The 55,998-nt window shown below is 75.1% G+C and carries 55 protein-coding genes (2 of these 55 running past the window's edge); 35 read left to right on the forward strand and 20 right to left on the reverse strand.

The genetic code is table 11. The features are described 5' to 3' along the window. Positions 1–17, forward strand: partial view of an amidohydrolase family protein gene (locus ACI79R_RS07325; protein WP_456572933.1) — the end only. The gene continues 844 nt to the left of window position 1, outside the view; the window shows 17 of its 861 coding nt (coding positions 845–861); its start codon lies off the left edge, out of view; its stop codon occupies positions 15–17. 3 nt (positions 18–20) lie between these two features. Here the strand turns inward: ACI79R_RS07325 and rocD are convergent, their stop codons facing one another. Continuing rightward, a complete protein-coding gene (gene rocD / locus ACI79R_RS07330; RefSeq protein ID WP_456572934.1) occupies positions 21–1,235 on the reverse strand; it encodes an ornithine--oxo-acid transaminase in 1,215 nt (404 codons plus the stop codon). A gap of 130 nt (positions 1,236–1,365) precedes the next feature. On the opposite strand from rocD, the gene ACI79R_RS07335 reads away from it, so the two are divergent. The 3 genes from ACI79R_RS07335 to ACI79R_RS07345 are packed head-to-tail and all read left to right on the forward strand — an operon-like array spanning position 1,366 to position 2,572. Continuing rightward, positions 1,366–1,731 carry an ArsR/SmtB family transcription factor gene (locus ACI79R_RS07335; protein ID WP_456572935.1) on the forward strand — a complete coding sequence of 122 codons (366 nt, stop codon included), beginning with the start codon at positions 1,366–1,368 and terminating at the stop codon, positions 1,729–1,731. Further along, the gene (locus ACI79R_RS07340) at positions 1,728–2,210 is read left to right on the forward strand and encodes an SRPBCC family protein (protein ID WP_456572936.1); all 483 of its coding nucleotides are present in this window, start codon (positions 1,728–1,730) and stop codon (positions 2,208–2,210) included. Before ACI79R_RS07335 ends, ACI79R_RS07340 begins: the two co-directional genes overlap by 4 nt. A 59-nt stretch (positions 2,211–2,269) precedes the next feature. After that, entirely contained in the window at positions 2,270–2,572 is a 303-nt protein-coding gene (locus ACI79R_RS07345) for a DUF1905 domain-containing protein (protein WP_456572937.1), read from the forward strand. A gap of 3 nt (positions 2,573–2,575) precedes the next feature. On the opposite strand, the gene ACI79R_RS07350 is transcribed toward ACI79R_RS07345, so the two are convergent. Further along, on the reverse strand, positions 2,576–4,261 hold the full coding sequence (locus ACI79R_RS07350) for a Na+/H+ antiporter (protein ID WP_456572938.1): 1,686 nt from the start codon (positions 4,259–4,261) through the stop codon (positions 2,576–2,578). Between the two features lie 47 nt (positions 4,262–4,308). Next, positions 4,309–5,298 carry an LLM class flavin-dependent oxidoreductase gene (locus tag ACI79R_RS07355; RefSeq protein ID WP_456572939.1) on the reverse strand — a complete coding sequence of 330 codons (990 nt, stop codon included), beginning with the start codon at positions 5,296–5,298 and terminating at the stop codon, positions 4,309–4,311. A 159-nt stretch (positions 5,299–5,457) separates the two neighbouring features. On the opposite strand from ACI79R_RS07355, the gene ACI79R_RS07360 reads away from it, so the two are divergent. Together ACI79R_RS07360 and ACI79R_RS07365 are read left to right on the forward strand one after the other, a co-directional pair. Next, positions 5,458–5,874 carry a VOC family protein gene (locus ACI79R_RS07360; RefSeq protein WP_456572940.1) on the forward strand — a complete coding sequence of 139 codons (417 nt, stop codon included), beginning with the start codon at positions 5,458–5,460 and terminating at the stop codon, positions 5,872–5,874. Between the two features lie 36 nt (positions 5,875–5,910). After that, positions 5,911–6,681 (forward strand): SDR family NAD(P)-dependent oxidoreductase, encoded by a 771-nt coding sequence (locus ACI79R_RS07365; protein WP_456572941.1) that lies wholly within the window; start codon positions 5,911–5,913, stop codon positions 6,679–6,681. A gap of 61 nt (positions 6,682–6,742) precedes the next feature. Here the strand turns inward: ACI79R_RS07365 and ACI79R_RS07370 are convergent, their stop codons facing one another. Next, a complete protein-coding gene (locus tag ACI79R_RS07370; protein ID WP_456572942.1) occupies positions 6,743–7,675 on the reverse strand; it encodes a VOC family protein in 933 nt (310 codons plus the stop codon). 130 nt (positions 7,676–7,805) lie between these two features. Continuing rightward, positions 7,806–8,735, reverse strand: coding sequence for a LysR family transcriptional regulator (locus ACI79R_RS07375; protein WP_456572943.1), 930 nt, complete (start codon positions 8,733–8,735; stop codon positions 7,806–7,808). Positions 8,736–8,845: 110 nt separating this feature from the next. Between ACI79R_RS07375 and ACI79R_RS07380 the strand changes: the two genes are divergently transcribed. From ACI79R_RS07380 to ACI79R_RS07415, 8 genes are all read left to right on the forward strand, one after another. Then, positions 8,846–9,856: a LysR family transcriptional regulator gene (locus ACI79R_RS07380; protein WP_456572944.1), complete on the forward strand. Its 1,011-nt coding sequence runs from the start codon at positions 8,846–8,848 to the stop codon at positions 9,854–9,856. A 38-nt stretch (positions 9,857–9,894) separates the two neighbouring features. Next, positions 9,895–10,620, forward strand: coding sequence for an SDR family oxidoreductase (locus tag ACI79R_RS07385; RefSeq protein ID WP_456572945.1), 726 nt, complete (start codon positions 9,895–9,897; stop codon positions 10,618–10,620). A gap of 127 nt (positions 10,621–10,747) precedes the next feature. Then, positions 10,748–12,139, forward strand: a complete 1,392-nt coding sequence (locus ACI79R_RS07390) for an FAD-binding oxidoreductase (RefSeq protein WP_456572946.1) — start codon at positions 10,748–10,750, stop codon at positions 12,137–12,139. A 162-nt stretch (positions 12,140–12,301) separates the two neighbouring features. Further along, positions 12,302–13,471: a substrate-binding domain-containing protein gene (locus ACI79R_RS07395; protein ID WP_456572947.1), complete on the forward strand. Its 1,170-nt coding sequence runs from the start codon at positions 12,302–12,304 to the stop codon at positions 13,469–13,471. A 90-nt stretch (positions 13,472–13,561) separates the two neighbouring features. Next, positions 13,562–15,241 (forward strand): sugar ABC transporter ATP-binding protein, encoded by a 1,680-nt coding sequence (locus ACI79R_RS07400; protein ID WP_456572948.1) that lies wholly within the window; start codon positions 13,562–13,564, stop codon positions 15,239–15,241. Next, entirely contained in the window at positions 15,238–16,290 is a 1,053-nt protein-coding gene (locus ACI79R_RS07405; protein ID WP_456572949.1) for an ABC transporter permease, read from the forward strand. The genes ACI79R_RS07400 and ACI79R_RS07405 overlap by 4 nt, the downstream gene beginning before the upstream one ends. 2 nt (positions 16,291–16,292) lie before the next feature. Beyond that, entirely contained in the window at positions 16,293–17,117 is an 825-nt protein-coding gene (locus ACI79R_RS07410) for an SDR family NAD(P)-dependent oxidoreductase (RefSeq protein WP_456572950.1), read from the forward strand. After that, positions 17,114–17,665 carry a cupin domain-containing protein gene (locus ACI79R_RS07415; RefSeq protein ID WP_456572951.1) on the forward strand — a complete coding sequence of 184 codons (552 nt, stop codon included), beginning with the start codon at positions 17,114–17,116 and terminating at the stop codon, positions 17,663–17,665. Before ACI79R_RS07410 ends, ACI79R_RS07415 begins: the two co-directional genes overlap by 4 nt. Positions 17,666–17,689: 24 nt before the next feature. On the opposite strand, the gene ACI79R_RS07420 is transcribed toward ACI79R_RS07415, so the two are convergent. The 7 genes from ACI79R_RS07420 to ACI79R_RS07450 form a co-directional block, all read right to left on the reverse strand. Then, on the reverse strand, positions 17,690–19,177 hold the full coding sequence (locus ACI79R_RS07420) for an NAD-dependent succinate-semialdehyde dehydrogenase (protein WP_456572952.1): 1,488 nt from the start codon (positions 19,175–19,177) through the stop codon (positions 17,690–17,692). An 8-nt stretch (positions 19,178–19,185) separates the two neighbouring features. Next, complete coding sequence (locus tag ACI79R_RS07425) at positions 19,186–20,166, reverse strand: ornithine cyclodeaminase family protein (RefSeq protein ID WP_456572953.1); 981 nt, start codon at positions 20,164–20,166, stop codon at positions 19,186–19,188. After that, entirely contained in the window at positions 20,163–21,182 is a 1,020-nt protein-coding gene (locus ACI79R_RS07430) for a dihydrodipicolinate synthase family protein (RefSeq protein WP_456572954.1), read from the reverse strand. The genes ACI79R_RS07425 and ACI79R_RS07430 overlap by 4 nt, the downstream gene beginning before the upstream one ends. 35 nt (positions 21,183–21,217) lie before the next feature. After that, positions 21,218–21,994 carry an SDR family NAD(P)-dependent oxidoreductase gene (locus ACI79R_RS07435; protein ID WP_456572955.1) on the reverse strand — a complete coding sequence of 259 codons (777 nt, stop codon included), beginning with the start codon at positions 21,992–21,994 and terminating at the stop codon, positions 21,218–21,220. Continuing rightward, entirely contained in the window at positions 21,991–23,607 is a 1,617-nt protein-coding gene (locus ACI79R_RS07440) for an FAD-binding oxidoreductase (RefSeq protein ID WP_456572956.1), read from the reverse strand. The genes ACI79R_RS07435 and ACI79R_RS07440 overlap by 4 nt, the downstream gene beginning before the upstream one ends. A 126-nt stretch (positions 23,608–23,733) precedes the next feature. Further along, positions 23,734–24,660 carry a LysR family transcriptional regulator gene (locus tag ACI79R_RS07445; protein WP_456572957.1) on the reverse strand — a complete coding sequence of 309 codons (927 nt, stop codon included), beginning with the start codon at positions 24,658–24,660 and terminating at the stop codon, positions 23,734–23,736. Positions 24,661–24,665: 5 nt separating this feature from the next. Beyond that, on the reverse strand, positions 24,666–25,625 hold the full coding sequence (locus ACI79R_RS07450) for a LysR family transcriptional regulator (protein ID WP_456572958.1): 960 nt from the start codon (positions 25,623–25,625) through the stop codon (positions 24,666–24,668). A gap of 212 nt (positions 25,626–25,837) precedes the next feature. Between ACI79R_RS07450 and ACI79R_RS07455 the strand changes: the two genes are divergently transcribed. Then, a complete protein-coding gene (locus ACI79R_RS07455; RefSeq protein ID WP_456572959.1) occupies positions 25,838–26,968 on the forward strand; it encodes an FAD-dependent monooxygenase in 1,131 nt (376 codons plus the stop codon). A 5-nt stretch (positions 26,969–26,973) separates the two neighbouring features. Here the strand turns inward: ACI79R_RS07455 and ACI79R_RS07460 are convergent, their stop codons facing one another. The 3 genes from ACI79R_RS07460 to ACI79R_RS07470 are packed head-to-tail and all read right to left on the reverse strand — an operon-like array spanning position 26,974 to position 29,512. Next, positions 26,974–28,119, reverse strand: coding sequence for an NAD(P)/FAD-dependent oxidoreductase (locus ACI79R_RS07460; protein WP_456572960.1), 1,146 nt, complete (start codon positions 28,117–28,119; stop codon positions 26,974–26,976). Further along, entirely contained in the window at positions 28,116–28,307 is a 192-nt protein-coding gene (locus ACI79R_RS07465; protein ID WP_456572961.1) for a ferredoxin, read from the reverse strand. The genes ACI79R_RS07460 and ACI79R_RS07465 overlap by 4 nt, the downstream gene beginning before the upstream one ends. Before the next feature lie 17 nt (positions 28,308–28,324). Next, positions 28,325–29,512: a cytochrome P450 gene (locus ACI79R_RS07470; protein WP_456572962.1), complete on the reverse strand. Its 1,188-nt coding sequence runs from the start codon at positions 29,510–29,512 to the stop codon at positions 28,325–28,327. Between the two features lie 101 nt (positions 29,513–29,613). Here ACI79R_RS07470 and ACI79R_RS07475 point away from each other — a divergent pair, with 101 nt between their 5' ends. From ACI79R_RS07475 to ACI79R_RS07520, 10 genes are all read left to right on the forward strand, one after another. Then, positions 29,614–30,297, forward strand: coding sequence for a TetR/AcrR family transcriptional regulator (locus ACI79R_RS07475; protein ID WP_456572963.1), 684 nt, complete (start codon positions 29,614–29,616; stop codon positions 30,295–30,297). Positions 30,298–30,445: 148 nt separating this feature from the next. Beyond that, a complete protein-coding gene (locus ACI79R_RS07480; RefSeq protein WP_456572964.1) occupies positions 30,446–31,573 on the forward strand; it encodes an FAD-dependent monooxygenase in 1,128 nt (375 codons plus the stop codon). A gap of 37 nt (positions 31,574–31,610) precedes the next feature. Then, a complete protein-coding gene (locus tag ACI79R_RS07485; RefSeq protein ID WP_456572965.1) occupies positions 31,611–31,904 on the forward strand; it encodes a putative quinol monooxygenase in 294 nt (97 codons plus the stop codon). Further along, the gene (locus ACI79R_RS07490; protein WP_456572966.1) at positions 31,904–32,902 is read left to right on the forward strand and encodes a fumarylacetoacetate hydrolase family protein; all 999 of its coding nucleotides are present in this window, start codon (positions 31,904–31,906) and stop codon (positions 32,900–32,902) included. Before ACI79R_RS07485 ends, ACI79R_RS07490 begins: the two co-directional genes overlap by 1 nt. Then, complete coding sequence (locus tag ACI79R_RS07495) at positions 32,899–33,702, forward strand: SDR family NAD(P)-dependent oxidoreductase (protein WP_456572967.1); 804 nt, start codon at positions 32,899–32,901, stop codon at positions 33,700–33,702. The genes ACI79R_RS07490 and ACI79R_RS07495 overlap by 4 nt, the downstream gene beginning before the upstream one ends. A 1-nt stretch (position 33,703) precedes the next feature. Continuing rightward, positions 33,704–35,098 carry an aldehyde dehydrogenase family protein gene (locus ACI79R_RS07500; protein ID WP_456572968.1) on the forward strand — a complete coding sequence of 465 codons (1,395 nt, stop codon included), beginning with the start codon at positions 33,704–33,706 and terminating at the stop codon, positions 35,096–35,098. A gap of 27 nt (positions 35,099–35,125) precedes the next feature. Beyond that, positions 35,126–36,286 carry an alpha/beta hydrolase family protein gene (locus ACI79R_RS07505; RefSeq protein ID WP_456572969.1) on the forward strand — a complete coding sequence of 387 codons (1,161 nt, stop codon included), beginning with the start codon at positions 35,126–35,128 and terminating at the stop codon, positions 36,284–36,286. Next, positions 36,283–37,329 (forward strand): SMP-30/gluconolactonase/LRE family protein, encoded by a 1,047-nt coding sequence (locus ACI79R_RS07510; protein WP_456572970.1) that lies wholly within the window; start codon positions 36,283–36,285, stop codon positions 37,327–37,329. The genes ACI79R_RS07505 and ACI79R_RS07510 overlap by 4 nt, the downstream gene beginning before the upstream one ends. Next, on the forward strand, positions 37,326–37,514 hold the full coding sequence (locus ACI79R_RS07515) for an SDR family NAD(P)-dependent oxidoreductase (RefSeq protein WP_456572971.1): 189 nt from the start codon (positions 37,326–37,328) through the stop codon (positions 37,512–37,514). The genes ACI79R_RS07510 and ACI79R_RS07515 overlap by 4 nt, the downstream gene beginning before the upstream one ends. 99 nt (positions 37,515–37,613) lie before the next feature. After that, positions 37,614–39,275 carry an AMP-binding protein gene (locus ACI79R_RS07520; RefSeq protein ID WP_456572972.1) on the forward strand — a complete coding sequence of 554 codons (1,662 nt, stop codon included), beginning with the start codon at positions 37,614–37,616 and terminating at the stop codon, positions 39,273–39,275. A gap of 42 nt (positions 39,276–39,317) precedes the next feature. Here the strand turns inward: ACI79R_RS07520 and ACI79R_RS07525 are convergent, their stop codons facing one another. Both ACI79R_RS07525 and ACI79R_RS07530 read right to left on the reverse strand, forming a co-directional pair. Then, positions 39,318–40,733 (reverse strand): cation:dicarboxylate symporter family transporter, encoded by a 1,416-nt coding sequence (locus ACI79R_RS07525; RefSeq protein WP_456572973.1) that lies wholly within the window; start codon positions 40,731–40,733, stop codon positions 39,318–39,320. A gap of 79 nt (positions 40,734–40,812) precedes the next feature. After that, positions 40,813–41,589, reverse strand: a complete 777-nt coding sequence (locus tag ACI79R_RS07530; RefSeq protein WP_456572974.1) for an MEDS domain-containing protein — start codon at positions 41,587–41,589, stop codon at positions 40,813–40,815. 190 nt (positions 41,590–41,779) lie between these two features. Between ACI79R_RS07530 and icmF the strand changes: the two genes are divergently transcribed. From icmF to ACI79R_RS07545, 3 genes are read left to right on the forward strand one after another with little or no spacing between them, the layout of a single operon-like run. Then, entirely contained in the window at positions 41,780–45,025 is a 3,246-nt protein-coding gene (icmF, locus tag ACI79R_RS07535; RefSeq protein WP_456572975.1) for a fused isobutyryl-CoA mutase/GTPase IcmF, read from the forward strand. 15 nt (positions 45,026–45,040) lie between these two features. After that, the gene (locus ACI79R_RS07540) at positions 45,041–45,544 is read left to right on the forward strand and encodes a MarR family winged helix-turn-helix transcriptional regulator (RefSeq protein ID WP_456572976.1); all 504 of its coding nucleotides are present in this window, start codon (positions 45,041–45,043) and stop codon (positions 45,542–45,544) included. Between the two features lies 1 nt (position 45,545). Then, a complete protein-coding gene (locus tag ACI79R_RS07545) occupies positions 45,546–46,352 on the forward strand; it encodes a helical backbone metal receptor (RefSeq protein ID WP_456572977.1) in 807 nt (268 codons plus the stop codon). Here ACI79R_RS07545 and ACI79R_RS07550 read toward each other — a convergent pair. Genes ACI79R_RS07550 through ACI79R_RS07560 form a run of 3 tightly spaced genes read right to left on the reverse strand, consistent with a single transcriptional unit; the run spans position 46,306 to position 49,238 of the window. After that, positions 46,306–46,866: a hypothetical protein gene (locus ACI79R_RS07550; RefSeq protein ID WP_456572978.1), complete on the reverse strand. Its 561-nt coding sequence runs from the start codon at positions 46,864–46,866 to the stop codon at positions 46,306–46,308. The two genes, ACI79R_RS07545 and ACI79R_RS07550, sit on opposite strands and share 47 nt — an antisense overlap. 17 nt (positions 46,867–46,883) lie before the next feature. Beyond that, positions 46,884–47,714 (reverse strand): IclR family transcriptional regulator domain-containing protein, encoded by an 831-nt coding sequence (locus ACI79R_RS07555; RefSeq protein WP_456572979.1) that lies wholly within the window; start codon positions 47,712–47,714, stop codon positions 46,884–46,886. A gap of 30 nt (positions 47,715–47,744) precedes the next feature. Continuing rightward, complete coding sequence (locus ACI79R_RS07560) at positions 47,745–49,238, reverse strand: amidohydrolase family protein (RefSeq protein ID WP_456572980.1); 1,494 nt, start codon at positions 49,236–49,238, stop codon at positions 47,745–47,747. Positions 49,239–49,469: 231 nt separating this feature from the next. Between ACI79R_RS07560 and ACI79R_RS07565 the strand changes: the two genes are divergently transcribed. From ACI79R_RS07565 to ACI79R_RS07595, 7 genes are all read left to right on the forward strand, one after another. Beyond that, the gene (locus tag ACI79R_RS07565; protein ID WP_456572981.1) at positions 49,470–50,669 is read left to right on the forward strand and encodes a CaiB/BaiF CoA transferase family protein; all 1,200 of its coding nucleotides are present in this window, start codon (positions 49,470–49,472) and stop codon (positions 50,667–50,669) included. Next, positions 50,666–51,553 carry a citryl-CoA lyase gene (locus ACI79R_RS07570; RefSeq protein ID WP_456572982.1) on the forward strand — a complete coding sequence of 296 codons (888 nt, stop codon included), beginning with the start codon at positions 50,666–50,668 and terminating at the stop codon, positions 51,551–51,553. Before ACI79R_RS07565 ends, ACI79R_RS07570 begins: the two co-directional genes overlap by 4 nt. Further along, positions 51,546–52,421 (forward strand): DODA-type extradiol aromatic ring-opening family dioxygenase, encoded by an 876-nt coding sequence (locus ACI79R_RS07575; RefSeq protein ID WP_456572983.1) that lies wholly within the window; start codon positions 51,546–51,548, stop codon positions 52,419–52,421. Before ACI79R_RS07570 ends, ACI79R_RS07575 begins: the two co-directional genes overlap by 8 nt. Beyond that, complete coding sequence (locus tag ACI79R_RS07580; protein ID WP_456572984.1) at positions 52,418–52,777, forward strand: hypothetical protein; 360 nt, start codon at positions 52,418–52,420, stop codon at positions 52,775–52,777. The genes ACI79R_RS07575 and ACI79R_RS07580 overlap by 4 nt, the downstream gene beginning before the upstream one ends. A 43-nt stretch (positions 52,778–52,820) precedes the next feature. Beyond that, entirely contained in the window at positions 52,821–53,792 is a 972-nt protein-coding gene (locus tag ACI79R_RS07585; RefSeq protein ID WP_456572985.1) for a zinc-binding dehydrogenase, read from the forward strand. 108 nt (positions 53,793–53,900) lie between these two features. Then, the gene (locus ACI79R_RS07590) at positions 53,901–55,580 is read left to right on the forward strand and encodes a helicase-related protein (RefSeq protein WP_456572986.1); all 1,680 of its coding nucleotides are present in this window, start codon (positions 53,901–53,903) and stop codon (positions 55,578–55,580) included. 47 nt (positions 55,581–55,627) lie between these two features. Beyond that, on the forward strand, positions 55,628–55,998 hold the 5' portion of the coding sequence (locus ACI79R_RS07595; protein WP_456572987.1) for a CPBP family intramembrane glutamic endopeptidase. 301 nt of this gene lie beyond the right edge of the window; only the first 371 of its 672 coding nucleotides appear in the window; its start codon is at positions 55,628–55,630; its stop codon lies beyond the right edge, outside the window.

Genomic DNA, 55,998 nt, shown 5'->3' on the forward strand with positions numbered 1-55,998 from the left:
GCCTCGACCCGGCCTGACGCTCAGCCGGCCAGCACCGCGGCCAGCTGGTCGACCGCCCAGTCGAGCTCGCCGGCGGTGACCACCAGCGGCGGGGCGAGCCGGATGGTCGCGCCGTGGGTGTCCTTGGTGAGGACGCCGCGGGCGGCCAGCCGCTCGCACACCTCGCGCCCGGTGCCGACCGCCGGGTCGACGTCCACCCCGGCCCACAGCCCCCGGGTGCGGACGGCGGTGACCCCGGACCCGACCAGCGCGCCCAGCCGGCCGGCGAGGTGGGCCCCCAGCTCCCGGGCGCGGGCCTGGTACTCGCCGGTCTCCAGCAGCCGCACCACCGCCGAGCCGACGGCGCAGGCCAGCGGGTTGCCGCCGAAGGTGGAGCCGTGGCTGCCCGGGGTCAGCACGCCGAGCACGTCGCGCCGGGAGACCACCGCCGACACCGGCAGGATGCCGCCGCCGAGCGCCTTGCCCAGCACGTACACGTCGGGCACCACGCCCTCCAGGTCGCAGGCGAACGTCGACCCGGTCCGCCCCAGCCCGGACTGGATCTCGTCGGCCACCAGCAGCACCCCGGCCGCGGTGCAGGCCTCGCGCACCGCGGCCAGGTAGCCCGCCGGCGGCACGACCACGCCGGCCTCGCCCTGCACCGGCTCCAGGAGGACGGCGACCGTGCGCGGCCCCAGCGCCGCCCGGAGCGCGGCCGCGTCGCCGTAGGGCACCACCACGAAGCCGGGGGTGAACGGCCCGAACCCCGCCCGGGCCTCCGGATCGGTGGAGAAGCCGACGATCGTGGTGGTGCGGCCGTGGAAGTTGCCCTCGGCGACCACGACCTCCGCCGTCCCCTCCGGGACGCCGCGCACCGCCGATCCCCAGCGCCGGGCCACCTTGACCGCCGACTCGACCGCCTCGGCGCCGCTGTTCATCGGCAGCACGAGGTCCATGCCGCAGAGCGCGGCCAGGTCGCGGCAGAACGGGCCGAGCCGGTCGGACAGGAACGCCCGGCTGGTCAGCGTGACCCGGTCCAGCTGGGCGTGCGCCGCCGCGACCAGCGCGGGGTGGCGGTGGCCGAAGTTCAGCGCGGAGTAGCCGGCCAGGCAGTCCAGGTACCGGCGGCCGTCGACGTCGGTGACCCAGGCGCCCTCGGCCTCGGCGACGACGACCGGCAGCGGGGCGTAGTTGGGGGCGGTGGTGGCGGCGGCCAGCGCGGTGTGGTCGGCGCCCGCGAGGAGAGGAGGGGCCATGCGCCATCGTCGGGCGCCACGACCGGCCGCGGAAGCACCTCCGCTTCCTCAACCAGATGGTTGACGAAGGGGGCGAGCCGGGCTAGCGTCGTCTTCATCAACCGAGCGGTTGAGGAAGAGAGGTCCCGAGATGCCGGCGGATGCACTGTCCCGGGCGTTCGCAGCCCTGGCCGACCCCACCCGCCGCGACCTGGTGGCCCGGCTGACGGTGGGTGACGCCACCGTCAACGAGCTGGCCGCGCCGTACGACATCTCGCTGCAGGCGGTCTCCAAGCACCTGCGGGTGCTGGAGGACGCCGGCCTCGTCAGCCGCACCCGGTCGGCCCAGCGCCGGCCGGTGCACCTGGAGGCGCAGGTGTTCGACCTGATGACCGGGTGGCTCGAGCGGTACCGGCGCGCCGCGGAGGAGCGCTACCGCCGCCTGGACGACGTCCTCCGCGACCTGCCGGACGACCCGCCGGCAGCATCCACCCCGCCCGAGGAGGCACGGCCATGACCACCAGCACCGGCAACCAGACCCGCATCGAGGCCGACCCGCAGGTCCCGCTGGTCCGCATCACCCGGGAGTTCGACGCGCCCCCGGCCAAGGTGTTCCGCGCGCACACCGACCCCGACCTGCTGGTGCGCTGGCTCGGCCCGCGCGGGCTGCAGATGCGGGTCGAGCACTTCGACTGCCGCACCGGCGGCTCCTACCGCTACGTGCACGTGCGCGACGGCGAGGAGTACGGCTTCCACGGCTGCTTCCACGAGGTCCGCCCCGACGAGCTGATCGTGCAGACGTTCACCTTCGAGGGGTTCCCGGACGGCGTCGCGCTGGAGAAGCTGGTGCTCGAGGACCTCGGCAACGGCCGCACCCGGCTCACCGCCACCTCGCTGGTCGACTCCTTCGAGGGCCGCGACGCCTTCCTGGCCAGCGGCATGGAGACCGGCGTGGTGCAGGGCTACGAGCGGCTCGACGAGGTGCTCGCCGGCTGACGCCGGGTGCCGCGCCGCCCGGACCGATGAGTTCCGGGCGGCGCGGCCGTCGGACCGGTATGACGAACTCCGCTGCGCCACTGCTCCGTGGCCCGGTCGACGTGTCCTTCCGGGCCAGGCTGCAGCGCAGCCCCGCCGAGGGCGGCTGGACCTACGTGCAGCTGCCGGGCTCCGCCGAGCTGTTCGGCACCCGGGGGCTGGTGAAGGTGTCCGGCACGGTCGACGGGCAACCCTTCCGCGGCGCCTTCATGGCCCTCGGCGACGGCACCCACAAGCTGCCCGTGCGGGCCGACGTGCGGGCGGCCATCGGGAAGCAGGCCGGTGACGAGGTGACCGTCCACCTCGCCGAGCGGCTCGGCTGACGCTCAGCCGCGCACCCGGGTGGGCAGCAGCCCCTCCTGGTGGTCGAGCTCCTGCTCCAGCGTGCGCAGGCTCTCGTCGGGCAGCCGGCCGACGTCCCGCCATCGCAGCAGCTCCTCCCGCTCGGCGTCGATGACCGCGCGGCGCACCCGGAGCGCGGCCTCGTACTCGGGGCTGACCGGGATCTCGCCGCCCTCGGCGAACTGCAGCACCGACAGCCGGCGCTCGTAGCGCTCCAGCCGGGTGCGCAGCGCCGACCGCAGGTTCTCGATCGCCCGGTCCTCGAGGTCGCTGTGCTCGGCGGCGTCCATCTCGTCCAGCCGGGCCAGCCCGGCCCGGACCGCCGCCGCCCGCGCCTCGTTGCGCAGCCGCGCCTCGTCCGCGGCGTCGGCCCGCACGCCCAGCGCCCGCACGAGCGGGGCGAAGGTCAGCCCCTGGCCGACCAGCGTGACCATCACCGCGAGGAACGCGCAGAACAGCAGCAGGTCGCGGTCGGGGAAGGGTGCGCCGGACTCGGTGAACCGGGGCAGCGTGAAGATCGCGGCCAGGCTGATCACCCCGCGGGTGCCCGCCCAGCTGAGCACGGCGATCTCCCGGCCGGAGAGCTGCCCGGCCCGCCGTCCGGAGAACGCCGTCGCGCCGTGCGCCGCAGCCGGCTCGTCGTCCCGGGTGTCCTCCTGGCCACCCAGCCGGCTGTGCATGAACCGCGGCAGCGACTCGGTGACCACCAGCCACAGCGGCCGCAGCAGCAGGACGGTGCCCACGGTGATCGCCGCGGCGGTGACCACGGTGGAGGTGGCGTACTGGTCGAGGTCGCCGATGACGGTGGGCAGCTGCTGGCCGATGAGCAGGAAGACGATGCCCTCGAGCAGGAAGTCGACCAGCCGCCAGACGGCGTTGGTCTGCAGCCGGCTGGCGCCCGAGGCCCAGTAGGGGTTGTTGTGGCCGATCACCAGGCCGGCGACCACGACGGCGAGCACGCCGGAGACGTGCACCGACTCGGCCAGCAGGTAGGCGACGAAGGGTGTGGCCAGCGAGATCGCGTTCGACGACAGCGGATCGCTGCGCAGCCGCCGGAGCGGGCGCACCGCGAAGGCGACCAGCACCCCGGCGGCGACCCCGCCCGCGGCGGCGAGGGCGAACTGGCCCACCGCCGACCAGGTGGAGAAGCCGTCCCCCTGGGCGGCGGCGACCGCGACGGTGAGGATGGTCAGCGCCGTGGCGTCGTTGAGCAGGCCCTCGCCCTGGATGAGGGTGACCAGCCGGGGCGGCAGGCCGACCTTGCGGCCGACGGCGAGCGCGGCGACCGGGTCCGGCGGCGCGACCGCGGCCCCCAGCGCGATGCCGGCGGCCAGGGTCGCGCCGGCCACGAACAGCTCGAAGCCGATGCCGATGACCACCGCGGTGGCCAGCACGAGCAGCACCGACAGGCTGACCACGGTCCGCAGGTTCTTGCGGATCGCGATCAGCGAGGCGTCCAGCGCGGCGCTGTAGAGCAGCGGCGGCAGGACGAGCGTGAGCACCAGCTCGGGGTCCAACGGCACGTTCGGGCCGGGCAGGTAGGCGTAGGCGATGCCGACCAGGGTGAGCAGGGCCGCCGCCGGCAGGCCGGTGCGGCCGGCCAGCCAGCGCACCGCGACGATCACCGCGACGGCGGCGAGGACCAGCAGCAGGACCGTCTCGACGTGCACGCCGTGCATCCTCCCCGACGCCCGGCGGCCGCCCCGGGACCGACCCGTTACGCGGGGACGGTCTCCATCGCCTCGGCGGTCAGCTCCACCGAGCGCAGCCGGCCCTCGGTGGTGGGGGACTGGTGGGCCACGATCAGCTCGTCGGCGTCGGCCAGCGCGCGGAAGGCGGTCAGCTGCTCGCGCACCTCGGCGGGGGTGCCGAGCGCGGTGTGGGTGAGCATCGTGTCGACGTGCCGCGCCGCGCCGCCCTCGAGCAGCAGGTCGGCCTCGGCCTCGGAGAGGTCGCGGCCGCGGCCGAACAGCCCGACGGCCAGCGTGCGGCGGACGGCGCGCAGCGACTCGCGCGCCACCTCGGTGCTGTCGGCGGCGACCACGTTGACGCCGGCGATGACGTAGGGCCGGTCCAGCTGCTCGGAGGGCCGGAACTCGCTGCGGTAGGCCGCGACGGCGGGCTCGAGCATCGCCGGCGCGAAGTGCGAGGCGAAGGCGTACGGCAGGCCGAGAGCGGCGGCCAGCGTCGCGCCGAACATCGAGGAGCCCAGCACGTACAGCGGCACCCGCGAGCCCTTGCCCGGGACGGCGTCGACACCGGCCACCCGGGTCTCCCCGGCCAGGTAGCCCTGCAGCTCGAGCACGTCCTCGGGGAACCGGTCGGCCGAGCGCGGGTCGCGGCGCAGCGCGTACATCGTGTTCTGGTCCGACCCCGGCGCCCGGCCCAGGCCCAGGTCGATGCGGCCCGGGTACATCGCGTCGAGGGTGCCGAACTGCTCGGCGATGGTCAGCGGCGAGTGGTTGGGCAGCATGACGCCGCCGGCCCCCAGCCGGATGCTGCGGGTGTGCGCGCCGACGTGCGCGATCAGCACGCTGGTGGCCGACGAGGCGATCGTCGGCATGTTGTGGTGCTCGGCGTACCAGACCCGCCGGTAACCGTGCTCCTCCGCGCGCTGGGCCAGCGCGACGCTGGCGGCGATGCTGCTCGCGGGGGTCTCCCCGCGCGGGATCGGCGCGAGGTCGAGGACGGACAGCGGAACGGACATGACAGGGGACCTCCCGGTGGTGTTGTCCAGGGCAACCACCGGCGGGCCCCGGCGCTTCCCGTCCGGACCGCCGCCCATCCGGACCGCACATGCCAGGCAGCCCGACCACCGATGGAGCGCATCTCGACACCGGGCCCCGGGCCGCGACAGCCTGGCCCGGTGACCTCCGCCCCTCCCGCCCGGCTCGACCACGTCGGCCTCAACGTCGCCGACCTCGAGGCCATGGAGCGCTTCTACGTCGCGGCCTTCGGCTACACCGTCCAGGTCCGCTTCGGCCTCGACGAGCTGGACCTGCGGATCGTCATGCTCACCGACGAGCGCGGCCAGCGGTTCGAGCTGCTGGCCCGGAGCGCGGGCACGCCGGGGCTGCGCGCCGGCACCCCGGTCGAGGCGGCCGCGACCTGGGGCTACGGGCACGTCGCCTTCACCGTCGCCGACCTCGACGCCGCCCACGCCCGGCTGCTCGGCCTCGGCGCGCGCGAGGTGTTCGGCCCCGGCCCGTCCCCCGAGCCCGGCGTGCGCTTCTCCTACCTGCACGACCCCGAGGGCAATCTCGTCGAGCTCATCGGCGCCTGAGCGCCAACCCCCACCCCTTTTCGGAGGAGGAGATCCATGCCCGGCCGCCTGTCCGGCAAGACCGCCCTGATCACCGGGATCGGCGGCGGCATCGGCCGCGCGTCGGCCCTGCTGTTCGCCGCCGAGGGGGCGACCGTCGTCGGCTGCGACCTGCAGGAGGCGGCGACGGCGGAGACCGTGGACCTGGTCCGCGCCGCGGGCGGCCGGATGACCGCGACGGCGGGGGTCGACCTGGGCGACCCCGACGCCGCGCGCGCCTGGGTGGACGGCGCGGCGGCCGAGCACGGCGGTATCGACGTCCTGTTCAACAACGCCTCGGCCATCCGGTTCGGCGCGGTCGACGAGATGTCGGTCGAGGACTGGCTGTTCACCACCCGCAACGAGCTCGACCTCGTCTTCTACGCGACCCGCGCGGTGTGGCCGCACCTGCGGGCCCGCGGCGGGGGCGCCATCGTCAACGTCGGGTCGCTCTCGGCGACGCGCGGTGCGTGGTTCATGCCGCAGAACGCCCACGGCGCCACCAAGGGCGGCGTCCTCGGGCTGACCTACCAGCTGGCCGTCGAGGGCGGGCCGCTCGGCATCCGGGTCAACGCGGTCAGCCCGGCGCTGACCCGCACGCCGGCCACCGAGCACCTGTTCACCGACCCCGACAGCCCGTTCGACTTCGCGCGGGCCCGCATCCCGCTCGGCCGCGCCGGCCGGCCCGAGGACATCGCGCACGCCGCGCTGTGGCTGGCCTCCGACGACGCCGGCTACGTCACCGGGGTCAACCTGCCGGTGGACGGCGGCACCGCGGCCGTCGGCTGAGCCCCCCGGACGCACCGGAGGCCGGCACCCCCGCAGGGGTGCCGGCCTCCGTGGTGCCGGCTCAGACCGGCGGCGGGGTGAACAGCACGTCGGGGTCGTTGAACGACGTGCTCGCCACCGACTCGCTCATCGGGTCGGCGGTGCCCCACTGGTCCTGCGTCAGCGGGTCGCTCGCGTCGTGGATGCCCGGGTGCCAGGTGTCCTCGTCGATGACGGCCAGCGCGGTCGTGTACTCGACGGTGTTGCCGTGCGGGTCGTGGAAGTAGGAGAACGTGTTGTCCCCGGCCAGGTGCCGGCCCGGGCCCCACACCATGCGGGTTCCGGCGCGCAGCAGCCGGCCGGTGCCGCGCATGTACTCCTCGACGCCGCGCAGCTCGAACGAGGCGTGGTGCAGCGAGGCGTGCGGCCCGCGGGCGATCGCGAAGCTGTGGTGGAAGTCGTTGCAGCGCATGAAGTACATGAGGTCGCCCATGTGCTGCGAGTGCAGCGTGTCGGACAGGCGGAAGCCCAGGTGCCGGGCGTACCAGTCGCGCAGGCGGGTCGGGTCGGGCGAGTTCACCACGCAGTGCGAGAGCTTGACCGGGATGTCCTCCCGCTCCTCGATCTTCCGGTGCGACCGCAGCGCCACGTCGCTGGAGACCTCCACGACGCGGCCGTCGACGTCGAAGAACCGGACGCCGTAGCCCCCGCCCGGGGTGTCCAGCGTCCCCGGCTCGCGGACGAGCTGGACGCCGTCGGCCACCAGCTGCTCGGCGAGGGCGTCGACGCCGGCGGCGCTGGCCGCGCCGAAGGCGACCAGGTCCATGCGCTTGTCGCCGCGGCGGAGCCGGACGACGTACTGCTCGGGGGAGCCCTCGGCGGCGAGGAAGGCGATGCCGGTGTCGTCGGCGACGGGGGTCAGGCCCCAGTGGCCGGTGTAGAAGGCCAGCTGGGTGTCGTAGTCCGGCACCGCCAGGTCGACGTGCCGCAGGTGCGTGATCAGGGGGGCGGTCATGGCACTCCTCGGTACGGGGACGCCGGGGCGGGGAACCTGCGCGTCCTCCGGCGTCTGCGACGGTAGGAACCGTCCGACCGGCCGGGAAATGCGTCGTCGCCATACCAGGCATGCGCCGGGCCGCTGACGGTCAGCCCCGGCGGGGCGCGGCCAGCGCCGCGGACACCTCGGTGAGGACGTCGCGCAGCCACCGGATGCTCGGGTCGGCGTGCCGCGTCGGGTGCCAGTGCGCGGCCTCGACCAGCTCCGGGTCGTCCATCGGCACCTGGACGGTCTGCAGGTCCAGGCTGCGCGGGCAGCGCTGCAGCAGCCGCTCGGGCACGAAGGCGCACAGGTCGGTGCCGGCGACGGCGAACGGCAGCGCCAGCAGCCCCTCGACGGTCACCTCGATCCGCCGCTGGACGCCGGTCTCGGCGAGCAGCTCGTCGGCCGGCGTGACCGCCGTCCCGCTGCCGAAGGTCGCCGTGGCGTGCGGCAGCGCGGCGAGGTCGTCGAGGTCGAGCCGGCCACCCCGCACCCGCGGGTTGCCGCTGGCGACCACGCACACGAAGCGGTCGGAGAAGACCACCTGCCGCCGGCCGGGGATGCCGTGGCCGAGCGCGCCGATGATGAGGTCGCGGCGCATGAGGTGCGTGGTGAGGTCGGTGCCCGGCGGCGGCAGCGCGTCGAAGTCCACGGTCACGCCCGGCGCCTGGCGCCCGAGGGCGGCCAGCAGCGGCTCGACGACGACGGCCAGCGCGTAGTCCGAGCCGGTGACGGTGAACCGCCGGGTGGTGCTGGCCGGATCGAATCCGGCCCACGGGTCGAGCGCGGCGGCGACCGCGCCGAGGGCGGCGGTGACCTCCGGCAGCAGCTCGGCGGCCAGCGGGGTGAGGTCGTACGTGCGGCCGCTGCGCACCAGCAGGTCGTCGCCGTAGTGTGCGCGCAGCCGGGCCAGGGCGGCGCTCATCGCCGGCTGGCTCATGTTCACCACCGCGCCGGCGCGGGTCACGTTGCGCTCCTCGAGCAGCGCCCGGAGCGCCACGAGGAGGTTGAAGTCGACACCGCGCGCGCCGGCCACCGCCCACCTCCGTCGCTGACGTGCCCCGGGTCCGGGCTCCGCAGAGGATAGGGTCCGGCCGCGTCGGGGCGGCGGTGCCCCGGCAGTCGTGGCCACCCCTGAGGAGCACCGTGGACCTGGGCGCGCTCGACCTCAACACCTTGGTGGCGCTCGAGGCCCTGCTGGAAGAGGGCAACCTCACCTATGCCGGGGCCAAGGTCGGCATGGCGCAGCCGGCGATGAGCGGAGTGCTCGGCCGCTACCGGCGGCACTTCGACGACGAGCTGCTGGTGCGCACCGGGCGCGAGTACGAGCTGACCCCGCTGGCGCGGGACCTGCTGCCGCACGTCCAGGAGGCGGTCCGGCGGCTGCGCGAGGCGCTGCGGGTGCACGAGGTGTTCGACCCGGCCACGAGCGACCGGCTGTTCACCGTCGCGTGCAGCGACTACGTGCTCAGCGTGCTGGTCGAGCCGCTGCGGCGCCGGGTCCGCGAGCGGGCGCCGTCGGTCCGGCTGGGGTTCACCGACCTCACCGCCATCGTCGGCGACCTCACCTTCGCGCCCCAGGCGCTGTTGCGCCACGACCTGGTGGTGGGCCCCCTCGGCTACGGGTTCCAGGGGGACCACCGGCTGCTCTTCCACGACCGGCTGGTGTGCGTGGTCGACGCCCGGAACCCGTACCTGCGCGACGGCGCGCTGGACCTGGAGGCGCTGTGCGCCATGCCGCACGCGGTGACCGGATTCCGGGCACCGACGGTCACGCCCGTCGACCGGGTGCTCAGCCAGCACGGCGTCGTCCGCCGGGTCGCGCTGCGCGCGCTGGGCTTCCTGCCGCTGCTGTTCGCCGTCGGTGGCACCGACGCGGTGGCGATCGTGCCCGAGCGGCTGGCCCGCCGCTTCTCCTCCGAGGGCCGGGTCCGCGTCGTCGAGCCGCCGTTCGGCCTGGTCGACATGCTCGAGGCCGCGTGGTGGCACCCCTCCCGGGCCGGCGACGCCGGGCACCGGTGGCTGGTCGGCCTGCTCGACGAGGTCGTGGAGGAGCTGGCTCTCGACGACCCGGTGGCCGCCGTGTCCGGGACGGCTCCGCAGGCCATGGCAGCCATCCCGGGATCGGGCCTGCCGGACGGCGCCGGGCGGACGTAGCGTCCCCGGCACTCCCGTCCCCCTCGCCGGAGGTGCCCGTGCCCGCTGTCGTCGTCCTCGGCGGCCGCAACCTCGGTGGCGCGGTGCTCGACCGCTTCCTGGCCGCCGGCTGGTCGGCGGCCGGGGTGTCGCTCACCGAGCGGACCGCGGAGGAGACCCGCGCCCGCGGCGCCCTGGCCTACACCGCCGACGTGCGCGACTCGGAGGCCCTGGCGACGGTGCTGCGCCGGGCGCGGGCCGACCTCGGCGACCTCACCGTGGTGGTCAACGCGGTCAGCCTGGCCCGCCCGCGGCCGGGGGAGCCCTTCCACGGCGGCGTGGTGGCCGAGACCCGGGCCGATGCCCTGCGGTGGTGGACGGTGCCGGTGCTGGAGGCCGGCTTCGCCTTCCTGCGCGAGGGTGCCCGCGCGCTGCAGGCCGACGGCGACGGCGGGGTGCTCGTGCAGATCACCAACGGCTCGGCGCGCCGCCCGGCCGCCGGCGCGGGGCTGTGGGCCGCCGCGCACGCGGGGCTGCGGGCGATGGCCCACGCCACCGCCCAGGAGCTGCGCCCCGAGGGCATCCGGGTGTGCCTGCTCGTCGTCGACGCCCCGCTGGACAGCCCAGGTACCGACGAGCGGCGGTGGCTGGAGGGCATCCCCCTCGAGGCCAGTGCCGACCAGGCCGCCGTCGCCGACGCGGTGGTCTACCTGGCCGGTCAGGACCCGCGGGCGGCCAGCTACGAGCTGGTGGTCACGCCCTCCGGGCGGCCCTGGCAGCCCTGAATCGCATACCGGCCGGCCATGCCAGGCATGGCCCGTCGGCATTTCCGGGCCGGTGAGGGGCGTCACTAGCGTCCGCGCGGACGACGGCGTCCGCACCGGGGCGCCGCAGCGCACCCCAGGAGGGCCCATGACCGAGGTCGGCACCCGTTTCGACGGCAGGCTCGTCGAGCCCGGCGACCCGGGATGGGAGGAGGCCCGCGTCGGGCGGGTGTTCAACGCCCGCCGTCCGGACCGCCAGCCGGCCGCCGTGCTCGAGGCGGGCAGCGTCGCCGACGTCGTCGCCGGCGTCCGCCTGGCCCGCGAGCGCGGGTGGCAGGTCTCGGTGCGCTCCGGCGGGCACAGCTGGGCGGTGTGGAGCGTGCGCGACCGGGCACTGCTGATCGACCTGGGCGCGCTGCGGGACATGTCCCACGACGAGGCGACGGGCATCGCCGTCGCCCAGCCGGCGGTCAAGGGCGGCTCCGAGCTCGGGCCCTTCCTCGCCGCCCGCGGCCGCTTCTTCGGGGGCGGCCACTGCCCGACGGTGGGCATCGGCGGGTTCCTCCTGCAGGGCGGCCAGGGCTACAACGCCCGCGGCTGGGGTTGGGCCGCCGAGAGCGTGGTGGCCGTCGACGTGGTCACCGCCGACGGCGAGCTGGTCCGCGCCGACGCGACGCGCAACAGCGACCTGTACTGGGCCGCGCGCGGCGCCGGACCGGGCTTTCCGGGGATCGTCGTCGCCTTCCATCTCGCCACCCGGCCGATGCCGCCGGTGGTGGTGGAGTCCGTCGAGCTGTATCCGCTGGAGCTGTTCGACGAGGTCATGACCTGGCTGCACGGTGTGCACGGCAGCGTCTCGCCGGACGTGGAGATCGTGGCGGTGTCGATGACCCCGCGGGACCCGGTGCCCGGGCACGCCGGCGGCCACCTGCTGGCGGTCACCGGGCTGGCGATGGTCGACAGCCGGGCGGCCGCCGACGAGGCGCTGGCGCCGCTGTGGACCTGCCCGGTCGCCGACCGCGCGTACGTGCGCGTGGTCGAGGAGCAGGACGGCCTGGAGGGCCACCGTGCCCGGCAGGTCGAGGCCAACCCCGAGGGCCACCGCTACCGGGTCGACAACGCCTGGCTGACCGGGCCCGCCGAGGAGGTCGTGCCGGCGATCCGGCGGACGTTCACCGAGCTGCCGAGCCCGAAGAGCTTCGTCATCTGGTTCAGCATGGCGCCGCTGCGCGAGCTGCCGGACATGGCGTTCTCGATGCAGAGCGAGGTCTACACCGCCACGTACCTGGTCTACGAGGACGCCGCCGACGACGACGCCCACCTCGAGTGGCTGGCCGCCCGGATGGCGGAGCTGCAGCCGGTCACCGCCGGGCAGTACCTCGGGGACTCCGACCTGGCCGTGCGGGAGGTCCGCGTGCTCGGCGACGAGCAGTACGACCGGCTGCTGCGGATCCGCGCCGAGCGCGACCCCGACCGGCTGTTCACCGGCTGGCTGGCCAGCGGCCCGGACCCGCGGAACGCCAACCACTGGGAGCGGTGAGCAGGGCGGCGGCATAGCCGCCGTCCATGCATCCCATCGTCGATCGTGATTTCCGCTCGATCTGCACGGCCGGTTGCATGTCAGCCACATCGCGAGACCCGTGTCACACCGGCCCCGCCACCCCGGCGGTACGCCGTCCTCCGCGTCCGAGAAAGAGGTCGCATGTCGAAGTCCCCGCGCCGGTCCGGCATCGGTGCCGCCCTGGCGCTCGTCGCCGCCGTCGTCCTGACTGCCTGCAGCTCGCCGTCGGAGGTCTCCTCGGACTCCGGCTCCTCCTCGTCCGGCTCCGGCGGGGCCCAGTCCGGTCCGGCGCAGGAGGCCCTGGCCACCGCCTACGAGGGCCAGCTCGGCGAGCCCCCCACGACCCCCACGACTCCTCCGCAGGACGTGGACCTCTGGGTCGTCTCCTGCGGCGAGCAGGTGCCCAGCTGCGCGGCGCCGGTCGCCGCGGCCAAGGAGGCCGGGGAGGCCGTCGGCTGGACGGTCAACGTCTGCGACGGCCAGCTGAACCCGGGCGGCTGGGGCACCTGCGTGCGCCAGGCGGTCAGCGCGAACGCCGACGTCATCATCCCCATCGGCATCGACTGCGCCTCGATCCAGCAGCCGTTCCAGGAGGCCAAGGACGCCGGCGTGACCGTCGTGGGCGGCGGCGGCGCCGACTGCGACGCCGTGGGCGGGCCCAAGCTGTGGGCCAGCGAGCGCATCCAGCTGGAGGGGCTGAGCGTCGAGCAGCTGTTCAACCTCCAGGGCAAGCTGGCCGCGGACTGGCTGATCGGCCAGACCGACGGTCAGGCGAAGGTGGTGCACCTGGTCTTCACCGACCCGCTGTGGGGGCCCTGGCTGGCGCAGGGCTTCGAGGACGAGATGGCCACCTGCGAGGGCTGCGAGATCGTCACCACCCTCGAGTTCTCGAACAACGACATGGTCACCGGATCGCTGCCGCAGAAGTTCTCGACCGCCCTGCTGGAGAGCCCGGACGCCAACTCGGTGTTCATCCCCATCGGCGGAGCGATGCCGGCCGGCCTGGCCCAGGCCGTCGTCTCGTCGGGCCGCTCGGCGGACCTCAACGTCATCACCGGCCTCGGGACCAGCGCCAACTTCGACCTGATCCGCAGCGACGCGGGCCAGGACGCGATCGTCGGCTACCCGATCGAGTGGGGTGCCTGGGGGTCGGTCGACACCGCGATCCGCGCGCTCAACGGCGAGGAGATCCCCGCGCAGGGTGACGGCCTCCAGGTGGTGGACGCCGAGAACAACCTCCCCGCCGAGGGCGAGCCGTTCACCGGCGGCGTCGACTTCGAGGCCGCGTACACGGAGGCCTGGGGCGTCTGACCGACCCTGCCGGTGGCCGTGGCCGCGGATGCGGGGCGGCCACCGGCAGGCCAGTACACGGGGCCCGCACCGGACATGGAACGAGGAGACGTGACCGCCATCAGCACCGACCCGCTCGCGCACGGCGCGACCGCGGCGGGGGCCACCGCCGGCCCCGAGGACGTCGTCCTCCGCATCCGTGGCCTGACCAAGCGCTTCGGCGCCACCCTCGCCCTCGACGGGGCCGACCTGGCCCTGCGGCACGGGACCGTGCACGCGCTGGTGGGCGGCAACGGCTGCGGCAAGAGCACCTCGATCAAGGTCCTCGCCGGGGTCCACCGCGGCGACGCCGGGCGCATCGAGGTCGCCGGCCGCAGCTGGGACGTCGCCGACTACGACCCGCGCGCCGGCCGCGAGGCGGGACTGCGCTTCGTCCACCAGGACCTCGGGCTGTTCCCCCAGCTCTCGGTGGCCGAGAACTTCGCCTTCGACGCCGGCTATCCCACCGGGCCGGCGGGCAAGGTGCGCTGGGCCGCCCTGCACCGCCGGGTCGCCGAGCTGCTCGAGGCCTACGAGATCGAGGCGGGGCCCCGCACGCCGGTGGGTGCCCTGCGCCCGGCGCAGCGGACCCTGGTCGCCATCTGCCGCGCGCTGCAGGACCAGGAGGGCGACCAGCGGCTCATCCTGGTGCTCGACGAGCCCACGGCGACGCTGCCGCAGCACGAGTCGCAGGTGCTGCTCGAGGCCGTCCGCCGCCGGGCGGACAAGGGGCAGACCGTGATGATGGTCAGCCACCGCATGCCCGAGGTGCTCAGCGTCTGCGACGACTTCACCGTCTTCCGCGACGGCCGGACCGTCGCCGCGATCGTCGGGTCCCGGCCCACCGAGCGGGAGCTGGTCGGCCACATGACCGGTGCCACCCTGGCCCGCGACATCGCCGAGCACACGGTGACCGGCGCCCTCGACGAGTCCGCGCAGCCGGCCGCCGACGCGGGCACCGAGCTGCCGCCACAGGCCGCCGGAACCAGTGACGCCGACGTCGTCCTGGCGGTGGAGGGCCTGCACGGCGGGCCGCTGCGCGGGGTGGACCTCGAGCTGCGCCGCGGTGAGATCGTCGGCGTGGCCGGGCTGGTCGGGTCGGGCCGCAGCTCGCTGCTGCGCACCGTCTTCGGCGAGCACCCGCCCGTCGCCGGCCGGGTCGCCGTGCGCGACCGGGACGGCCGGCTGCACGAGCGCGGCGACACCCGCGCGCGGATGGACGCCGGGGTGGCGCTCGTGCCCGAGGACCGCGGCGGCGAGGCGGCCTTCGCCGAGCTCACCGTCCGGGAGAACATCTCGGTCACCGTCCGGCGCAAGTACTGGCGCCCGTGGGGCCTGTCCGGCCGCGCCGAGCGCGCCGACGCCGCGGCGCTCATCACCCGGCACGGCGTGCGCACCGCTTCGCCGGAGGCACCGTTCACCTCGCTGTCCGGGGGCAACCAGCAGAAGGCCATCCTGGCCCGCTGGCTGCAGCGCGACCCGACCCTCCTGCTGCTGGACGAGCCCACCCAGGGGGTGGACGTGATGAGCCGCGCGGAGATCTACGCGACCGTCCGCGAGGCCGCGGCCGGCGGCACCGCGGTGCTGGTGGCCTCCTCCGACCTGCTGGAGCTGTGCAGCCTCTGCGACCGCGTGGTCGTCCTGCAGGACGGCCGGGTGGCCGCCCACGCCTCCGGCGCCCAGTTGACCCCCGACCACCTGACCGCCCTCACCCAGAGCACGGCCGAGCACCCCACCGGAGCACCGCGATGAGCGTCACCGACACCCCGCCCCTCTCGACGACGGCGCCCGGTGAGCCCCGGCCCGACGACCGGACCGGCGCGCCGGTGGCCCGCCGCGGCCGCTTCCGCGGCCTGGCCGAGCGGCACGCCCTGCTCGTGCTCCTGATCGCGGTCGCCGCCTTCTTCTCGCTGTACCCGGGGAGCGCCGACAACTTCGCCACCTCGGCCAACATGAGCGTGCTGCTGGGCAACCAGTCCACCGTCGCCCTGCTGGCACTGGCGGTGATCCTGCCGCTGGTCTGCGGCTACTTCGACTTCTCGCTCGGGGCGATCGCCGCCGCCTCGACGGTGCTCACCGCCGGGCTGATGAGCTTCCACGACCTGCCGCTGGGCCTGGCGATGGCGGCCGGCATCGGGCTGGGTGTCGTCGTCGGCCTGATCAACGGCCTCCTCGTGACCAAGCTCGGGCTGAACTCCTTCGTCACCACGCTGGGCATGGCGACGCTGCTGGGCGGGCTCATCCAGTGGTACACCGGCGGCCAGACCATCCTCACGGGCCTCGACCCGCGGCTGGCCCAGTTCGGCTCGCAGACGCTCTTCGGCCTGCCGCAGGTCGTCTACGTCGTCGCGGTCGCCGCTCTGGTCCTGTGGTACCTGCTGGCGCAGACGCCCTTCGGGCGCGGGCTGTACGCCATCGGCGCCAACCCCCGGTCGGCCGCGCTGGTCGGCATCCGGGTGCAGCGCTCGTCGTGGACCACCTTCGTGATCGCCGGTGGGCTCGCCGGCGTCGTCGGTGTGATGGCTCTGGCCCGTGCGGGCTCGGCCACGGCCGACAACGGCACCGGGCTGCTGTTCCCGGCCCTGGCGGCCGCGTTCCTGGGCGCCACCTCGGTGCGGCCGGGCTTTTTCAACGTGGTCGGCACGATCATCGGCGTCCTCTTCGTGTCGGTGTCGGTGAGCGGCCTGACGCTGTCGGGGGCGAGCGCCTGGGCCAGCCCCGTCTTCAACGGCGCGGCGCTGCTGGTGGCGGTCGGGCTGTCGCACTACCTGGGCCGCAGCCGCGGCGTCCGGACGACCTGACCGTGCGGGACCTCGCCGGACGGACGGCGGTCGTCACCGGCGGCGCCAGCGGGATCGGCCTCGCGCTCGCCCGCACGCTGGCCGCCGAGGGCATGCGGCTGGTCCTCGCCGACGTCGAGGCCGGGCTGCTGGACGCCGCGGTCGCCGGCTTGCAGGCGGGCGGGGCCGAGGCGATCGGCGTGCCGACCGACGTCTCCGACGCCGGCCAGGTGGCCGCGCTCGCCGAGACCGCGGTCACCACGTTCGGCGCCGCCCACCTGGTCTGCCTCAACGCGGGGGTCTCCGCCGGCGGCGTCGCCTGGGAGCTGCCGGAGTCGGCGTGGCGCTGGGTGGTCGACGTCAACCTCTGGGGCGTGGTGCACGGCGTCCGCGCCTTCGTCCCCGGCCTGGTGGCGCAGGGGGAGGGGCACGTGCTGATCACCTCCTCCATGGGCGGGCTGATCGGCTCGCCGGGCATGGCGCCCTACTCGGCGACCAAGCACGCGGTCATCGGGGTGGCCGAGTCGCTGTGCGAGGACCTGCGGCTGGCCGGCTCGCCGGTCGGCGTCACGCTGCTCGCGCCGGGGTTCACGCGCACCCGGATGAACGACTCCGGGCGCACCTGGCCCGGGCGGCTGGGGGAGGCACCGGAGGAGTTCCTCCAGCCCGGGCATCCGCAGCTGCGCGAGGCGTTCCTGGCCCGGATGGACGACGCCCGCTCGCCCGAGGAGGTCGCCGAGGCCGCGGTCGCGGCCGTGCGCGAGGACCGGTTCTGGGTGGTCACGGACGACGCCATCGGCGGCCGGCTGCGTGCCCACCTGGCGCCGGTCCTCGGGGAGGGCGCGTGAGCTGGACGCCGCGCCGGGTGGTCACCGGCCACGACGACCGGGGCCGGTCGGTGGTGCTCTCCGACGGCCCGCCGCCGGTGCGCCGCGAGATCCCGCAGGCCGGCGTCTCCTTCGTGGAGGTCTGGAACACCACGGCGATGCCGGCGCCGGTGACCGCCGCCGAGCCCGAGCCCACCGAGCGGCCGCTGCGGGTGCCGCCGACGCCGTCGGGCACGGTCATCCGGATCAACGAGTTCCGCCCGGGCCACCTCACGCCGCAGGGGCTGCAGTCGCCGGTGCACCGCACGGAGACCGTCGACTACGGCATCGTGCTCGAGGGCGAGATCTGGCTGGTCCTCGACGACGGCGCCGAGGTGCTGCTGCGGGCCGGCGACGTCGTCGTCCAGCGCGGCACCGACCACGCCTGGGCCAACCGCTCCGACGCCGTCGCCCGCATGGCGTTCGTGCTCGTCGACGGCGCCTTCGACCCGGCGCTCGCGGCGCTGATCGGGCCGGAGGCGGTCGCGCGGGTGGCCGAGGCGGCCGATCCGGGCGCCGGGCGCGCATGAGCCCGGCGCCCGGCCGCGCCGGCCTCAGGAGCCGGCGCCCTCCCACGCCAGGTACTTGGTCTCCAGGTACTCGTCGATGCCGTACACCGAGCCCTCCCGGCCCAGGCCCGACTGCTTCACGCCGCCGAACGGGGCGATCTCGTTGCTGATCAGCCCGGTGTTGATGCCGACCATCCCGGCCTCCAGCGCCGCGGCCACCCGCCACGTGCGCGCGGCGTCCCGGGTGAAGAGGTAGGCGGCCAGGCCGAACTCGGTGTCGTTGGCCCAGCCGATCGCCTCGGCCTCGTCGCGGAAGCGGATCAGCGGGGTCACCGGGCCGAAGGTCTCCTCGCGGGTGACGAGCATCCCGGGCGCGACGTCGGCGAGCACGGTGGCCTCGTAGAACAGCCCGCCGCGCGCGTGCCGCCGGCCGCCGGCCAGCACGCGGGCGCCGCCGGCGGTGGCGTCGGCGACGTGCTCCTCGACCTTGGCCACGGCCGCGGCGTCGATCAGCGGGCCCAGCTGCACGCCGTCCTCGAAGCCGGTGCCGGTGCGCAGCTCGCGCACCCGCTCGGCCAGCCGGGCGGCGAACCGGTCGTGGATGCCGTCCTGCACGTACACCCGGTTGGCGCTGATGCAGGCCTGCCCGGTGTTCCGGTACTTGGTGGCGATCACGCCGGCGACGGCCTCCTCGACGTCGGCGTCGTCGAACACCAGCACCGGGGCGTTGCCACCGAGCTCCATGGAGGTGCGCTTGACCGTCGCCGCGGACTGGGCGAGCAGCAGCCGGCCGACCTCGGTCGAGCCGGTGAAGCTGACCTTGCGCACCAGCGGGTTGCCGGTCAGCTCGGGCCCGATCTCGCGGGGGTCGCCGAGCACGACGTTGAGGACGCCGGCCGGCACGCCCGCCCGGTCGGCCAGCTCGGCCAGCGCGAGGGCGGTGAGCGGCGTCTGCTCGGCGGGCTTGACCACCATGGTGCAGCCGGCGGCCAGCGCCGGGCCGGCCTTGCGGGTGATCATCGCCGCCGGGAAGTTCCACGGCGTGATGGCGACGCAGACACCCACCGGCTCCTTGAGCACCAGCACCCGGCGGGACGCCTCGGGGGCGTCGAAGACGTCGCCGCGCACGCGCTTGGCCTCCTCGGCGAACCACTCCACGAACGACGCGGCGTAGGCCACCTCGCCACGGGCCTCGGCCAGCGGCTTGCCCTCCTCCAGCACGACGATCCTGGCGAGGTCCTCGGCGTGCGCGGTGATCAGGTCGAACCACCGGCGCAGCACGACCGAGCGCTCCTTGCCCGAGCGGGCCCGCCACCCGGCCCGCGCGCGGTCGGCCGCGGCGATGGCTGCCGCCGTCTGCTCCCGGCTCAGCAGCGGCAGCTCGGCCAGCGCGTCCCCGGTGCCCGGGTCGGACACCGTCCACGTGCCCGAGTCGCCGGTGCCGATCCAGGCGCCGTCGACGTAGGCGGCGCAGCGGAACAGGCCGGGGTCGGTGAGCACGTCGGCGGGAGACGGGCCGGTGGGCGCGGTCACGGGGTTCCTCACTTCCGGATCGGGGTGACGGTGGCGGGCAGCGGCGTGCCGAGGCCCAGCTCGCGGGCGTTGCGCACGCAGGTCGCGGCGACCGCGATGTCCTGGACGGCGGCGCCGACGGACTTGTAGACGACGGTCTGCCCGGGGTCGGTCCGCCCGGGGACGCGGTCGCTGACGACGTCGGCGAGGGCCACGGTCCGCCCGGAGACGTCCACGCCGGCGCCGGTGGCGGCCAGGAGGTCGCCGGTGTCGTGCAGCACCTCCTCGACCATGTCGGCGACGACGAGGTCGGCGGCGGCCAGGACGCTCGTGTCGACCTCCCGCTGCTCGGGCAGCGTGGAGCCGATCGACAGCACGGTGGCCCCCGGAGCCAGCCACTCGGCGGTCAGCGTGGGGCTCTCGTCGCGCGACCGCGCGGCGCAGAGGACGACGGAGCTGCCCGCGACGGCCTCGGCCGCGGAGCCGGCCGGCTCGATGGTGCCCGCCGTCCCGGCGAGGTCGGCGGCGAAGCGGGCGCGGCTGTCGGGGTTGGGGCTGAAGACCCGCACGCCGGTCACCTCGCGGACCGCGGCCAGGGCGCGCAGGTGGTTGCGGGCCTCGAAGCCCGAGCCGATCACCGCCAGCGACACCGGCCCCGGGGGTGCCAGCAGGTCGGCGGCCAGCGCCGTCGTGGCCGCGGTGCGGAACCCGGTGATCGAGTGCCCGTCGAGGAGGGCGACCAGCTCGGCGGTCTCCTCGTCGAACAGCGGCACCAGGTAGGACACCACGCCGTTGCGCGGCGAGGCCGCGATGAGCTTGGCGCCCATGAGGCCGGTGTCCTCGGCGACGCCGGCCAGCGTGCGCAGCCAGGTGCCGCGGCCGCGGGCCATCGTCCGCGCGGGGAAGCGCTGCGGGCCCACGTCGGTGCCGTAGGCGGCGCGCAGAGCGTCGACCGCCGTCGTCCAGGTGAACGACCGCACGACGTCGGCGTCGGTCAGGAAGAGCGTCACGCGGGGTTCCGCCCGATGAAGAACTCCCGGAACGGGTCCATGCTCGGCTCCAGCCCCGCGTCGATCAGGCCCTTGCGCAGGGCGTACATCTGCGCGTCGTGGATGCGCTGGGTCGGCTGGCGCAGCGGGCCGCCGTTGTAGCCCTGCAGCCAGCCCTGGAACTTCCACGCCTGCCGGTTGATGAAGGCGCCGCCGTTGAGCGTCGCGGCCAGCGCGCCCTTGGTCTTGCGGGCCGGGTGCAGCTGCCAGTAGATCTCGGTCGCGGCGTCGTACTCGCCCTTGCGCAGGTGCGCCATGACCCGCGGGATCATCGGCCCGTAGTACTCGTGGTCGCTGGTCGCCGACAGCTGCAGCGGCATGACCTGCGACAGGGGGATGAGCTCGCCCTCGATCGGCATCGAGATGACCACCTCCTCACCGAAGAGGCGGTGGCACTCGATGACGCTCATGATGCTGGGGAAGCCGCCCTCGGCCTTGATGACGGCGATGTTCGGGCAGTCGTCGATCAGCCGGCGGATCAGCCGGGTGGGGATGTCGGCAGGGTGCACGCGGGGGCTGAAGCCCCACAGGAACATCGGGAAGAGGATGACCGCCAGGCCCGTCGCGTCGCAGACGGCCTTGGTGTAGGCGTAGATCTCCTCCTCCGACTCCGGGTAGAAGTTCGGCGGGTAGGAGAGCAGCACCAGCTCCGCGCCCGCCGCCTCGGCGCCCTGTACCGCCTCGATGTTCTGCTCGAGGGTGCTCCAGCTGCCGTGGTGCACCAGCACCAGCCGGTCGCCGGCCTCGTCGCGGATGATCCGGAGGAACTCCAGGTACTCGGGCAGGGTGATGTTGACCTCGGACACCCCGAGGGTGCCGAGGAAGCCGTGCTCGATGGCCAGCCGGGTGTCGTGCCGGATGGCCGCCTCGTTGATGCCGCGCAGGTCGCCGGTGAACGAGGGGATCGTGCAGTTGACGGCGCCGACGAGGCGCTCGCGGGCCCAGGCGCGGGCCTCGGTGCGGGTGTACTCGGCCACGGGGGCCTCCTTCGGGTAGGGGGAAAGGGCGCCGGTCAGCCGACGGCGGTGACGCCGCCGTCGACGGCGACGTCGGCGCCGTTGACGTAGGCCGCGGCGTCGGAGGCCAGGAAGGCCGCCACTGCGGCGACGTCCTCCGGGCGGCCCAGCCGCCCGGTCGGGATCGCGCCGTGCAGCCGCTCCTGCCCGGCCTCGTCGAGCGACTCGAGGACCGGCGCGGTCGCCGGGGTGACGATCAGCCCGGGGCTGACCGAGACGGCGCGGATGCCGTGCGGTGCGCCGGAGACGACGAGCTGCTTGGTGAAGGCGAGGACGCCGCCCTTCGCCGCACCGTGCGCGTGCTGGTGCACGAAGCGGGCGCCGCGCACGGCCGCGACCGAGGCGACGTTGATCACCACGCCGCCGCCCCGGGCCACCAGGTGCGGCCAGGCCGCCTTGGTGGACAGGTAGACGATGTCGAGCTCGTAGGTCATCGAGAAGCGCCACTTCTCGTACGTCATCTCGTCCCACGGACCGACCCGGGCGACCGAGGCGTTGTTGTAGAGCACGTCCACCCCGCCGTGGGCGTCGACGGCGTGCGCGACCCATCGGGCGGCGCCCTCCTCGGTCGCCAGGTCGACCGGCGCCAGGGAGGTCATCGTGCCGCCGGCGGCGCGGACCAGCGCGACGGTCTCCTCGGCGGCGGCCGCGTCGAGGTCGCAGCCGGCCACCGCCGCGCCCTGGGCGGCGAACTCCAGCGCGGCGGCGCGGCCCATGCCGCCCCCGGTGCCGCTGATCAGCGCGACCTTGCCCGCCAGCGGGCCGGCGGTCACCGCCGCCCCTCCCGCAGGTGCCGTGGCCAGATGCCCTGCTTGCCGGGCGAGAAGATGCCGGCCGGGTCGACGGCGTCCTTGATCTTCTCGACGAAGCGCAGGTATGCGTGGTCGCCGAAGTCGTACTGCTCCTGGGCGAGGTCCATGTAGTGCAGGTGGGCCCGGTACTCGCCGAACCCCCGCGTGCCGGCCTCACGGACCAGCTCCTGCAGGGTGCGGTAGGCCTTCTCGGTCGCCTCGAGGTCGTCGTAGTCGAACGTGACGCCGGTGACGTGGCAGACGCTGCGGGCGTTGCCGACGATGATGTCGGCGGTGTAGTCCAGGCCGCTGGCCTCGAAGAAGCCGCGCATCCACCGGTGCAGCGCCAGCACCTTCTCGCCCTTGAGCGGCGCGACCGGTGCGAAGCTCATGTGGCCGCCGCGGGTGCCGCCGTACCAGCCGCCCATGTCCTTCCAGTCGAGGTTGGGCACGCCGGCGTAGACGCGGTGCGACGGGTTGGGCAGGTCCGGCCCGTCCGCGGGCGTCGTCCTGGTGCCGGTGACCCGCGCGCCGGGGATGGCCTCGAACGCCCGGCGCACCTTGCCGTAGTTGTACTCGACCACGGGCTCGTCGCCGTAGAGCGCGAGCCGCAGGCGCCAGCGGCCGACGTCGAGCCGCTGGGCGATCTCGTCGATGGCGGCGTCCGACAGCGGCTGCGACGGGTCCCCGTCGGAGTACCGGGAACGCTGCCCCATCGTGGAGGCGATCAGCAGGGTGTTGAGGATGCACGGGACCCCGTCGACGGTGCCGTCGAGCCGGAGCCGGCGCAGGATGTCGACCATCGGCGCCAGGTCGTCCTCGCGGTAGACGTCGACGTCGACCATCTGGATGGTCTCGTACGCGGGGGAGAGCCAGATCCCGATCTTGGTGACGATGCCGAAGTTCGACTGCATGAACAGCTGGTCCAGCGAGGGACCCATGCTGCGGCGGTAGAGGTTCCAGCTCTCGTTGCCGGTCATCGCGCCCATGTTGGTGCGCAGCAGCGACCCGTCGCCGGTGACGACCTCCATGCCGCAGACCGCCATGAAGTCCTTGCCGTTGGGCAGGTAGGTCAGGCCGGAGTCGAGCGAGTTGCCGGCCAGGCTCCCCCACCCGAGGTCGGGGACCGAGACCATGAGCTGCAGGCCGCGTGCCCGGATCTCCTCGTACAGCTGCTCGAAGCTCACGCCGGGCTCGACGAGGGCGTAGCCGAGCTCCTCGTCCAGCTCGAGGATGCGGTTCATCTTCCGGAAGTTGACCGTGATGCCGCCGGAGACCCGGGGCGCGGCGCCGCCGTACCCGTTGTTGCGCCCCTGGCCCTGGCTCCACAGCGGGATGCCGTGCCGGACCGCGATGCGGACGACCTCCTGGACCTGCTCGGGCGTGGTCGGCTGCACGACCGCACCGGGCCAGAACACCTTCCACTGGTCCGGCTGGAAGGGGTCGCGGAACTCCGCCGCCGCCTCCGGGCCGCGGAGCACGGCGTCGGCGCCGAGGGCGGCGGCCAGCTCGGCCAGGGCCGCGTCGAGGACGTCGGCGGGCACGTGCGCCACGTCGTCGGGCAGGAAGTCCGTCGTCTGCTGCAGGTCGGTCACGGGGCCTCCGGGGCGGGGGAGCGCGGCAGCGCGCTGTGGGCGCCCTCACCCTCGGGTGGCGGCCGGAGCCGGCGGAAGACGGGACTCGGCATCCGTGCCATACGCCGGGGCGATACCCGGCGCCGGTCAGGACGCCGGCGGGGGTGCGACCTCGGCGAGCACGTCGAGCAGCCAGGTCAGCCCGGGGTCGGCGGCCCGGCTGGGGTGCCAGTGCGCGGCCTCCACCGCCCGGGGCAGCGCCAGGGGGACGTCGGCCACCACCAGCCCCAGCGCCGGCGGGCAGCGCCGTGCCAGCCGGCGGGGGAGGACCGCGCACAGGTCGGTGCCGGAGACGACGTACGGCAGCGCCAGCAGCCCGGCGACGGTGGTCGTAACCGTCCGCGTCAGCCCCGCGGTGGCGGCCAGTTCCTCCAGTGCCCCGGGCGGCAGGTCGCCGCGGGCGGCCACCGCGTGCGGCAGCCGGCACACGTCCTCCACGGTGAGCCGGCCGTCCCGCAGCCGCGGGTTGTCCGCGCCGACCACGACCGCGTACTCGTCCTCGAGGACGACGCGCCGGCGGCCGGGGAGGTGGTCGTCGACGGGCCCGATCAGCAGGTCGTTGACCAGCAGGTCGGTGAGCGGGTCGGCGGCGGAGGTGGGATAGGACCGGAAGTCGACGGTGACGCCGGGTGCCTGCCGGGTCAGCTCGGCCAGCAGCCGCTTCACGAGCATGGCCAGCGCGTGGTCGGAGGCCACGACGGTGAAGTGGCGGGTGCTCGTGCGCGGGTCGAAGGTGTGCTCCCGGCGCAGCGCGCCGGCGAGCACGTCGAGGGTGTCCTGCACGCGCGGCAGCAGGTCGCGCGCGAGCGGCGTCAGCTCGTAGCCGCGCCCGACCCGACGCAGCAGGTCGTCCTGGAAGTGCGCCCGCAGCCGCGCCAGCGCGGTGCTCATCATCGGCTGGCTGACCGTCAGCGTCTCCGCCGCGCGCGTCACGTTGCCCTCCTGCAGCAGCGCGCGGAGGGCGTGCAGCAGGTTGGCGTCGAGGGCGCGCAGGCGGGTGGCCGGCCTCCCCACGGCGGTCAGTCCCCGGCCGGGCCGGTGACCGGCCCGGGAGTCGCCTCGGCGGCGAGCTCGTCGGCCACCTCGGCGAGCAGGCCGCGCAGCCAGCCGTGCGCGGGGTCGTCGGCCCGCGTGGGGTGCCAGTACATCGCCTCGAACATGTCGGCCACGGCGAACGGCGGGTCGAGCACCAGCAGCCGGCCGCCGGAGGCCAGCAGCCGCGCCAGCCGCTCGGGCAGCACCGTCACCGCGTCGGTCCCCTCGACGAGGAAGGACAGCGGGAGGAATCCCTGGGTGGCGGCCATCGACCGGCGGTCGGCACCGGCCTCGTCGAGCACCCGGTCGGTCACGGCCGCGCTGGTTCCGCCCCACTGCGGCCCGGCGTAGGGCAGGGCGCGGAAGGCCGCCAGGTCCAGCCGGCCGTCGCGCAGCCGGGGGTTGTCCCGGTCGAGCACGCACACCAGGCGGTCGCGGAACAGGTACCGGTGCTGCCCGGGCACGCCGAAGCCGAGCGGCGCCACCACCAGGTCGTTGCGGAGCAGGTCCTCGAGGGTCTGCAGCGGCTCCTCGCCGATGTCGGTGAACACCAGGCCGGCCCGGGGCGCCCGCTCCCGCAGCCGCCGGTACAGCGGACCGTGCAGCACCGTCGCGGCGTAGTCGCTGGCCGCGATGCGGAAGACCCGCTGGTCCTCGGCGGGGTCGAACAGCGACTCCACGCCCAGGGTCTCGCGCAGCAGCCGCAGCGCCGTCCCGACCTGCGGCAGCAGCTCCCGCGCCCGCGGTGTCAGCTGGTAGTCGCGGCCGGTGCGGACCAGCAGCTCGTCCCCGAAGTGCCGGCGGAACCGGCCGAGCAGCGTGCTCATCGCCGGCTGGGCCAGGCCGATGGTGGCGCCCGCGTAGGTCAGGTTCCGCTCCCGCAGCAGCGCGTCGAGGGCCGCCAGGGTGTTGAGGTCGAACGACCGGCCGCCGGTCTCGGTCACCGTGCACCTCCCGGGTGCTCGCTCGTCGGTCGCCCCTCCGGGGACGGGAGGGGCGAGGGGATGGTGGGCCGCGGCGCGGCGGAGGGACAAGCGGCGGACCCGTCCGGAGGTATCGCTCCCCGCCATGGCGACCATCGGGAACCGCTGCTTCCGGGGCGGCCGACCCCTGCCGAAGGTGGGGCCGGATACCCCCGCCCGTCCCTGGAGGAACGATGGACCGACCCGCCCGCCGCGTCCTGGTCGTCGGCGGCGGCACCGCCGGCTCGGTGCTGACCCTCGCCCTGCGCCGCGCCGGGGTGGAGGTCGTGCTGGCCGAGCGCCAGCAGGAGTGGCGGGCCATCGGCCACGGGATCACGATCCAGGGCAATGCGCTGCGGGCGTTCGACGCGGTCGGCGTGGCCGCCGACGTCGTCGCCGTCGGCGCCCCCTTCGACCGGCTCCGGCTGCGGACGGCGGACGGCGCGCTGCTGCAGGAGCTGGTCCCGCCCCCGCTGGGCGGGCCGGCCTGGCCGGCGACGATGGGCTCGATGCGGTACCGGTTGCAGGAGGTGCTCAGCCGGCACGTGCACGCCTCGGGCGCCGAGGTGCGCCTGGGCACCGGCATCCGCGAGGTGATCGAGCACGACGACGACGTCGAGGTCGTCCTCACCGACGGCTCGGCCGGCCGGTACGACCTCGTCGTCGGCGCGGACGGGATCCACTCCACGGTCCGCGAGCTGATCGGCGTCCCGGACCGGCCGCAGCCGGTGGGGATGGCCATCTGGCGCATGGCCGGTCCGCGGCCGGCGGAGGTGGACTGCTCGGAGGTCTACTACGGCGGCCCGCGCCCGAAGGCCGGCTACAGCCCGATCAGCGCCGACTCGATGTACGCCTACCTCATGGACGACGACGTGCGGCTGGCCGCCTACGGCGACCGCCCCGCCGCAGCGGTGATGGCCGAGCGGGCCGCCGGCTACGGCGGACCGTGGCCGCGGATCCGGGCCGCGCTCGCCGAGGGCTGTCCCGTCGACTACCGGTCGCTGGAGTCGCTGCTCGTCGACGGGCCCTGGCACCGGGGGCACGTGCTGCTGATCGGCGACGCCGCCCACGCCTGCCCGCCGCAGCTGGCCCAGGGGGCCGCCATGGCCGCCGAGGACGCCGTGGTCCTCGGCCGGCTGGCCGGCGAGGGGGCTCCGGTCGGCACCGTGCTCGACCGCTTCACCGCCCGGCGCGCCGACCGGGTGGCCATGGTCGTGCGCAACTCGGTGCAGCTGGCGCACTGGGAGATCGCGCCGCACACGCCGGGAGCAGATCCGGGCGGGCTCATGCGCGCGTCGCTGGACGCGCTCGCCGAGCCGTTCTGAGCCGCTCAGCCCCGCGCCCCGGCCGGGACGGGCGCCGCGGCGAGCAGGCGCTTCAACCGCGCGGGCGGGGTCGGATGGCCGACCGCCATGACACAGCCGCCCGCCCGGCCGCCGGGCCAGGACAGCAGGGCCGAGCCGGCGCCGAGGTCGCCGTCGAGCAGGGTGGGCGGCCCGGCCTGCGGCGTGCCGACCAGCTTCACGTCCAGGCCGAACTGCTCGGTCCAGGCGTAGCCCGAGGGCACGTGGGCGGGGGCGTCGTCCCCGTGCAGGAGCGCCAGCGCGGCGACGCGGCCCTGCTCGACGGCGGTCGTCCAGGTTGGCCGGCGCCCCGCGGTGGGGTGCACCGCGACGTCGCCGGCGGCGACCACACCGGGCGCCACCCGGCAGCGGTCGTCGACGACGGCCCCGCCGCGCACCGGCAGGCCGCTGCCGGCCAGCCACTCGACGTCCGGCACGTCGCCGGCGGCGGTGACCACGAGGTCGGCGGTCAGCACGGTGCCGTCGGCCAGGGCGGCTCCGGAGACCGCGGGCTCGCCGAGCAGCCGCACCCCGCCGGGCGCGGTCACCAGCCGGACGCCGGCCCGCTCGGCCGCCGCGCGCACGACGCCGCCGACGACCGGGCCCAGCAGCCGGTCCAGCGGGGGGACGGCGTCGACCACGGTCACCTCCCGGCCGAGCGCCGCGCAGGTCGAGGCGATCTCCATGCCGAGGAAGCCGCCGCCGACGACGAGCACCGAGCCGGCGCCGGCCAGCGCGGCACGCAGCCGGGCGGCGTCGTCGACGGTCCGGAGCAGGAACTCCTGCTGGCCGGGGGTGCCGAGGCGGCGGGCCCGCGCGCCGGTGGCCAGCACCAGCCCGTCGAAGGGCACCGGCCCCGCCGCCGTCGCGACCGTGCGGCCCTCGAGGTCCAGCCCGGTCGCCGGCGTGCGCAGCCGCAGGTCCACCCCGTCGCCCGGGAACGGCAGGACGACGTCCGCCTCCGGCGCCGTGCCGGCGAGCACCGCCTTCGACAGCGGCACCCGCGTGTAGGGCGGCCGGCCCTCCGCGGCGAGCACGGTCACCTCGCCGTCGAACCCCTCGGCACGCAGGGTGTCTACCGCGGTCAGGGCGGCGATGGACCCGCCCGCGACGACCACTCGACGGAGGCTCACGGCTGCACTCTCAGGGCGGCCACCGGGCAGACCCGGGCGCCGGCCTCGGCCCGGCGCTCGAGCTCCGGCGGCACGGTCTCGTGGAGGAGGACGACGACGGCGTCGTCGTCGAGGTCGTAGACCTCGGGGGCCACGTCGGCGCAGAGGCCGTGGCCCTCGCAGCGGTCACGGTCGGCGGTGACGTGCACGGTCGGGTCCTCCCGGCTCAGGCGGTGATCAGGTGGAGAGGGAGCGCCGCGTGGGCGCGCAGCATGCTGTTGACCTGCCGTACCGGCTCGCCGGCCGGTTCCAGCCGGGCTACCGAGGCGGCCAGCCGGGTCAGCACCGCGCCCACCTCCAGCCGCGCCAGGCCCTGTCCCGCGCAGCCGTGCACGCCGTAGCCCAGGGCCAGGTGGTCGGCGTTGTCGCGGGTGATGTCGAAGGAGTCGGCGGTGGGGCCCCAGTGCCGCTCGTCGCGGTTGGCCGACGCGTAGAAGACCGCCACCCGGGTGCCGGCGGGCACCGGCACGCCGTCGATCTCGGCGTCCCGGGCGGCGACCCGGCTGAACGCCCGCAGCGGCGACTCCAGCCGGATCACCTCGTTGAACGCGCCGCCGACCAGCGAGGGGTCGGCGCGCAGCAGGTCCCACTGGTCCGGGTGGGCGGCGAACAGCGCCAGGGCGGAGCCCAGCGCGCTCACCGTCGTCTCCAGCGACGGGCCGAAGTAGTCCAGCAGGAGCGCCGGGCACCGGTCCGCGGCCACCTCGCCGCGGTCGGCCGCGGCCAGCAGGTCCGAGCCGAGGGAGTCGGGCAGCAGGCCGCGGGTCTCCACCAGCTCGGTGGCGTACCCGCCCAGCTCGCCGGCCAGCTCGGCCGCGGCCGGGGTGCGGGCGCTGAACGGTCCCATCGCCTCGATGGCCCCGCCGGCCCACTCCAGCAGCCGGTGCCGGCAGTCGTCGGGGAAGCCGAGGAAGTCGGGCACGACCGACATCGGCATCGCCTGCGCGATGTCGGCGACGCCGTCGACGACGTCGCGGCCGAGGAGCCCGGCCACCAGCGCGTCGGCCTTCGCCTCGATCGCCGCGCGCTGGTCGCGCAGCGCCCGCGGGGTGAGCCGGCCGGCCACGACCGCGCGCAGGTGGGCGTGCTCCGGCTCGTCGCTGGCCAGCGTGGTGCCGCGGATGAGCTCGTTGGCGACGTCGTTGAGGCCGACCCCCGCACCGGAGCGGAAGGTCGCGTCGTCGGCGAGCACCGCGCGCACGTCGCGGTAGCGGGCGACGGCGTGCACCCCGGCGCCGGGCAGGTGCACGACCGGGCCGAGGTCGCGCAGCGCCCGGTAGTGCGGGTACGGGTCGGCGATCGCCGCCTCGCTGAACAGGTCGGGTGCGTAGGCGGGGACGTCGACCGCGGTCACGGGCACTCCTCGGAGGGGGGAGGTCGGTGGTAGAAAACCGAATCGGCTTTCGGTTGCTGGCGTAAGCTAGGTCACGACCGTCCCGAGGGCAAGGGGGCACGATGACGACGACCGCGACCGGGCACGATGTGCCGGTGAGCGCCGCCGGGCCGCCCCGCTGGGTGCGGCTGCCCCAGCAGGCACGGGCGCGGCAGACCATCGAGCGCGCGCTGGACGCCGCGGCCGGGCTGCTCGCCGAGCAGGGGTTCGAGGGCTTCTCGATCAGCGAGGTCTGCCGGCGGGCCGCGGTCTCGCCGGGCGCCCTCTACGACCGCGTCGACGGCAAGGAGGGCCTCTTCCTCGCCGTCCACGAGCGCGAGCTCGCCCGGATCTCCGGCGCGCTGACCCGCTTCGCCGACGGCCCCGCCTGGCGGGCGCTGCCGACGGCGCAGCTGGTCGAGACGGCGGTCCGGCAGCTGGGCGAGCACTACCTGCGCGAGGCGCCGCTGCTCAAGGTGTTCATCCTGCGCGCGGCCGTCGATCCGCAGGTGCGGGCCGAGGGCTCCGAGGCGGCCGCGGCGGTCACCCGTGCGGTGGGCGCGCTGCTGCTCACCCGGGCCGCCGACTACCCCCACCCCGACCCCGGTGCGGCGGTGCGCGCGGCGGTCCGCACCACGGTCGACGCGATGGGCTGGCGGGTGGCCTTCGGCATGGACTTCGCCGACGAGCGGCCCGAGCCCCTCGAGGACTGGCTGGACCGGCTGTCGGCCATGGCGCGCACCTACCTCCTCGGACCTGCCGCCTGACCTCCGGCGCCGCGCAGGTATCGGCCGTGGCCATGCCTGCGATCCCCGAGACGAGCTTCCACCCGGGCGCGAGTCGTCCGAAGGTGAGCCGGCGCACACGCGCCACTGCTCGGTTCACCGCTCGGTCCGTCCCCTCCGGAGGAACTCCATGGGTCACCCTGTTCGCCGCGTCCTGGTCGTCGGCGGTGGCACGGCCGGATCGGTGCTCGCCCTGGCTCTCCGGCAGCGCGGGGTGGGCGTCGTCCTCGCCGAGCGGCAGACGGAGTGGCGGGCCATCGGCCACGGCATCACCATCCAGGGCAACGCGCTGCGGGCCCTGCGCGAGGTCGGCGTCGTCGACGAGGTCCTCGCCGCCGGCGCCCCCTTCGACCGGCTGCGGATGCGCACGGCCGACGGCGGCCTGATCCAGGAGATCGTCTCGCCGCCACTGGGCGGCGAGGGCCTGCCGCCCACGATGGGCTCGATGCGCTTCCTGCTGCAGCAGGTGCTCAGCCGGCACGTGCACGCCTCGGGCACCGACGTCCGGCTCGGCTCCGGCGTCACGGCCCTCTCCGACGACGGCGACGGCGTCGCGGTCACGTTCGCCGACGGCTCGACCGACCGCTTCGACCTGGTGGTCGGCGCCGACGGCGTGCACTCCACGGTGCGCGAGCTGATCGGCATCGACGCCCGTCCCGAGCCGATCGGCATGGCGATCTGGCGGATGGAGGGCCCGCGCCAGCCCGGCATGGACTGCGCCGAGCTGTACTACGGCGGCCCGCGCTACAAGGTCGGCTACGCCCCCATCAGCCCCGACCGGATGTACGCCTACGTCCTCGACGAGGACCGCCGGCTGGAGTCCTACGGCGACCGGCCGCTTCCCGAGCTGATGGCCGAGCGAGCCGAGGGCTACGGCGGCCTGTGGCCGGCGATCCGCGCCAGCATGCCCGGCAGCACCATCGACTACCGCTCGCTGGAGGCGCTGCTCATCGACGGGCCCTGGTACCGCGGGCGGGTGCTGCTCATCGGCGACGCCGCGCACGCCTGCCCGCCGATGCTCGCCCAGGGCGCGGCCATGGCCGCCGAGGACGCCATCGTCCTCGCCGAGCTCGTGGGCGACGGCCACCCCGTCGAGAAGGTGCTCGCGATGTTCATGGACCGCCGCCAGGAGCGCGCGGCCATGGTCGTCACCAACTCCGTGCAGCTGGCCCGCTGGGAGATCGACCCCAGCACCCCCGGCGCCGACCCGGCCGCGCTCATGCACTCCTCGATGAGCGTGCTCGCCGGCCCGTTCTGACCCCACCACCCCCGACCCCGAGAAGAGGACCCATCCCATGGCCTTCGTCTGCTCCGCCACCTGGACCGCCCAGCCCGGCAAGGAGGGCGTCGTCCGCGAGGCGCTCACGCACCTCGCCCCCGCCTCCCGCGACGAGCCCGGCTGCCAGACCTACGTGGTGCACCAGGACCCCGAGCAGCCCGCCGTCTTCAAGATCTTCGAGGTCTACGACGACGAGGCCGCGTTCAAGGCCCACGGCACCTACCCGCACTTCGAGCAGTGGGCGCTCGGCTCGGCGATCCCCGTCCTGGCCAACCGGGAGCGGGTCTTCACCACGGTCCTGGACGTCTGATGCGCTACGCGCGGATCGAGGTCGACGGCCGGGAACGGGTCGGCGTCCTCACCGTCGATCCCGCCCGGGGGGCGAGCCCGGCCGAGGCGGTGGCCGCGGCCTACGAGCCGGCGTCGGTGCGGCTGTTCCCGGAGGGCACCGACCTGCTCGAGGCGGCGGTCGCCCGGCGCGAGCCGGGGGCGGACGCGGAGCGCGTCGCGCTGACCGGCGCGCGGGTGCTCGCGCCCGTCCGGCCGGCCAGCTTCCGCGACTTCGTGGCGTTCGAGTCCCACGTCCAGGGGATGACCGGCGGCGCCGAGGCGGCCATGGCCTCCTGGGCGCAGCAGCCGACCTACCTGTACGGCAGCCCGCACTCCGTCATCGGCACCGGCGAGCCGGTGGCCGCTCCGCCGGGCTCGCAGGCGCTGGACTTCGAGCTCGAGGTCGGCGTCGTGATCGGCCGCGACGGCCGCGACCTCACACCGGAGGAGGCACGCGGGCACATCGCCGGCTACGTCGTCGTCAACGACTGGTCGGCCCGCGACATCCAGAAGCACGAGATGGGCAGCGGCCTGGGCCCGGCCAAGAGCAAGGACTTCGCCACGACGGTGGGGCCCTGGCTGGTCACCCCCGACGAGCTGGAGCCCGCGCGGGTGGGCGACCGGCTGGACCTCACCATGACCGCGTACGTCAACGGGGAGGTCTTCGGCCAGGACACCCTCGCCCACATGGGCTGGTCGTTCGAGGAGCTGATCAGCTACACCTCCCGCGGCGCCTGGGTGCGCGCCGGCGACCTGATCGCCTCCGGCACCTGCTCGGGCGGATCGCTCGGCGAGCGCTGGGGCCGGACCGGCCGGCAGGAGCCCCGCCCGCTGCAGCCCGGCGACGAGGTGCGGCTGGAGGTCGACCGGCTGGGCACGATCGCCAACCTCGTGATCGCCGCCGCGCCCGAGCGCGCGCCGGTCCCGCGGGCCACGCCGCTGGCCGCGCTCCGCGCGGCCACCGGGGCGCCGGCGTGAGCGGCCGGGTCGCCGGGCGGGTCGTCGTCGTGACCGGCGCCGCCCGCGGCCAGGGCGCGGCCGAGGCCCGCGCGCTGGCCGCCGAGGGCGCCACCGTGGTGGCCACGGACGTCGTCGCGCCGGAGGAGGTCGCCGCCGGCGAGCTCGACGGCGCCGGGGAGGCGATCGTCTACCGGCAGCTCGACGTCACCGACCCGGCCGGCTGGGCGGCGCTCGCCGCCGAGCTGCGCGGGCGGTACGGCGCGGTGCACGGCCTGGTCAACAACGCCGGGGCGACCCACCGCGCGCGGCTGCTCGAGGTCGAGCTGGCCGACTGGGAGCGCATGTTCCGGGTCAACACCACCGGCCCGCTGCTGGCCATGCAGGCGCTGGTGCCGCTCATGCCCCCGGGCGCGTCGATCGTCACCATCGGCAGCGCCGCGGCGCTGACCCCGCACTACACCGTGGCCTACACCGCCTCGAAGTGGGCGGTGCGCGGCCTGGCCAAGGTGGCCAGCCTGGAGCTGGGCCCGCTGGGTATCCGCTCGAACCTGGTGCACCCGGGCTACATCGAGACGCCGATGGTGGCCAACGCGCCGGCCACCTTCCGCCAGGCCAGCGTCGAGGCCAACCCGCTGGGCATCCTCGGCCGCCCCGAGGACGTCGCCGCGCTGGTCGTCTACCTGGTCGGCGAGGAGTCCCGGTACGTCACCGGCGCCGAGATCGTCGTGGACGGCGGCCAGACCAACCAGGCCGGCGTCAAGTTCCTGTCCGACGCCGTGCGCGGGGCCGCGCCGGCCGCACCTCTCGCGGAGGCCTGACGTGGGCACCCTCACCAGCACCTCCCCGGCGACCGGCCGGGTGCTCGGCAGCTGGACCACCCACACCCCCGAGCAGCTCGAGGCGGCCGTCGACGCGGCGGCCGCGGCCGCCGCCGTGTGGCGCACCAGCGGGTGGCCGCAGCGCACCGCGCTGCTCGAGGCGCTCGCCGACGGGCTCACCGCCCGCCGCGAGGCGCTCGCCGCGCTGATGACCGGCGAGATGGGCAAGCCGGTCACCGAGGCGCTCGCCGAGGTCGACAAGTGCGCGTGGACGACGCGGTTCTACGCCGAGCACGCGCCGGGCTTCCTCGCCGACCGCGTGGTGGAGACGCCGGCCGCCCGCAGCTGGGTCGGCTACGAGCCGCTGGGCGTGGTCTTGGCCGTCATGCCCTGGAACTTCCCGCTCTGGCAGGTGGTCCGCTTCGCCGCCCCCGCGCTGGCCGCCGGCAACACCGCGCTGCTCAAGCACGCGCCCTCGGTCACCGGCTGCGCGCTGGCCGCCGAGGAGGTCGTCCGGGCCGCGGCGGCCGCCGTCGGTGCCCCCGCGGCGCTGTTCACCACCCTGCTGGTCGACGAGGCCGAGGTCGCCGGCGTCACCGCCGGGCTGGTCGAGGACCCGCGGATCGCCGCGGTCACCCTCACCGGCAGCGAGCGGGCCGGCCAGGCGGTGGCGGCGGTGGCCGCCGGCGCGCTGAAGAAGTCGGTGCTCGAGCTGGGCGGTTCCGACCCCTTCGTCGTCCTCGCCGACGCGGACCTGGACGCCGCGGTCGCCGGCGCCGTGCGGTCGCGCTTCCTGAACAGCGGGCAGAGCTGCCTGGCCGCCAAGCGGTTCGTGGTCGCCGAGGCCGTCGCCGACGAGTTCACCCACCGCTTCGCCGACGCCGTCGGCCGGCTGCAGGTCGGCGACCCGGCCGACCCGGCCACCCAGGTGGGCCCGCTGGCGCGCACGGAGCAGGTCGACGCCGTGGCCCGGCTGGTCGACGAGTCCGTCGCCGCCGGTGCCACCGTGCTCACCGGCGGCAAGCGGCTGGCCGGCGACGGCGCGTTCTACGCGCCCACCGTGCTGGCCGACGTCACCCCGCAGATGCCGGTCTTCCGCGAGGAGACCTTCGGCCCGGTCGCCGCCGTCGTCCGTGCCGCCGACGACGACGCGGCCGCCCGGCTGGCCGACGACACCGCGTTCGGCCTGGGCGCCAGCGTGTGGTCGGCCGATGTCGACCGGGCGCTGGCGGTGGGCCGCCGGATCACCTCCGGTGCCCTCTTCGTCAACGCGGTCGTCGCCTCCGACGCCCGGTTGCCCTTCGGCGGGACCCGCCGCAGCGGCTACGGCCGGGAGCTGTCGGAGGAGGGCATCCGCGAGTTCACCAACGTCCGCACCACCTGGATCGGCGCCTGACCGGCGCCGGCGAGAGGACTTCCACCGGTGTTCGAGTACTTCCCGGGCAACTACGTCTGGAACCTGGCCGTCGTCGCCACGCTGCACAACGGCGGGGCGCTGGCGGAGATCGACGAGGCCTGCCGGCCGATCCGCGAGGCCGCCGCGCAGGGCGCCGACGCCGGCACCGCCGAGTTCTTCACCGCCTGGCAGGCCGTCGCCGACCGGCTGGTCGGCCTCGCCGAGGAGGACGAGGCGGCCGGCCGCGAGCTGTCGGCGGGGGAGAAGTACCGCCGCGCGGCGCTCTACCTGATCAACGCCGACCGCATGCAGAGCGTCTCGGCCCCCGGCCGGCGTGCGCACTACGAGCGGGCGCTCGCGCTGCAGCACCGCGCCATGCGGCTGGCCCGCGATCCGGTCGAGATCGTCGAGGTGCCCTACGCCGGCACCTCGCTGCCGGCCGACTTCGTGCCGGCGCCGGGCGCCGGCGACCGCCCGGCGCCGTGCCTGGTGGTCTGGAACGGGTTCGACAGCTTCAAGGAGCAGCTGCTGGGCTCCGGGCTGGCGCAGGAGCTCGGCCGCCGCGGCGTCTCGACCCTCTTCGTCGACCAGCCGGGCACCGGCGGCGCGCTGCGGCTGCGCGACCTGCCCGCGGTCGTGGAGACCGAGCAGTACGGCGCGGCCTGCATCGACTTCCTCACCGCCCGCGGCGACGTCGACCCGGACCGGATCGGCGTCCTCGGCGTCTCGCTCGGGGGCTTCTACGCACCCCGCGCCGCGGCGTTCGAGGACCGCTTCGCGCTCTGCGTCTCCTGGGGCGCCAACCACGAGTGGGGCGAGGTGCAGCGCCGCCGGCTGCAGCGCGAGGGGGAGAACCCCGTGCCGCACTACTGGGAGCACGCCCTGTGGGTGTGGGGCCAGTCCTCGATGGACGACTTCGAGAAGCTGTGGGACCGGATCACGCTGACCGGCGTGGTCGACCGGATCGCCGTGCCCTACCTCGTGGTGCACGGGGCGCACGACCGGCAGATCCCGGTCGAGTACGCGCACCGCTCCTACGAGCAGGCGGTCCGCAGCCCCAAGCGCGAGCTCAAGGTCTTCACCGAGCGCGAGGGCGGCGTCGAGCACTGCAACCTCGACGACCCGATGAACGCGACCCGGTTCATCGCCGACTGGGTGGCCGAGACCTTCGCGGAGCTGGCCCGATGAGCAACCCGCTGGCCGGCTTCCGGGTCGACCCCGCCGACATCACCCTCACCGGCACCGGGTTGCGCCGGCCCGAGTGCGTCCTCGCCCTGCCCACCGGCGACCTCTGGGTCGCCGACCTGCGCGGCGGCGCGGTGCACATCGACCCGGACGGCGGCCAGGAGGTGCTGCGCCCGCTCGACGGCGGTGGGCCGTTCGCGCCCGACGAGGGCGCCGACATCAGCGGCAACGCCGGGCACTCGATGCCCAACGGCCTGGCCTTCGACGACGCCGGCGACCTGCTGATCGCCGACTTCGGCACGAACCTGGTCCAGCACCTCACCCGCGACGGGCACTGGTCGCTGGTCGCCGACACCGTCCGCTGGCCCGACGGCAGCGAGCGGCCGATCGGCAAGGCGAACTTCCCGGCCCTCGACGACGCCGGCCGGCTGTGGTTCTCGGTCACCGCGTCGGCGGAGGCCTGGCGCAACCGCGGGGAGTCGGTGGAGTCCGACGGCTACATCGCCGTGATCGACGACTGGGCACCCGGCGCGCCCGCCGTCGGCCGGGTCGTCGCCACCGACCTGGGCGGGGCCAACGAGTTGCGGTTCAGCCCCGACGGCCGGCTGCTCTACGTCGCCGAGACCGGTGCGGACCACATGACCCGCTTCCGGGTCACCGACGACGGCCGGCTCACCGACCGGGAGGTCTACGGCCCGGCCCGGCTGCACGGCGCCCCGGACGGCTTCGCCTTCGACGCCGCCGGCAACCTGTGGACGACGCTGATCGGGCGGGACAAGCTCGTCGCGATCACCCCGGACGGCGACGTCCTGACGATCTGGGAGGACGGCGACGCCGCGGTCAGGGCGGCGCTGGACCCCGAGGACAGCGGCGCGGGCACCTCGCTGGGCGCCAAGCCCGGCGACGGGCTGGCCCCGCGCATGGCGTCGGTGACCTTCGGCGGCCCGGACCTGCGCACCGTCTACGTCGGCTCCCTCGGCGGTACCTCGCTGCCGACCTTCCGCTCGCCGGTGCCCGGCGCCCCGCTGCGGCACTGGTCGCGGTGACCCGGCGGCCGGTCGCCGTCGTCACCGGGGCGGCGGGGGCGATCGGCCGGGCCGTCGCGGTGCGGCTGGGGCGCGGCGGCCACGACGTGGTCGCCGTCGACCGCGAGCCGGGGGAGGAGACCGTCGCCGCGGTGGTGGCCGCCGGCGGGCGGGCCCGCGCCGAGCGCTGCCTGGTCACCCTCTGACCCCCCGTCCGGGCCTGGCACCGGCGGCCCCGCTGCGCCAGGGTGAGGGCGGTCACAGGGGGCCGGCGGACGCCGGCCGGGACCGGGAGGACGACGGACATGACGACGAGCGCGCCCGCAGTGCCGTCCTACAGCAGCGGGACCTCGACGGTGCCGCTGCTCGGGGACACGATCGGCGCGAACCTCGACCGCACGGCCGCCCGCGTGGGCGACCACGAGGCGCTGGTCGAGTGCGCCACCGGCCGCCGGTGGACCTATCCGCAGCTGGTGGCCGACGTCGACGCCTGCGCGCTCGGCCTGGACGCCCTCGGGGTCGCGAAGGGCGACCGGGTCGGCATCTGGGCGCCCAACTGCGCCGAGTGGGTGTTCGTCCAGTACGGGACGGCGAAGCTCGGCGCCGTCCTGGTCAACATCAACCCCGCCTACCGCACCCACGAGCTGGCCTACGTGCTGCGCCAGGCCGGCATCTCGGTGCTGGTGAGCGCCCCGGAGTTCAAGGGCAGCGACTACCGGGCGATGGTGGCCGAGGTCCGCGGCGAGTGCCCCGACCTGCGCGAGGTCGTCTTCCTGGGCTCGGCGGAGTGGGCGGCGCTCATGGACCGCGGCCGGGCCGCCGACCGCGCGCTGCTGGCCCGCCGGGAGGAGCAGCTGTCGGCCGACGACCCGATCAACATCCAGTACACGTCCGGGACGACGGGCTTCCCGAAGGGCGCCACGCTCACCCACCACAACCTGCTCAACAACGGGTTCTTCGTGGGAGAGGGGTGCGGCTACACCGAGGCCGACCGGGTCTGCATCCCGGTGCCCTTCTACCACTGCTTCGGCATGGGCATGGGCAACCTCGGGGCCACCAGCCACGGCGCGACGATGGTCATCCCGGCGCCCGGGTTCGACCCGGCGCTCACCCTGCGCGCGGTGCAGGAGGAGCGGTGCACCTCGCTCTACGGCGTCCCGACGATGTTCATCGCCGAGCTGGCGCTGCCCGACTTCGCCGACTACGACCTGTCCAGTCTGCGCACGGGGATCATGGCCGGCTCCCCGTGCCCGGTCGAGGTGATGAAGCGGGTGGTCGCCGAGATGGGCATGACCGAGGTGACCATCTGCTACGGCATGACCGAGACCTCGCCGGTGTCCACCCAGACCGGCGCCGACGACGACCTGGACCGCCGCACCTCCACCGTCGGGCAGGTGCACCCGCACCTGGAGGTCAAGGTCGTCGACCCCGAGACCGGGCTGACCGTGCCCCGCGGCACGCCGGGGGAGTTCTGCACCCGTGGCTACTCGGTGATGCTCGGCTACTGGGACGAGCCGGAGAAGACCGCCGAGGTCATCGACGCCGCGCGCTGGATGCACACCGGCGACCTCGCGGTGATGGACGCCGAGGGCTACCTCAACATCGTCGGCCGGATCAAGGACATGGTCATCCGCGGCGGCGAGAACGTGTACCCGCGGGAGATCGAGGAGTTCCTCTACACCCACCCCGACGTGCTCGACGCCCAGGTGATCGGCGTCCCCGACGAGCGCTTCGGCGAGGAGCTCATGGCCTGGGTGCGGCTGCGGGAGGGCGCCGAGCCGCTGACCGCCGAGGCCCTGCGCGGGTTCTGCGCCGGCAAGCTTGCCCACTACAAGATCCCGCGGTACGTGAAGGTGGTCGACTCCTTCCCGATGACCGTCACCGGGAAGATCCGCAAGGTCGAGATGCGCGCGGTGTCGGTCGAGGAGCTGGGCCTGCAGTCCGCGGCCGCGGTCAAGAACGCCTGAGCGGAGTGGGAGGGCGCGGAGAACGCGTCCCCCCCACTCCGCTCAGCGGGGGGCGGAGCGGGCGAGGGCCTCGTCGGCGCCCTGCCGGCTGTCGCCGGCCTCGGGGTCGCCGTCGCCGTGCCCGGAGTCGCCGTGCTCGTCGAGCATCGTCGCCTCGTCGAACGGGCTCTGCCCGGACAGGGCGGCCGAGAGCTGGTCGCGGTCGAGCTCGCGGGTCCAGGTGGCCACCAGCACGGTGGCGATCGCGTTGCCCGCGAAGTTGGTCAGCGCCCGCGCCTCGGACATGAACCGGTCGATGCCGACGATCAGCCCCACGCCGTCCAGCAGCTCCGGCCGGTGCGCGGAGAGCCCGCCGGCCAGCGTCGCCAGCCCGGCACCGGTGACGCCGGCCGCACCCTTCGAGGCGATGATCATGAAGGCCAGCAGGCCGATCTGCTCGCCGATCGACAGCGGGTCGCCCAGCGCCTCGGCGATGAACAGCGAGGCCATCGTCAGGTAGATCGCGGTGCCGTCGAGGTTGAACGAGTAGCCGGTCGGCACCACGATGCCGGCCACCGGCCGGCTCACCCCGGCGTGCTCCATCTTGGCGATCAGCCGCGGCAGGGCCGTCTCCGACGACGACGTCGAGACGATGAGCAGGAACTCCCGGCCGAGGTACTTGAGGAGGGTCAGCACGTTCACCCGCGCGACGAACCACAGGATCGTGCCGAGCACGACCAGCACGAACAGCAGGCAGGTGACGTAGAAGCCGATCATGATGACGGCGAGGCTCTTCAGCGCGTCGACGCCGGTCTCGCCGACGACCGCGGCGATGGCGCCGAACGCGCCGATCGGCGCCAGCCACATGATCATCGCCAGGATGCGGAAGACCAGCTTCTGCAGGTGCCCCACCCCGCGCAGCAGCGGCTCGCCGGACCGGCCGAGGGCCTGGATGGCGAAGCCGACCAGCAGGGCGACCAGCAGCGCCTGCAGCACCGAGCCCGAGGTGAGCGCCGAGACCAGCGTGTCGGGGATCAGGGAGAGCAGGAAGTCGACGGTGCTGCCGCCGCCCTCCGCCTCCTCGGCCAGCTCCGAACCCCGCCCGCGCAGGTCCTCCGACAGCTCCAGGCCCTCACCCGGGTGCAGGACGTTCCCGACGACCAGGCCGATGGCCAGCGCGATCGTCGACATCAGCAGGAAGTAGCCGAGCGCCAGCCCGCCGATCCGGCCGACCTTCGCCGCCTGCCGGATCGCGCCGATGCCCAGCACGATCGTGCAGAAGATGACCGGCGAGATCAGCATCTTGATCAGCGCCACGAACGCCGTCCCGAGCCACTCGAGGCCGACGGCGAACTCGGGGAACACCAGGCCGACGACGATGCCCAGCACCACGGCCGCGATGACCGCGATGTAGAGCCAGTGGGTGCGGTCGCGCTTCTTCGGGGCGTCGGAACGGGGGGTCTCGGTCTCGGCAGCCATCACCGCTCCTGTCGGTCGGGCCGGGGGGCGTTGCCACCGTGTGCGCTGGGACGTCCCCCCGCAACCGCAAGCGGGGCGGTCAGCCGCCGCGGATGGTGAGCGGGTGGCCGCCGAGCGAGCCGGCGAGGGCGCGCAGCAGCTCGGCGGTGTCGCGCCCCGGGTGCAGCAGGGTCAGCTCCTCCGGTCCGGCCGCCGCCGTGATCAGCGCGGCGGCGGCGTCGGCGTCCACGGCCTGGAGGTCGGCGAGGTCCCAGGGCAGCAGCCCCCCGCCGGGGCCGAGCGCCGCGCGGAGCACGGCCCGCTGGGCCTCGGTGTTGCCCGCGTCCAGCCGGCCGGCCAGCCGGAGGGCGCCCGCGTCGCGGGTCAGCCGGAACGTGCCGTCGTCGTACTCCGCCGGGTCGGCGACGAGGTCGTCGTGCTCGGCCGCCAGTGCCTCCTGCTGCTCCGCGGAGAGCAGCCGGGTGAAGTAGGGGCAGAGGACCGACACCGGTCGCCGGTGCACCAGGTCGGCGACGACCGGCTCGAAGGGGCTGGGCCCGGGCGCGTCGATCGCGCCGGTGACGCGCACCCCCGGGAACCCGTCGGCCAGGGCGTCGTCGACGGCGCCGGGCAGGGCGGCGGGATCGGCCGGCAGCGCCCGCAGCGCCGCCTCGTGGTCGACGCCCGCGGCGTCCAGCCGGCCGCGCAGCCGCTCCTCCCGGTGCCCGAGCCCCGCCACCAGGACGCAGTCGCCCGCCCGCAGCCCGTCGGCGACGAAGTCGCCCACCAGGTCGGCATGGGCCTCCTCCCCGGCGAGCAGCACCCAGCGGTGGCCGGCGGGAGCGGTGGAGGGCGACGGATCCGGGACGGCGGGCACGGGGACCTCCAGTCGGCGCGGGAGGCGCCGTTCCGCCGGTCGGCCGGGGGTTGGACCGGTGGCGGGGACCACCGTCGAGTGTGCCACGCCACCATCCCGGCGGGCCGCGGGGTATTCGGACGTCCAAGGACCCGGTACGGTTCTGTGGACGTCCAAGCACCGACCCCGGTCCCTGCCCGGAGGAGCCTCCGTGACCAGCACCCCCCAGCTGCACGTCCCGACCCACCCGGTCCGGTTCGTGACGGCCGCGAGCCTCTTCGACGGGCACGACGCCGCGATCAACGTGATGCGCCGGCTGCTGCAGAGCCAGGGCGCCGAGGTCGTGCACCTCGGCCACGACCGCAGCGTGGACGCCGTGGTGCGCGCCGCGCTGGAGGAGGACGTCCAGGGCGTGGCGATCTCCTCCTACCAGGGCGGCCACGTCGAGTACTTCAGCTACCTGGTCGAGCGGCTGGCCGAGGCCGGGGCGGGGCACGTGCAGGTCTTCGGCGGTGGCGGAGGCGTGATCGTCCCCGAGGAGATCGCGCTGCTCCGCGAGCGCGGGGTGCGCATCTTCTCCCCGGAGGACGGCCAGCGGCTGGGCCTGCCCGGGATGATCAACGAGCTGGTCCGCGCCTGCGACACCGACCTCGCCGCCCAGTCCCCGGACGTCGAGGCGCTGCTGACCGGCGACCTCGGTGCCCTCGCCCGCGCGGTCACCGTGCTCGAGGCCGGCCGCGACCCGGAGCTGGCCGCCCGCGTCCGCGCCGCCGCGGCCGGGCGCAGCTGCCCGGTGCTCGGCATCACCGGCACCGGCGGCTCGGGCAAGTCCTCGCTCACCGACGAGCTGCTGCGCCGGCTGCGGCTGGACCAGGAGGACAAGCTGCGGATCGCCGTCCTGGCGATCGACCCGACCCGCCGCCGGGGCGGGGGTGCGCTGCTCGGCGACCGGATCCGGATGAACGCCCTGGACGGCGACCTGTCGGGGTCGCACACCTTCTTCCGCTCGCTGGCCACCCGCACGGCCGGCGCGCAGGTGCCCGAGCACCTCGACGACGTGCTGTGCGCGGTCAAGGCCGCCGGCTTCGACCTGGTGGTGGTCGAGACGCCGGGCATCGGCCAGGGCGACGCGGCGATCGTGCCCTTCAGCGACGTGGCGCTGTACGTGATGACGCCGGAGTTCGGTGCCGCGTCGCAGCTGGAGAAGATCGACATGCTCGACTTCGCCGACGTCGTGGCGATCAACAAGTACGAGCGGCGCGGCGCCGAGGACGCGCGCCGTGACGTCGCCCGGCAGATGGTGCGCAACCGCGAGGCCTTCGGGCAGCCCTGGGAGTCGATGCCGGTCTTCGGCACCAGCGCCGCCCGCTTCAACGACGACGGCGTCACCGCGCTCTACCAGCACCTGCGCGAGCTGCTCGCCGCGAAGGGGATGCCGGCCGGCGCGGGCGTGCTCCCGCGGGTCGACGTCCGCGCCTCCACCGGGCTCACCGGCGTGCTGCCGCCCTCCCGGTCCCGCTACCTGGCCGAGATCGCCGAGGCCGTCCGCGGCCACCACCGGACGACGGCCGAGCAGGCCGACGTCGTCCGCCGCCGCCAGGCGCTGCGCACCACCGCCGCCCTGCTCGGCGACGCCCCCGCCGCCGCCGCGGTGCGGGAGCTGGAGGCCGCCGCCGACCGCGAGCTGCTGCCCGAGGTGCGGGCCGAGCTGGAGCGGTGGCCGGCCCGGGTCGAGGAGTACTCCGGCGACGAGCTGGTCTACACCGTGCGCGGCCGGGAGTTCCGCACGCCGCTCACCCGCGAGACCCTGTCGGGCAACCGGGTGCGCCGGGTGGCGCTGCCCCGCACCCGGGACGAGGGCGAGCTGCTGACCTTCCTCCGCCGGGAGAACCTGCCCGGCTCCTTCCCGTTCACCGCGGGCGTGTTCCCGTTCAAGCGGGAGGGCGAGGCGCCGGCGCGGATGTTCGCCGGCGAGGGCGACGCCTTCCGCACCAACCGGCGGTTCACGCTCCTGTCGGCCGGCGGCGAGGCCACCCGGCTGTCCACGGCGTTCGACTCGGTGACCCTGTACGGCCGCGACCCCGACCCGCGGCCGGACGTCTACGGCAAGGTCGGCACCTCCGGGGTCTCGATCGCCACGCTCGACGACATGCAGGTGCTCTACTCGGGCTTCGACCTCTGCAGCCCGACCACGTCGGTCTCGATGACGATCAACGGCCCGGCGCCGGCGATCCTCGCGATGTTCCTCAACACCGCGATCGAGCAGCGCCTGGCCCGCTTCCGCGAGGAGGAGGGCCGCGAGCCCGACGCCGGCGAGGCCGAGGAGATCCGCGCCTGGGTGCTGGCCAACGTCCGGGGCACGGTGCAGGCCGACATCCTCAAGGAGGACCAGGGCCAGAACACCTGCATCTTCTCCACCGAGTTCGCGCTGCGGTGCATGGCCGACATCCAGCAGTGGTTCATCGACCACTCGGTGCGCAACTTCTACTCGGTGTCGATCTCCGGCTACCACATCGCCGAGGCCGGGGCGAACCCCATCAGCCAGCTGGCCTTCACGCTGTCCAACGGGTTCACCTACGTGGAGTCCTACCTCGCCCGCGGCATGGACATCGACGACTTCGCGCCCAACCTGAGCTTCTTCTTCTCCAACGGCATGGACGCCGAGTACTCGGTGATCGGCCGGGTGGCGCGGCGGATCTGGGCGATCGCCCTGAAGGAGCGCTACGGCGCCTCCGAGCGGTCCCAGAAGCTGAAGTACCACGTGCAGACGTCGGGCCGGTCGCTGCACGCGCAGGAGATGGACTTCAACGACATCCGCACCACGCTGCAGGCGCTCTGCGCGATCTACGACAACGCCAACAGCCTGCACACCAACGCCTACGACGAGGCGGTCACCACCCCGTCGGAGCAGTCCGTGCGCCGGGCGCTGGCCATCCAGATGATCATCGACAAGGAGTGGGGCCTGGCGGGTAACGAGAACCCGCTGCAGGGCTCCTTCATCGTCGACGAGCTCACCGACCTGGTCGAGGAGGCCGTGCTCACCGAGTTCGACCGGATCGCCGAGCGGGGCGGCGTGCTGGGCGCGATGGAGACCGGCTACCAGCGTGGCCGCATCCAGGACGAGTCGATGCTCTACGAGCACCGCAAGCACGACGGCAGCCTGCCGATCGTCGGCGTCAACACCTTCCTCGACCCGCACCGCGACCAGGCCCCGCCCCAGCCGGTGGAGCTGGCCCGCGCCACCGAGGCGGAGAAGCGGTCCCAGCTGGACCGGCTGGCCGACTTCCACGCCCGGCACGCCGGCGAGGCTCCGGCGGCGCTGGCCCGGCTGCAGCGGGTGGCGATGGAGGGCGGCAACGTCTTCGCCGAGCTGATGGACGCCGTCCGGGTCTGCTCGCTCGGGCAGATCTCCGACGCCTTCTTCGAGGTGGGTGGGCAGTACCGCAGGAACGTCTGAGGCACCATGCAGGTCGTGAGCACGCCGCCGCTGCCCCTGGACCCGATCGAGGAGGCCACCCGCCACTGGCGCGAGCACGGCTGGCCGCAGGCCGCCGAGGGCGTCGCCTCGGTCACCTCGATCATGCGCGCGCAGGCGATCGTGCAGGCCCGGGTCGACGAGGTGCTGCGGCCGATGCAGCTGACCTTCGCCCGGTACGAGCTGCTCATGCTGCTGTCGTTCACCCGCACCGGCGCGCTGCCCATGACCAAGGCCGGGGCGCGGCTGCAGGTGCACCCGGCCAGCGTCACCAACGCGGCCAGCCGGCTGGAGGCGGCCGGCCTGGTGCGCCGCCGTCCGCACCCGGACGACGGCCGGGGCGTGCTCGTGGAGATCACCGAGGCCGGCCGCGCCCTGGCCGCCGAGGCCACCGAGCGGCTCAACGCCGCGGTCTTCACCAGCCCGGCCCTGACCGGCGAGCGGATGGCCGCGCTGGTCGACGTGCTGCGCGACCTGCGCCGGGACGCCGGCGACTTCTGACGTGCCGCTGACCGACGACCTGGGGACGCCGGTTCCCCTGGCCGGCCCGCCCCGGCGGATCGTCTCTCTGGTGCCCTCGCTCACCGAGGCGCTGGCGGCGACGGTGCCCGGGCGGCTGGTGGGCGCCACCGACTGGTGCACCCACCCCGCTGGGCTCGACGTGGCCCGCGTGCGCGGCACCAAGAACCCCGACCGCGCCGCGATCGCCGCGCTCGCCCCCGACCTGGTGGTGGCCAACCAGGAGGAGAACCGGCGGCTGGACGTCGAGCGGCTGCGCGCCGCCGGCATCCCCGTGTGGGTGACCGTGGTCGAGTCGGTCGACCAGGCGCTGGCCGCGCTGCGCCGGCTGACCGGCGAGGTGCTCGGGGTGCTCGAGCCCGGCTGGCTCGCCGCGGCCGCCCGGGCCTGGGCGGCGCCGGCCCCGGCGTCGGGCCTGCGGATCGCCGTCCCGGTGTGGCGCGACCCGTGGATGGTCGTCGGCCCGCGCACCTTCGCCGGCGACGTGCTCGCCCGCCTCGGCCTGGTCAACGTGTTCGCCGGTGCCGCCGACCGGTATCCGCGGCTGGACCGCGGCGCGCTGCGGGCCGCCGGACCGCAGGCGCTGCTGCTGCCCGACGAACCCTACGCCTTCACCGCGGACGACGGGCCCGAGGCGTTCCCGGACCTCCCGGTGGCGCTGGTGTCCGGGCGGGACCTCACCTGGTACGGCCCGTCGCTGGCCGGCGCCCGCGAGCGGCTGGCCGCGGCGGTGGCCGAGCTGGTCAGGCGCCGGGCAGCTCCCGCTGGTCCCGCTCGGCCAGCGCCTTGAGGTTGAGCAGCTGGCGCCGCGCCATGACCAGGTCGCCCCAGCCCCAGGGCGTCGCGCCGCCGGAGGCCAGCAGCGGCAGCGGCGGGCGCCAGCGGGTGCGCACCAGCAGCCGGCTGCGCAGCCCCTCGCCGGTGACCCGGTAGGTCGCGGCGACGCGGCCGAAGACGCCGCGGTGCTCGACGGTGACGTGCGAGCCCCGCACGAAGGACGCCACCCGGAACACGGTGAGGATCCGCTGGCCGACGGCGAGCTGCTCCAGGCCCGGCGTGAGCCGCTGGGGGCTGCGCCGGCCGAGGTTGTCGAGCAGGTCGTAGGAGTAGGGGGCGGCGCGCAGCTGGCACAGCCACCGGTAGAGCAGCGAGGGTGCCGCGTCGACGTCGACGGCGCGGTGCAGCACCAGGCGGGCGTCGGGCAGCAGGTCGTCGCAGGGCAGGTGCACCTCGCGCTCGGCGGCCGAGGCACCCCAGGAGGCCGCCGGGCCGCACAGGCCCGGGCGCGCCCGCGACGTCCCCATGTCCGACGACCGCCGGCTCAGGCCGGAGCCGAGCCGGCCGCCGGCGGGCGGGCCACCTCGACGTGCGGCCGGGACTGCCACAGCGCCCAGTCGGCGCTCACCTCGCCGGCGGCCCGCAGCAGCTGCGGCAGGTGCTCCCCGAGCAGGCGCTCGGTCGAGGTCTCGGCGGCGTGCACGGTGACGTTCATGGCGGCCCGCACCGTACCGCTGCCGTCGCGGACGGGCACCGCGACCGAGCGCACCCCGGGCGCGAGCTCCTCGTCGGCCAGGGCCCAGCCGCGGGCCCGGACGGTGGTCAGCTCCTCGGCCAGCTGCGCGGCGCTGCGGCCGATGTAGGGCGGCAGCCCCGCCCGGCTCGGCAGGGCCAGGACCGCGGCCAGCTCGTCGGGCGGCAGCGCGGCCAGCAGCACCTTCCCCTGCGAGGTCTGCGCGGCCGGGAACCGGGTGCCGATCTCCACCCGCAGGGTGATCAGCTTGGGCACCGAGACGCGGGCGACGTAGACGATGTCGGCGCCGTCCAGCTGGGCCATCGAGGAGGACTCCCCGGTGCGCGCGACGAGCGCCTCGAGGTGCGGCCGGGCGACGTCCCAGAGGCCCAGCGCGCCGACGTAGGCGGTGCCGAGGGTGAGCACCTTCGGCGTCAGCTCGAACGCCCCGCCGGTGCTGCGGACGAAGCCGAGCTCCTCGAGGGTCAGCAGCAGGCGGCGGGCGGTCGGCCGGGCCAGCCCGGCCGCCGCCGCCACCTCGCTGAGGGTCATCCGCGGATGGGCGGCGCCGAAGCAGGCCAGGACGTCGAGGCCGCGCGCCAGCGCCTCCACGAAGTCCGGTCCTGCTCCGCGCCCTGCCATCTGGTGACCTCCCTGGTCGCGGCCCTCCCCTCAGCGCCCGAGGACGCGGTCCTCGCCGCCGGCCCGCTTCGACTCGTCCTTGAAGTCGGTGTACTGGTACGGGTTGTCGAGGATCGCCGCCTCGGCCTCGGGCACCTCGGGGAACATCCCGGCCTCCCAGACGTCCTCGCCGATCTCGGACTTCAGGTAGTCGATCGTGTTCTCGAGCTCCGTGCGCACCGCCGCCAGGTCGATGCCGACGAGCCTGCCGTCGTACTTCACCACCCGGCCGTCGACCACGACGGTGTGGACGTCGCCGCGCTGCGCCTGGAACGCGACGTGCCCGAGCGGGTTGAGCAGCGGGAAGGACACCGGCGAGTTCTCGTTCTTGATCAGCACGAGGTCGGCCTTCTTGCCCGCCTCGAGGCTGCCGAGGTCGGCGTCGCGGCCGATGGTGTGCGCGCCGCCCCGGGTGCACCACTCGACGACCTGCTTGGCCCGCAGCCGCAGGTGGGTGATCGTGTCGCCCTTGAGGTGGGCCTCGAGGTGCTCGGACATGCGGTCGACGTTGAGCGTCGAGCGCATCGCGGAGAACATGTCGCCGCTCCACCACACGCTGGTGTCCATCGACAGCGACACCGGGATGCCGTACTGCAGCACCTGCTCGGTGGGGGCGTGGCCCTGGCCGGCGCTGCACTCGGACTCGGTGGCGATCGAGATCGAGCCGCCGGTCGCGGCGATCCGCTGGTAGGAGTCGCGGGTCAGCGTGGAGGCGTGCACGTAGGTGGTCTCCGGGGTCATGAACCCGGCGTCGTGCATCTGCTGGATGCCGGTGTCGCTGGTGGCCCCCCAGACGCCGGCGTGGGTGGTGACCGGCAGGCCGAGCTCGCGGGCCACCTCGAAGGCGGCCTTCTCCGGGAAGGCCGGGTCGCCGGTGACGTCGAAGGCGATCTGCACGCCCATCATGTCGTCGCGCTCGTCGCGCAGCCGCTCCAGGAACGAGCGGACGGCGGGGTCGGCGGTCCACTCCCAGGGCCCGGCCTGGATGTTGCCGTAGGCCAGCACGAACCGGCCGGGCACCGAGCGCAGCGCGTCCAGCGCCGCCTCGGCGTGGTCGACCGACTGCAGGTTGTGCGACCAGTCGACGGTGGTGGTCACGCCGGCGTCGAGGCTCTCGATGGCGGCCAGCCGGTTGCCGGCGGCGATGTCCTGCGGGCGGAACTTCTTGCCGTGCTCGAGGTAGTACCAGACGAAGTACTGGGTGAGCGTCCAGTCCGCGCCGTAGCCGCGCATCGCCGTCTGCCACATGTGCCGGTGGGTGTCGACCATGCCCGGCATGACGATGCCGCCGCGGGCGTCGATCTCCTGGGTGCCCTCGGGCACCTCCAGCTGGGGCCCGACGGCCTCGATCCGGTCGCCGACGACGAGCACGTCGGCCTCGGGCAGCACGGTGCACGAGCCGTCCATCGTCAGGACGGTGCCGCCGCGGAGGACCAGCGGGCGGCCGGCCTCGGGAGCGGGGGAGTCGGGAGCGGAGGGGGGCATCGTCTTCTCCTCGGCGAGCGGGCGACAGGTCCGCGGACATGCGTCCGCACAGCGGACGGCAGGGTCGGCGCGGCCCACCCTGCTCGTGACGGAGCCCACATGTCAACCCGTCCGAGCGGCCCGAGGAGCGCTTCCGGTCCCGGTTGACAGCCTGCGGGCGGGCTGCCGAGACTGCCGGTCAGCGGACGGCTGTCCGTGCCGGTCGCGAGCGGGTGGGGGTTGCGGACAGCGATGACGACAGGACAGGCCGTGCCGGGCGATCCCGGGGCCCCGCGGGGCCCGCTCTCCGGCCTCCTGGTCGCCGACTTCTCCCGCATCCTCGCCGGCCCCTACAGCACGATGCTGCTGGCCGACCTCGGCGCCGAGGTGGTCAAGGTGGAGAGCCCGGGCGGTGACGACACCCGCACCTGGCAGCCCCCGGTCCGCGACGGCGTCGCCACGTACTACCTGGGCGTCAACCGCAACAAGCGGTCGGTCGCCCTGGACCTCAAGGACGCCGGGGACGCCGCGGCGGCGCGCGAGCTCGCCCGCCGGGCCGACGTCGTCGTGGAGAACTTCAAGCCCGGCGGCCTGGCCCGCTTCGGGCTGGACTACGACAGCGTGGCGGCCACCAACCCCGCGGTCGTCTACGCCTCGATCAGCGGCTTCGGCAGCGGCCCCGGCGGCCGGTCGCTGCCCGGGTACGACCTCATCGTGCAGGCGATCAGCGGGCTGATGAGCCTGACCGGCGACCCGGGTGGTGACCCCTACCGGGCCGGCGTCGCCGTCTTCGACGTCATGGCCGGGCTGCACGCCACGATCGGCGTGCTGTCCGCGCTGAACCTGCGGCACGAGACCGGGAGGGGCCAGCACGTCGAGGTCAACCTGCTCTCCTCGGCGCTGTCCGGGCTGGTGAACCAGACCAGCGCCTACGTGGCCGGCGGCGTCGTGCCGTTCCGGATGGGCAACAGCCACCCCAGCCTGTTCCCGTACGAGCCGCTGCCGTGCTCCGACGGCGACCTGATCGTCACCGCCGGCAACGACGGCCAGTTCCGGAAGCTGTGCGAGGTGCTCGGCGTGCCCGACCTGGTCGAGGACCCCCGCTTCGCCCGCAACGAGGACCGCACGGCCAACCGCGAGGAGCTGCGACCGCTGCTGGTCGAGCGGCTGCGCACCCGCACCAAGATGGATTGGTTCCGCGAGATCATCGCCGCGGGCGTGCCCTGCGGGCCGATCAACACGATCGACCAGGGCGTCGCCTTCGCCGAGGAGGTCGGCCTCGAGCCGGTCGTGACCGTGGGAGAGGGGGACGCCGCCGTGCCGTCGGTCCGCAACCCCATCCGGTTCTCCGACACCGCCGCCTCCTACCGGCTGCCCCCGCCGCGGGTCGACGAGCACGGCGAGGAGATCCGCCGCTGGCTGGCCGCGCCGGAGGAGGGGGAGCGGGCGTGAGCGCAGCGTCCCGCGGGAGCGAGCCGGCCGGCGCCGGAGGCGGGCAGCCGCCGGTCTACGAGACCGCGCTCGGCGCCTCCAGCCTGGAGTCGATCACCCTGCTCGGCACCGACCTGGCCCGCGACGTGATGGGCCGCGTCGGCTTCGGGGAGCTGGCGTTCTGGCTGGCCACCCAGCGCCGGCCCACGCCGGGGGAGACCCGGGTGTTCGAGGCGGTGCTGGCCGCCCTGGCCGACCACGGCTTCACCCCGACGGCGATCGTCACCCGGCTGACCTACCTGTCCGCGCCGGACTCGATCCAGGGCGCGCTGGCCGCGGGCCTGCTGGGCGGCGGCTCGCGCTTCCTCGGCGTCACCGAGGACTGCGGCCGGTTCCTGCACGACGTCCTGACCGCGGTCGAGGGTCCGCTGCCGGCCGACGACGCCGGCTGGGACGCCCTGGCGCTGGAGACCGTCACGGCGCAGCGGGCGGCGAAGCGGTTCGTGCCGGGGCTGGGCCACCACGTGCACAAGCAGGGCGACCCGCGCACCCCGCGGCTGTTCGAGATCGCGGCCGAGGAGGGGCTGGTCGGCCCGCACCTGGCGCTGTTCGCCGCGATCGGCCGGGTGCACCCGCAGGTGCTGGGGCGCACGCTGCCGCTCAACGGCGCCGGCGTCTGCGGCGCGGCGCTGGCCGACCTCGGCCTGCCGCTGGAGCTGCTGCGCGGCTTCGCGCTGCTGGCCCGCACCGCCGGGCTGATCGGCCAGCTGGCCGAGGAGCTGCGGCATCCCGTCGCGAACGACGTCTTCCTGTCCGTGGACCTGAACAACCGGTCGGTCGCCCCCGACCCGTACGTGCCCGAGCCGCTCCCCACCCCCGATCCCGACGGAGGTCGTCATGGCTGAAGTCGCCGCGGTCATCGCGTCGACCCACCACCCGTTCTACTACCGGGCCAGCACGTCGACCGGCGCGGACCGCCCGCCGTTCGCCGACGAGTGGGTGGCCAAGATCGAGCGGTTCCGGGAGACGCTCACCCGGGCCGAGCCCGACGTCCTGGTGATGGTCGGCAGCGACCACTTCCACCAGCTGTGGCTGGACAACATGCCGCAGTTCCTCGTCGGCAAGGCGCCCTTCTTCGACGCCAACTGGTACAACGAGGAACGCGAGTTCGGCCTGCCGCGGATGACGCTGCGCGGGGAGGAGGAGCTCGCCGCGCACATCCTCCGCGACGGCCTGGACCGCGACTTCGACCTCGCGTTCTCCAACGAGCTGCGGATCGACCACAGCATCACCTGCCCGATCATCACGCTGCGGCCGCAGGCGGACCTGCCGATCGTGCCGGTCTACACGAACATCTTCGCCCCGCCGCTGCCCCAGCCCCGGCGGTTCGTGGCCCTGGGCCGGGCGCTGCGGGAGATGGTCGAGAGCTGGGAGAGCGACAAGCGGGTGGCGATCATCGGCACCGGCCACCTGTCGCTGGAGCTCGGCGGCCCCCGCCAGTTCGGCGAGCACGGGCCGGACCCGGAGTTCGACCGCAGGGCCGTGGAGTGGATCGCCTCCGGCGACATCGACGGCTGCCTGGCCGAGGTGAGCCTGGACTCCCTGCACGCTCCGGGCAACGCCACCCACGGCTTCATGGACTTCATGCTGATGATGGGTGTCGCCGGCGAGGGCCAGAAGGCCGACCACGTCGACACCCTCGACCTGTTCCACACGATGGAGGCGTACTTCACCTGGTACCCCGACGGCGTCCCGGGGGAGGCGGCGCGATGAGCAAGTACCTGCTCGACAAGTTCCTCTACACCGTCGACCGCGACCCCGACCTCGTCGAGCGCTACCGCGAGGACCCCGCCGGCACCGTCGCGTGGTGGGAGGCCGAGATGGCCGGCACGATCCTCAACTGCACCCCGGCCGAGCGGACCACCTGGCTGGAGTTCACCGAGGAGGAGCGGCGGGCGCTGCGCGAGCACGACCACGTCGCGCTGTTCGGCATGGGCGCCCACCCGTTCCTCACGCTCACGCTCTTCATCGCCATGTTCGAGCGCGACCACGGGCCGCTGGAGTACCAGAAGGCCTACGGCAAGGCGATGGAGCACATCTCGCTGCCCTATCCGGACATCGCCACCTGAGCGAGGAACGCCGCAGGGGGCCGGACCACTCGGAGGGATCGTCATGCGGGCCGCCGTCCTGACCGAGCCGGGGCAGCCGCCGTCCTACGGCGAGCACCCCGAGCCGGTCGCCGCGGAGGGGACGACGCTGGTGCGGGTCACCGCCGCACCGGTCGTCCCGCTGGACCTGCTGTGCGCCTCGGGGACGTCGTACCTCGGCCGCCCCGTCACCCCGTACGTGCCCGGTGTGCAGGGCGTGGGCGTGGTGGCGGAGTCGGCGTCGCTGCCCGCCGGCACGCGGGTGTGGTTCGCCACCTCGGCCGGCATGGCGCCCGGCGACGGCGGGCTGGCCGAGGTCTGCGCCGTGCCCGACGCCGACGTCGTCCCGCTGCCCGGCGACGTGCCGGAGGTGCCCCTCGCCGCGGTCGGTCTCTCCGGGGTCGCGGCGTGGATGGCGCTCACCTGGCGCGGCCGGTTCGCCGAGGGCGAGCGGGTGCTGGTGCTGGGCGGCGGGGGAGCGGTCGGGCAGGCGGCCGTCGGTGCGGCGCGGGTGCTCGGCGCCTCCCGGGTGGTCGCGGTCGCGCGCTCGGCCGGCGCCCGCGACCGGGCGGCCACGGCCGGTGCCGACGCGGTGGTCGAGCTGGCCGGCGACGCCGACACCCTCACCGAGCGGCTGCGCGCGGCGCTCGACGGCGCGGTCGACGTGGTGGTCGACCCGGTCTTCGGGACGGCGGCCACCGCGGCCTCCCGGCTGCTCGCGCCCGGCGGCCGGCTGGTGACCCTCGGCGGCGCCTCCGGCGACGAGGCGGTGTTCTCCAGCGCGGTGCTGCGCGGCCGGTCGGCCGAGGTGCTCGGCTACACGAACAACGCGCTGACCCCCGACCAGCGACGGTCGGCGGTGACCGCGCTGGCCCGCGCCGTCGGGGCCGGCCGGATCGGGGTGGCGCACGCGGTCCGGCCGCTGGCCGAGGTCACCGACGTCTGGCAGCGGCAGGCGGCCGGCGCGGACGGCGTCCGGTACGTGCTCACCCCCTGATCCCGGGCATGCCGGCGCGTGCCGGTGCGTTGCACCCGGGGACCGCCGGCAGACGCCGGCCCCCCGCCTCGGCCCGAGGCAGCGACTCCCCCTGAGGACCTCTCTCCCGTGCGCGCCACCCCCGCCGTCCTGCCCGCCCGCGCGCTCCCTCCGGAGCGCGTCACCTTCCACCTCGGCCCCACCAACTCCGGCAAGACCCACGACGCGCTCGCCGCGCTCGCCGGCCGGGGCCGGGGCACCTACGCCGCGCCGCTGCGCCAGCTGGCGCAGGAGGCGTACTCCCGGCTGTCGACGCTGCTGCCCGCCGGCACGGTGGGGCTGTCCACCGGCGAGGAGTCGATCGACCCGTCCGCGCCGGTCCTGTGCTGCACCGTCGAGAAGGCGCCGCCGGCCGGCGACGTGCTCGTCCTCGACGAGTCGCACTGGGTCACCGACCCCGAGCGCGGGCACGTGTGGGCGCGGCTGCTGCTGACCGGGAACTACCGCGAGGTGCACGTCATCTCGGCCGCCGAGGCGCTCCCGGTGCTCGAGCCGCTGGTCGAGGACGCCGCGGCGGTCGAGGTCGTCGACCACATCCGGCTCTCCCGCCTCGACGTGCTGCGCGCACCGGTACGGCCGGCCGGTGTCCGGCCGCAGACCCTGGTGGTCGCCTTCTCGCGCAAGGCGGTCTACGCCGTCGCGGCGGTGCTGGACGCGGCGCGGCCCGGGCGGGTCGGCGTCCTCTACGGCGCGCTGCCGCCGGCCACCCGCCGGGAGCTCATCGCCCGGTTCGTCCGGGGCGACCTCGACGTGCTGGTCACCACCGACGTCATCGGCCACGGCATCAACGTGCCCGCGCGGACCGTCCTGTTCGCCGAGACCTCGAAGTACGACGGGTTCGAGCGCCGTCCGCTGCGCACCTGGGAGGCCGCCCAGATCGCCGGCCGCGCCGGCCGGTACGGGCTGGCCGGGCACGGCACCGTCGGCGTGCTCGCCGGCGTGCCGGGCCTGCGCCCGGACGCCGCGCTCGTCGCCGCCGGGGCCGCCGTCGCCCGCGGCGACCGCACGAGCGACCTGCCGCTGCGGGTGCCGCGGCTGCGCCCGGACCTCGCCGATCTGGACGCCGCGGGGCCGGCCGACCTGCCGGCCGCGCTCACCCGGTGGGCTGCCCGGACCCGCCGGGCCACCCGGGAGGCGGCGGTGACCGGCGACGACGTCAGCGCGCTGGTCGAGCGCGCCGAGGCGCTGCTTCCGCTGCTCGAGGGACCGGTCGGCGACACCACCGACCTGGCCACCGTCTGGCGGCTGGTCACCCTGCCGATCGACCACGATCCGCGGCGGCGCACCCGCTGGCTGCCGCTGGCGCGCGCCGCGCTGCTGTCGGCCGCCGGAGCGCGGGTCGCCCCGCACCTGGTGCTGCCGGCGGCGCCCCGCCGGGGACCGGTGGAGGACTTCGAGCAGGCGGCCGCGGCCGCTCGCGACGCCGCGACGCTGCTGCGGTCCTTCCCCGGGGTCGCGGGGCTCACCGCCGAGGACGCCGCGGCGGTCGAGGCGGCCTGCGCCACCCGCATCACCGCGCTGCTGCCCCGGGCCATCGCCGCCGCGGGAGCCGCCGCGGTCCCGGGCCGGTGCGCCCGCTGCGGGGTGCCGGTGGCGCCGCGATTCCCCACCTGCCGCTCCTGCGCCGCCCGCTCGTCCGCCGGCCCCCGTGCCCGCGGCGACCGACGCACGGGCAGCCGGCCGGACCGCGCCCGGAGCGGTCGCGGGCCCGCCCGGCCGGCCGCGCGGAACGGTGCCCCACGGGGCTGACCCGCGTCCGGTCGGCCCGGCGCGACGCCCGGTTCGCCGGTGCCCTCGTGCTCGCCCTCGGACTGTGGAACGACGTCCTGGTCCCGCGGCTGCCCGGGGGAGCCGGTGCCGCCGTCGCCGCGAACGCCGCCGCCACCGGCGCGCTGCTCGGCGCGGCCAGGGCGCACGGGATGGGCGCGGCCGATCTCGGGCTCGACCCGGACCGGTGGGGCGCGGGGCTGCGCTGCGGCGCCGCCTGGTCGGTGCCCGTCGTCGCCGGCTACGGGGTCGTGCTGGCCACGCCGCGGCTGCGCCCGCTGCTCGCCGATGCCCGGATCGCCGCCCAGGGCCCGGGGCGGATCGCCGCGCGGGCCCTCGTCGCGATCCCCGTCGGCACGGTGCTGTGGGAGGAGGTCGCCTTCCGGGGCGTGCTGCCGGC

The organism is Blastococcus sp. SYSU D00820 (assembly GCF_054050695.1).

Excerpts from the sequence above, each read along its gene's own strand:
- rocD (WP_456572934.1), bottom strand. The coding sequence starts at position 1,235 with ATGGCCCCTCCTCTCCTCGCGGGCGCCGACCACACCGCGCTGGCCGCC.
- ACI79R_RS07335 (WP_456572935.1), top strand. The coding sequence starts at position 1,366 with ATGCCGGCGGATGCACTGTCCCGGGCGTTCGCAGCCCTGGCCGACCCC.
- ACI79R_RS07340 (WP_456572936.1), top strand. The coding sequence starts at position 1,728 with ATGACCACCAGCACCGGCAACCAGACCCGCATCGAGGCCGACCCGCAG.
- ACI79R_RS07345 (WP_456572937.1), top strand. The coding sequence starts at position 2,270 with ATGACGAACTCCGCTGCGCCACTGCTCCGTGGCCCGGTCGACGTGTCC.
- ACI79R_RS07355 (WP_456572939.1), bottom strand. The coding sequence starts at position 5,298 with ATGTCCGTTCCGCTGTCCGTCCTCGACCTCGCGCCGATCCCGCGCGGG.
- ACI79R_RS07365 (WP_456572941.1), top strand. The coding sequence starts at position 5,911 with ATGCCCGGCCGCCTGTCCGGCAAGACCGCCCTGATCACCGGGATCGGC.
- ACI79R_RS07370 (WP_456572942.1), bottom strand. The coding sequence starts at position 7,675 with ATGACCGCCCCCCTGATCACGCACCTGCGGCACGTCGACCTGGCGGTG.
- ACI79R_RS07390 (WP_456572946.1), top strand. The coding sequence starts at position 10,748 with ATGACCGAGGTCGGCACCCGTTTCGACGGCAGGCTCGTCGAGCCCGGC.
- ACI79R_RS07395 (WP_456572947.1), top strand. The coding sequence starts at position 12,302 with ATGTCGAAGTCCCCGCGCCGGTCCGGCATCGGTGCCGCCCTGGCGCTC.
- ACI79R_RS07405 (WP_456572949.1), top strand. The coding sequence starts at position 15,238 with ATGAGCGTCACCGACACCCCGCCCCTCTCGACGACGGCGCCCGGTGAG.
- ACI79R_RS07455 (WP_456572959.1), top strand. The coding sequence starts at position 25,838 with ATGGACCGACCCGCCCGCCGCGTCCTGGTCGTCGGCGGCGGCACCGCC.
- ACI79R_RS07475 (WP_456572963.1), top strand. The coding sequence starts at position 29,614 with ATGACGACGACCGCGACCGGGCACGATGTGCCGGTGAGCGCCGCCGGG.
- ACI79R_RS07480 (WP_456572964.1), top strand. The coding sequence starts at position 30,446 with ATGGGTCACCCTGTTCGCCGCGTCCTGGTCGTCGGCGGTGGCACGGCC.
- ACI79R_RS07485 (WP_456572965.1), top strand. The coding sequence starts at position 31,611 with ATGGCCTTCGTCTGCTCCGCCACCTGGACCGCCCAGCCCGGCAAGGAG.
- ACI79R_RS07490 (WP_456572966.1), top strand. The coding sequence starts at position 31,904 with ATGCGCTACGCGCGGATCGAGGTCGACGGCCGGGAACGGGTCGGCGTC.
- ACI79R_RS07510 (WP_456572970.1), top strand. The coding sequence starts at position 36,283 with ATGAGCAACCCGCTGGCCGGCTTCCGGGTCGACCCCGCCGACATCACC.
- ACI79R_RS07520 (WP_456572972.1), top strand. The coding sequence starts at position 37,614 with ATGACGACGAGCGCGCCCGCAGTGCCGTCCTACAGCAGCGGGACCTCG.
- ACI79R_RS07525 (WP_456572973.1), bottom strand. The coding sequence starts at position 40,733 with ATGGCTGCCGAGACCGAGACCCCCCGTTCCGACGCCCCGAAGAAGCGC.
- ACI79R_RS07550 (WP_456572978.1), bottom strand. The coding sequence starts at position 46,866 with ATGGGGACGTCGCGGGCGCGCCCGGGCCTGTGCGGCCCGGCGGCCTCC.
- ACI79R_RS07555 (WP_456572979.1), bottom strand. The coding sequence starts at position 47,714 with ATGGCAGGGCGCGGAGCAGGACCGGACTTCGTGGAGGCGCTGGCGCGC.
- ACI79R_RS07560 (WP_456572980.1), bottom strand. The coding sequence starts at position 49,238 with ATGCCCCCCTCCGCTCCCGACTCCCCCGCTCCCGAGGCCGGCCGCCCG.
- ACI79R_RS07565 (WP_456572981.1), top strand. The coding sequence starts at position 49,470 with ATGACGACAGGACAGGCCGTGCCGGGCGATCCCGGGGCCCCGCGGGGC.
- ACI79R_RS07575 (WP_456572983.1), top strand. The coding sequence starts at position 51,546 with ATGGCTGAAGTCGCCGCGGTCATCGCGTCGACCCACCACCCGTTCTAC.
- ACI79R_RS07580 (WP_456572984.1), top strand. The coding sequence starts at position 52,418 with ATGAGCAAGTACCTGCTCGACAAGTTCCTCTACACCGTCGACCGCGAC.
- ACI79R_RS07585 (WP_456572985.1), top strand. The coding sequence starts at position 52,821 with ATGCGGGCCGCCGTCCTGACCGAGCCGGGGCAGCCGCCGTCCTACGGC.